The organism is Paenarthrobacter sp. FR1 (genome assembly GCF_051106045.1).
GTDB classification, from domain to species: Bacteria; Actinomycetota; Actinomycetes; order Actinomycetales; family Micrococcaceae; genus Arthrobacter; species Arthrobacter nitroguajacolicus_A.
This window is the reverse complement of the sequence record NZ_JBPFSF010000001.1, coordinates 171,619-228,305: the sequence shown is the minus strand read 5'-3', so window position 1 is coordinate 228,305 and position 56,687 is coordinate 171,619. Positions and strand designations below refer to the sequence as shown.

The 56,687-nt window shown below is 62.3% G+C and carries 53 protein-coding genes and 1 tRNA gene (1 of these 54 running past the window's edge); 37 read left to right on the top strand and 17 right to left on the bottom strand.

Translation table 11 applies throughout. The annotated features are described in order from the left end of the window. Positions 1–43 precede the first annotated feature (43 nt). Positions 44–847 carry a sigma-70 family RNA polymerase sigma factor gene (locus tag ACR30Z_RS01065; protein ID WP_434370986.1) on the top strand — a complete coding sequence of 268 codons (804 nt, stop codon included), beginning with the start codon at positions 44–46 and terminating at the stop codon, positions 845–847. Next, on the top strand, positions 844–1,104 hold the full coding sequence (rsrA, locus tag ACR30Z_RS01060; RefSeq protein ID WP_018776387.1) for a mycothiol system anti-sigma-R factor: 261 nt from the start codon (positions 844–846) through the stop codon (positions 1,102–1,104). Before ACR30Z_RS01065 ends, rsrA begins: the two co-directional genes overlap by 4 nt. Before the next feature lie 98 nt (positions 1,105–1,202). On the opposite strand, the gene ACR30Z_RS01055 is transcribed toward rsrA, so the two are convergent. The 6 genes from ACR30Z_RS01055 to ACR30Z_RS01030 form a co-directional block, all read right to left on the bottom strand. After that, positions 1,203–1,277 (bottom strand): 50S ribosomal protein bL37, encoded by a 75-nt coding sequence (locus tag ACR30Z_RS01055; RefSeq protein WP_369299106.1) that lies wholly within the window; start codon positions 1,275–1,277, stop codon positions 1,203–1,205. A 114-nt stretch (positions 1,278–1,391) separates the two neighbouring features. Continuing rightward, positions 1,392–2,006: a PadR family transcriptional regulator gene (locus tag ACR30Z_RS01050; RefSeq protein ID WP_144649858.1), complete on the bottom strand. Its 615-nt coding sequence runs from the start codon at positions 2,004–2,006 to the stop codon at positions 1,392–1,394. Beyond that, complete coding sequence (locus ACR30Z_RS01045) at positions 2,006–2,854, bottom strand: hypothetical protein (protein WP_434370985.1); 849 nt, start codon at positions 2,852–2,854, stop codon at positions 2,006–2,008. Before ACR30Z_RS01045 ends, ACR30Z_RS01050 begins: the two co-directional genes overlap by 1 nt. Before the next feature lie 84 nt (positions 2,855–2,938). After that, positions 2,939–4,216, bottom strand: coding sequence for a serine hydrolase domain-containing protein (locus ACR30Z_RS01040; protein ID WP_434370984.1), 1,278 nt, complete (start codon positions 4,214–4,216; stop codon positions 2,939–2,941). A 2-nt stretch (positions 4,217–4,218) separates the two neighbouring features. After that, positions 4,219–4,818 (bottom strand): GDSL-type esterase/lipase family protein, encoded by a 600-nt coding sequence (locus ACR30Z_RS01035; RefSeq protein ID WP_434370983.1) that lies wholly within the window; start codon positions 4,816–4,818, stop codon positions 4,219–4,221. A gap of 140 nt (positions 4,819–4,958) precedes the next feature. Continuing rightward, positions 4,959–8,759, bottom strand: a complete 3,801-nt coding sequence (locus ACR30Z_RS01030) for a multifunctional oxoglutarate decarboxylase/oxoglutarate dehydrogenase thiamine pyrophosphate-binding subunit/dihydrolipoyllysine-residue succinyltransferase subunit (protein WP_144649852.1) — start codon at positions 8,757–8,759, stop codon at positions 4,959–4,961. Positions 8,760–9,247: 488 nt separating this feature from the next. Between ACR30Z_RS01030 and ACR30Z_RS01025 the strand changes: the two genes are divergently transcribed. From ACR30Z_RS01025 to ACR30Z_RS01005, 5 genes are all read left to right on the top strand, one after another. Beyond that, a complete protein-coding gene (locus ACR30Z_RS01025; RefSeq protein WP_144649850.1) occupies positions 9,248–10,600 on the top strand; it encodes a hemolysin family protein in 1,353 nt (450 codons plus the stop codon). Beyond that, positions 10,597–11,667: a hemolysin family protein gene (locus ACR30Z_RS01020; protein WP_144649848.1), complete on the top strand. Its 1,071-nt coding sequence runs from the start codon at positions 10,597–10,599 to the stop codon at positions 11,665–11,667. The genes ACR30Z_RS01025 and ACR30Z_RS01020 overlap by 4 nt, the downstream gene beginning before the upstream one ends. A gap of 107 nt (positions 11,668–11,774) precedes the next feature. Continuing rightward, a complete protein-coding gene (locus ACR30Z_RS01015) occupies positions 11,775–12,776 on the top strand; it encodes a metal ABC transporter solute-binding protein, Zn/Mn family (protein ID WP_144649846.1) in 1,002 nt (333 codons plus the stop codon). 103 nt (positions 12,777–12,879) lie between these two features. Further along, entirely contained in the window at positions 12,880–13,743 is an 864-nt protein-coding gene (locus ACR30Z_RS01010) for a metal ABC transporter ATP-binding protein (protein WP_244296649.1), read from the top strand. Beyond that, a complete protein-coding gene (locus ACR30Z_RS01005; protein WP_434370982.1) occupies positions 13,744–14,634 on the top strand; it encodes a metal ABC transporter permease in 891 nt (296 codons plus the stop codon). It abuts the gene before it with no gap. Here the strand turns inward: ACR30Z_RS01005 and ACR30Z_RS01000 are convergent. After that, positions 14,631–15,098 (bottom strand): Fur family transcriptional regulator, encoded by a 468-nt coding sequence (locus ACR30Z_RS01000; RefSeq protein ID WP_144649842.1) that lies wholly within the window; start codon positions 15,096–15,098, stop codon positions 14,631–14,633. The two genes, ACR30Z_RS01005 and ACR30Z_RS01000, sit on opposite strands and share 4 nt — an antisense overlap. 94 nt (positions 15,099–15,192) lie before the next feature. Between ACR30Z_RS01000 and ACR30Z_RS00995 the strand changes: the two genes are divergently transcribed. Beyond that, positions 15,193–15,846, top strand: a complete 654-nt coding sequence (locus tag ACR30Z_RS00995) for an MBL fold metallo-hydrolase (protein WP_144649840.1) — start codon at positions 15,193–15,195, stop codon at positions 15,844–15,846. Here ACR30Z_RS00995 and ACR30Z_RS00990 read toward each other — a convergent pair. Continuing rightward, on the bottom strand, positions 15,843–16,925 hold the full coding sequence (locus ACR30Z_RS00990) for a PLP-dependent cysteine synthase family protein (protein WP_144649838.1): 1,083 nt from the start codon (positions 16,923–16,925) through the stop codon (positions 15,843–15,845). The two genes, ACR30Z_RS00995 and ACR30Z_RS00990, sit on opposite strands and share 4 nt — an antisense overlap. Before the next feature lie 72 nt (positions 16,926–16,997). Between ACR30Z_RS00990 and ACR30Z_RS00985 the strand changes: the two genes are divergently transcribed. From ACR30Z_RS00985 to ACR30Z_RS00975, 3 genes are read left to right on the top strand one after another with little or no spacing between them, the layout of a single operon-like run. Beyond that, entirely contained in the window at positions 16,998–17,897 is a 900-nt protein-coding gene (locus ACR30Z_RS00985) for a sulfurtransferase (RefSeq protein ID WP_434370981.1), read from the top strand. Beyond that, positions 17,894–19,045, top strand: coding sequence for an NAD(P)-dependent alcohol dehydrogenase (locus ACR30Z_RS00980; RefSeq protein ID WP_434370980.1), 1,152 nt, complete (start codon positions 17,894–17,896; stop codon positions 19,043–19,045). Before ACR30Z_RS00985 ends, ACR30Z_RS00980 begins: the two co-directional genes overlap by 4 nt. Continuing rightward, positions 19,042–19,470 (top strand): HIT family protein, encoded by a 429-nt coding sequence (locus ACR30Z_RS00975; protein ID WP_434370979.1) that lies wholly within the window; start codon positions 19,042–19,044, stop codon positions 19,468–19,470. Before ACR30Z_RS00980 ends, ACR30Z_RS00975 begins: the two co-directional genes overlap by 4 nt. An 83-nt stretch (positions 19,471–19,553) precedes the next feature. Here the strand turns inward: ACR30Z_RS00975 and hrpA are convergent, their stop codons facing one another. The 3 genes from hrpA to ACR30Z_RS00960 all read right to left on the bottom strand — a co-directional run bounded on the left by hrpA (position 19,554) and on the right by ACR30Z_RS00960 (position 24,840). Next, positions 19,554–23,492, bottom strand: a complete 3,939-nt coding sequence (gene hrpA / locus ACR30Z_RS00970) for an ATP-dependent RNA helicase HrpA (RefSeq protein WP_434370978.1) — start codon at positions 23,490–23,492, stop codon at positions 19,554–19,556. Between the two features lie 13 nt (positions 23,493–23,505). Next, positions 23,506–24,498: a helix-turn-helix transcriptional regulator gene (locus tag ACR30Z_RS00965; RefSeq protein ID WP_144649827.1), complete on the bottom strand. Its 993-nt coding sequence runs from the start codon at positions 24,496–24,498 to the stop codon at positions 23,506–23,508. 171 nt (positions 24,499–24,669) lie between these two features. Beyond that, positions 24,670–24,840: a hypothetical protein gene (locus ACR30Z_RS00960; protein WP_014922190.1), complete on the bottom strand. Its 171-nt coding sequence runs from the start codon at positions 24,838–24,840 to the stop codon at positions 24,670–24,672. A gap of 81 nt (positions 24,841–24,921) precedes the next feature. Here ACR30Z_RS00960 and ACR30Z_RS00955 point away from each other — a divergent pair, with 81 nt between their 5' ends. After that, positions 24,922–25,890 (top strand): GlxA family transcriptional regulator, encoded by a 969-nt coding sequence (locus tag ACR30Z_RS00955; protein ID WP_144649825.1) that lies wholly within the window; start codon positions 24,922–24,924, stop codon positions 25,888–25,890. A gap of 41 nt (positions 25,891–25,931) precedes the next feature. Here ACR30Z_RS00955 and ACR30Z_RS00950 read toward each other — a convergent pair whose 3' ends face one another. The 6 genes from ACR30Z_RS00950 to ACR30Z_RS00925 form a co-directional block, all read right to left on the bottom strand. Further along, a complete protein-coding gene (locus tag ACR30Z_RS00950; protein ID WP_434370977.1) occupies positions 25,932–26,234 on the bottom strand; it encodes a protealysin inhibitor emfourin in 303 nt (100 codons plus the stop codon). 80 nt (positions 26,235–26,314) lie between these two features. Further along, the gene (locus ACR30Z_RS00945) at positions 26,315–27,331 is read right to left on the bottom strand and encodes a M4 family metallopeptidase (RefSeq protein WP_434371373.1); all 1,017 of its coding nucleotides are present in this window, start codon (positions 27,329–27,331) and stop codon (positions 26,315–26,317) included. Positions 27,332–27,515: 184 nt separating this feature from the next. After that, positions 27,516–27,588: transfer RNA gene (locus tag ACR30Z_RS00940), tRNA-Arg, on the bottom strand. A 105-nt stretch (positions 27,589–27,693) separates the two neighbouring features. Beyond that, positions 27,694–29,196 carry an FAD-dependent oxidoreductase gene (locus ACR30Z_RS00935; RefSeq protein WP_434370976.1) on the bottom strand — a complete coding sequence of 501 codons (1,503 nt, stop codon included), beginning with the start codon at positions 29,194–29,196 and terminating at the stop codon, positions 27,694–27,696. Beyond that, positions 29,193–30,065, bottom strand: a complete 873-nt coding sequence (locus ACR30Z_RS00930) for an FAD:protein FMN transferase (RefSeq protein ID WP_434370975.1) — start codon at positions 30,063–30,065, stop codon at positions 29,193–29,195. The genes ACR30Z_RS00935 and ACR30Z_RS00930 overlap by 4 nt, the downstream gene beginning before the upstream one ends. 5 nt (positions 30,066–30,070) lie before the next feature. Further along, complete coding sequence (locus tag ACR30Z_RS00925; RefSeq protein ID WP_434370974.1) at positions 30,071–30,550, bottom strand: FMN-binding protein; 480 nt, start codon at positions 30,548–30,550, stop codon at positions 30,071–30,073. Positions 30,551–30,800: 250 nt separating this feature from the next. Here ACR30Z_RS00925 and argS point away from each other — a divergent pair, with 250 nt between their 5' ends. The 25 genes from argS to ACR30Z_RS00800 all read left to right on the top strand — a co-directional run. Beyond that, positions 30,801–32,450 (top strand): arginine--tRNA ligase, encoded by a 1,650-nt coding sequence (gene argS, locus ACR30Z_RS00920; protein ID WP_434370973.1) that lies wholly within the window; start codon positions 30,801–30,803, stop codon positions 32,448–32,450. Positions 32,451–32,454: 4 nt separating this feature from the next. Further along, positions 32,455–33,927: a diaminopimelate decarboxylase gene (gene lysA, locus ACR30Z_RS00915; RefSeq protein ID WP_434370972.1), complete on the top strand. Its 1,473-nt coding sequence runs from the start codon at positions 32,455–32,457 to the stop codon at positions 33,925–33,927. After that, positions 33,920–35,236 carry a homoserine dehydrogenase gene (locus tag ACR30Z_RS00910; RefSeq protein ID WP_434370971.1) on the top strand — a complete coding sequence of 439 codons (1,317 nt, stop codon included), beginning with the start codon at positions 33,920–33,922 and terminating at the stop codon, positions 35,234–35,236. The genes lysA and ACR30Z_RS00910 overlap by 8 nt, the downstream gene beginning before the upstream one ends. Continuing rightward, entirely contained in the window at positions 35,237–36,340 is a 1,104-nt protein-coding gene (thrC, locus tag ACR30Z_RS00905) for a threonine synthase (protein WP_144649808.1), read from the top strand. It abuts the gene before it with no gap. A 2-nt stretch (positions 36,341–36,342) separates the two neighbouring features. Next, the gene (gene thrB, locus ACR30Z_RS00900) at positions 36,343–37,317 is read left to right on the top strand and encodes a homoserine kinase (protein ID WP_144649806.1); all 975 of its coding nucleotides are present in this window, start codon (positions 36,343–36,345) and stop codon (positions 37,315–37,317) included. Positions 37,318–37,621: 304 nt separating this feature from the next. Continuing rightward, positions 37,622–39,757 carry a transcription termination factor Rho gene (gene rho / locus ACR30Z_RS00895; protein WP_434370970.1) on the top strand — a complete coding sequence of 712 codons (2,136 nt, stop codon included), beginning with the start codon at positions 37,622–37,624 and terminating at the stop codon, positions 39,755–39,757. A gap of 253 nt (positions 39,758–40,010) precedes the next feature. Next, complete coding sequence (prfA, locus tag ACR30Z_RS00890; protein ID WP_014922181.1) at positions 40,011–41,084, top strand: peptide chain release factor 1; 1,074 nt, start codon at positions 40,011–40,013, stop codon at positions 41,082–41,084. Positions 41,085–41,127: 43 nt separating this feature from the next. Then, complete coding sequence (gene prmC / locus ACR30Z_RS00885; RefSeq protein ID WP_434370969.1) at positions 41,128–42,000, top strand: peptide chain release factor N(5)-glutamine methyltransferase; 873 nt, start codon at positions 41,128–41,130, stop codon at positions 41,998–42,000. A gap of 12 nt (positions 42,001–42,012) precedes the next feature. Continuing rightward, a complete protein-coding gene (locus ACR30Z_RS00880; protein WP_434370968.1) occupies positions 42,013–42,951 on the top strand; it encodes an L-threonylcarbamoyladenylate synthase in 939 nt (312 codons plus the stop codon). Then, positions 42,948–43,733 (top strand): WecB/TagA/CpsF family glycosyltransferase, encoded by a 786-nt coding sequence (locus ACR30Z_RS00875; RefSeq protein WP_144649800.1) that lies wholly within the window; start codon positions 42,948–42,950, stop codon positions 43,731–43,733. Before ACR30Z_RS00880 ends, ACR30Z_RS00875 begins: the two co-directional genes overlap by 4 nt. Beyond that, positions 43,734–44,690 carry a glycosyltransferase gene (locus ACR30Z_RS00870; protein WP_434370967.1) on the top strand — a complete coding sequence of 319 codons (957 nt, stop codon included), beginning with the start codon at positions 43,734–43,736 and terminating at the stop codon, positions 44,688–44,690. 281 nt (positions 44,691–44,971) lie between these two features. Then, a complete protein-coding gene (locus ACR30Z_RS00865; protein WP_144649796.1) occupies positions 44,972–46,084 on the top strand; it encodes an MraY family glycosyltransferase in 1,113 nt (370 codons plus the stop codon). 119 nt (positions 46,085–46,203) lie between these two features. Next, positions 46,204–46,695, top strand: a complete 492-nt coding sequence (locus ACR30Z_RS00860; RefSeq protein WP_144649794.1) for a hypothetical protein — start codon at positions 46,204–46,206, stop codon at positions 46,693–46,695. Further along, positions 46,682–47,017 carry an AtpZ/AtpI family protein gene (locus ACR30Z_RS00855; RefSeq protein WP_144649793.1) on the top strand — a complete coding sequence of 112 codons (336 nt, stop codon included), beginning with the start codon at positions 46,682–46,684 and terminating at the stop codon, positions 47,015–47,017. The genes ACR30Z_RS00860 and ACR30Z_RS00855 overlap by 14 nt, the downstream gene beginning before the upstream one ends. An 81-nt stretch (positions 47,018–47,098) precedes the next feature. Next, on the top strand, positions 47,099–47,899 hold the full coding sequence (atpB, locus tag ACR30Z_RS00850) for a F0F1 ATP synthase subunit A (RefSeq protein WP_144649791.1): 801 nt from the start codon (positions 47,099–47,101) through the stop codon (positions 47,897–47,899). A 79-nt stretch (positions 47,900–47,978) separates the two neighbouring features. Next, positions 47,979–48,182: an ATP synthase F0 subunit C gene (gene atpE, locus ACR30Z_RS00845; RefSeq protein WP_009356484.1), complete on the top strand. Its 204-nt coding sequence runs from the start codon at positions 47,979–47,981 to the stop codon at positions 48,180–48,182. Between the two features lie 56 nt (positions 48,183–48,238). Beyond that, positions 48,239–48,793 carry a F0F1 ATP synthase subunit B gene (locus ACR30Z_RS00840; RefSeq protein WP_144649789.1) on the top strand — a complete coding sequence of 185 codons (555 nt, stop codon included), beginning with the start codon at positions 48,239–48,241 and terminating at the stop codon, positions 48,791–48,793. Continuing rightward, positions 48,793–49,620, top strand: coding sequence for a F0F1 ATP synthase subunit delta (locus ACR30Z_RS00835; RefSeq protein WP_144649787.1), 828 nt, complete (start codon positions 48,793–48,795; stop codon positions 49,618–49,620). The genes ACR30Z_RS00840 and ACR30Z_RS00835 overlap by 1 nt, the downstream gene beginning before the upstream one ends. A gap of 85 nt (positions 49,621–49,705) precedes the next feature. After that, the gene (atpA, locus tag ACR30Z_RS00830; RefSeq protein ID WP_011775259.1) at positions 49,706–51,343 is read left to right on the top strand and encodes a F0F1 ATP synthase subunit alpha; all 1,638 of its coding nucleotides are present in this window, start codon (positions 49,706–49,708) and stop codon (positions 51,341–51,343) included. Positions 51,344–51,419: 76 nt separating this feature from the next. Continuing rightward, positions 51,420–52,310, top strand: coding sequence for a F0F1 ATP synthase subunit gamma (locus tag ACR30Z_RS00825; RefSeq protein WP_011775258.1), 891 nt, complete (start codon positions 51,420–51,422; stop codon positions 52,308–52,310). A gap of 84 nt (positions 52,311–52,394) precedes the next feature. After that, positions 52,395–53,846: a F0F1 ATP synthase subunit beta gene (atpD, locus tag ACR30Z_RS00820; protein ID WP_144649785.1), complete on the top strand. Its 1,452-nt coding sequence runs from the start codon at positions 52,395–52,397 to the stop codon at positions 53,844–53,846. Position 53,847: 1 nt separating this feature from the next. Further along, positions 53,848–54,132: a F0F1 ATP synthase subunit epsilon gene (locus tag ACR30Z_RS00815; RefSeq protein ID WP_014922172.1), complete on the top strand. Its 285-nt coding sequence runs from the start codon at positions 53,848–53,850 to the stop codon at positions 54,130–54,132. Positions 54,133–54,142: 10 nt separating this feature from the next. After that, positions 54,143–54,574, top strand: coding sequence for a DUF2550 domain-containing protein (locus ACR30Z_RS00810; protein WP_434370966.1), 432 nt, complete (start codon positions 54,143–54,145; stop codon positions 54,572–54,574). Between the two features lie 5 nt (positions 54,575–54,579). Further along, a complete protein-coding gene (locus ACR30Z_RS00805) occupies positions 54,580–55,878 on the top strand; it encodes an alpha/beta hydrolase-fold protein (RefSeq protein WP_434370965.1) in 1,299 nt (432 codons plus the stop codon). Continuing rightward, positions 55,860–56,687: the 5' end (the start) of a DUF2156 domain-containing protein gene (locus ACR30Z_RS00800; RefSeq protein ID WP_144649779.1), read on the top strand. It continues 1,689 nt past the right edge of the window; the window shows 828 of its 2,517 coding nt (coding positions 1–828); its start codon is at positions 55,860–55,862; its stop codon lies beyond the right edge, outside the window. The genes ACR30Z_RS00805 and ACR30Z_RS00800 overlap by 19 nt, the downstream gene beginning before the upstream one ends.

Below are 56,687 nucleotides of genomic sequence, written 5' to 3'. Positions count from 1 at the left end.
ACCGCGGCATGGTGTTGCCGCCTCGCTGAATGGAGTTGGTTTTTTGACTTTGGTGAAGGACCGCAGGGTTCTACCGGAGGCTGGGTTCGGGACGCAGCCGGATTCCCCCCAGCTGACAGTAGACTTGGCAACGATGAGCACCATTGAACCGGCCGCAGCGGCCATGTACGAAGCAGCCGACGCGTCAGCCGAAGGCAGCAGTCCGGCACCGGCCGCCGTCGATGTCGCCACGGAAACTCCCGAGCAGCGGCGGGCGCGCTTCGAGCGCGACGCAATGCAGTACGTGGACCAGCTGTACTCGGCCGCCATGAGGATGGCGCGAAACCCGTCTGACGCCGAGGACCTTGTCCAAGAGGCCTACACCAAGGCCTTTTCGGCTTTCCACCAGTACAAGCCGGGCACCAACCTCAAAGCCTGGTTGTACCGGATCTTGACCAACACCTACATCAACCTCTACCGGAAGCGGCAACGCGAGCCGCTGCAGTCCAATTCGGACACGATCGAGGACTGGCAGTTGGCCAAGGCCGAGTCGCATACTTCAGCAGGTTTGCGGTCCGCGGAAGCTGAGGCCCTGGACCACTTGCCCGACTCCGACGTCAAAAACGCGTTGCAGGCGATTCCGGAGGAGTTCCGGCTCGCCGTCTATTTCGCCGACGTCGAGGGATATGCGTACAAGCAGATTTCAGAGATTATGAACACCCCGATCGGCACGGTCATGTCGCGGTTGCACCGCGGCAGGAAGATGCTGCGGGACATGCTGGCGGATTACGCCGCCGAACGGGGCTTCAGGGCCCATACCGAAGATCAGGCCGCGGCCGGAAGCAACAATCAGGAGAAAGAGAAATGAGCGACTGCCAGGGATTGGGCGATTGCGACGATACGCGAATGCAGCGGATCTATGAGTACCTCGACGGTGCGCTGACACGCGAAGACCTCACAGAGATCAAGCAGCACCTGGACACGTGCGAGGAATGCGCTGAGCAGTACGACCTTGAATGCCTGATCCGCACCATGGTCAAGCGTTCGTGCACGGAGTCTGCGCCGGAGAACCTCAAGAACTCGATTCTGGACAGGATTCACTCCATCAAGCCGGTTGACGCTTAGCCGGCCACAACCTGATCTTTACCACCAACGTCGAAGGCCCCGGAAACCGCATGGTTTCCGGGGCCTTCGCTTTAAGGCTGTGACGCTAAGCCGATGGCTTAGGTGTTGGGACGCTTGCCGTGGTTCGCGCCGCCGCGCTTACGGTCACGACGCTTACGTGCACGCTTGCTCATAGCTGGCCTCCTTCAAGGATTGATACTCAATAAAGCTGCCCTCCAGTTTCGCACATCCGAGTGCTGCGCCGCGAACCGGGCTGCTGCTGTGCTGCTTCTGAGCCGGCACTTCGGTCAGTTCCGCAGCGAATTCCTGATGGAGATGCGGGCCTGGTCCAAGACGGCGCGAACCGTTTCCAGCGCTACGGGAGTCAACGGGTGGGAGGCGCCGTGCTGGCGTAGTTCAACCCTGATGTCATCCCGGAAGGACTGAACCATCAGCTCAGCTTCCTTAAGGATGCGCTGGCCTTCGGGGGTGTAGCCCGCAGTCCGGCTCCGGAAGGGGGCCGTGGTTGCGGTGGTGCGCGCGGCTTCCGCAGTCGCCGCCAGGTCTGCCCGCAGGCCCCGCATGTTGGTCCGGATGTCCTCTCGCAGATTGTCGGCGAGCCGCCTCACAGAGGCCGATATGGTGTCCTCGACATCGGCAAGCTCCTGGCGGCGGCTGTCCAGTTCAGCCCGGCCTGCCTCCGTCATGAGGTACTTGGTGCGGCGCCCTTCGGTCTCGGTGGCAACGAGGCCTTCCTCCTCCAGTTTGGCCAGGCGCGGGTAGATGGTTCCGGCGCTGGGGGAGTATGTGCCGCCGAATCTGTCACCCAGCGCCTTGATCAGCTCGTAACCGTGTTTGGGACCTGTCTCGAGCAGCGCCAGGAGGTACAGCCGCAGTGCTCCGTGCGCGAAAACCGGAGGCATCAGAGGCCCGCTTCCCCGGGGACCGGTTTCCCGTTTTCCGGTGCGGGCGCTGAGCCGTGGATGATGTAGGTCTTGCCGGATACTGTGTTGGTCCGAACCAGCATCAGCCGCTCATCCGGGCCAACAATGGTGTGGACATTGCTGCCGGGCTGGGCGTACATCTGATCGTCGATCACCACGGTTCCGCCGGCGGACTTTGCCACGATGTCCAGGCCGACATCATGCGGCAGGCGGATGGTGAGGTCCCCTGAAACGGAGTTGGCCCCGAGGTCGTTGGTGTAGTCCTGAAGATCGAAGCTGAGGTCGCCGCTCACCGTGCTGGCACGAACGTTCTTGAACGTGCCAGAGGCGGTAACTTCACCGGAAACGCTCTTGGCGGTCAGGACGCCGTCGTGGTTCCTGGCGATCACTTCACCACTGACCGTGTTGACGTGCAATTCGCCACTGGTTCCGTCAGCCATGACGGAACCGGACACGGTGTTCAGTCGCGTGCGGCCGCTGATGCCCGACACCAGGCCGTCGCCGCTCACCGTTCCCGCTTCGACGTCGACGCCGGGCGGCAGTGCTATGCCGACCACCACTGAGTTGGTGCTGGTGTTGTTGACGGTTCCCATCAGGTTGCGGAACCAGCCTTGCGGTCCCTGCAGTTGGTGGCGTACTTCCAAGCGTCCATCCACCAAAGTGACAGTGAGTGGGTCACCGGTGATCTCGCTGATCTCGATGCGGACGAAAGGTTCGTCGTGGGTCATGACGTCAAAGCGGCCTTTGACGATTCCCAGTTTGAGAGAGCGGACGTCGTCCACATCAATGGTTTGTGGTCCTGTCACGGTCCATAATTCGTCAGACATGATCCCTCCAAGTTGCGATATATCGCGTTAATGAAGTCACGATATATCGCGAATTGCCGAGAAGCAAGGGGCAATCGTGGAGAGTCAGGACGAAGCGCGGTAGACCTTGCCGATAAGGGAACGGGCAATAATCGAGGCAGGGTCCCGGCCGTCGGCGGTGGGTGCCAGGTTGGTCCACACCACCAAGGTGACGCCGTTGGTTGGATCGCTGCCCATGAAGGTGTTGAAGCCGGGAAGCTCTCCAGTGTGGCCATAGAGGTTGCCGAACTTCGCAATGCCCCAGCCGTAGGAAGCGCCACCTGGAATATCCGGGTTGGTCGGGGTGACGCTGTCGAGTCTCTTTTGCTGAAGTTCCGATTTCAGGAGCTTTCCGTTGACGAGGGCTTCGCCCAGGGTCTTCAAGTCCGCTGCTGTGGAGATCCCGGAGCCGGCGGCCCAAGCCCACGACGGGTTGACGTCAGTGACGTCGTTAGGGGCAAGGGTACCCGCCGTTGCTTCCTTCTGCATGTCCTCGGGAAGGGCGGGATTGGTCATGGTCAGGACGTTGTCGCCATAGAAGTAGCCCTGGGGGTGCGGCTCCGGAATGCCGTTGGAGGAGATATCGGGAAAGACTGTTCCGTTCAACCCAAGGGGCTTGAAGATGCGTTCGTCGAAAAGCTCACCGAGCGGCTTTCCTCCGACTTCCTCAGCGATGAGACCAAGAAGGACCGTGTTCGTATTGGAATAATGGAAGCCTTGTCCGGGCGCGAAGTACGGTTGATGGGCGAAAGCCAGGGCGAGCAATTCCTCCGGTTTCCACGCCCGTTGAGGTTCCTTGTCCATGGCTGAGTTGAGCTCAAGGGTCTCGGTGTAGTTGAACAGTCCGCTCCGCATGGTCAGCATTTGCTCAAGCGTGATGGCATCACCGTTGGGAACGTCCGGGCGATACTTGGACACGGGATCAGCGAGCGCGAGCTTGCCCTCCTGGACCAGCTGAAGGATCACCGTGGCTGTCCAGGTCTTGGTGACGGACCCTACGCGGATGTGGTCTTCCACTGATAACGGGCGTTCGGCCCCGCGGACACCTGTGCCGTACGAAGCGGTGAGGGTTCCTTCCGGAGTCTCCAGCAGCAGCATGGCGCCGGGAACAAGGACTTCCTTCGCGGTCCGTTCGAAGTCCGCGCGCAAAGTTGCTGCGTCGAAGGGCTGCAAGGCTGCGGGCGCCGCTGAAGAAAGAGGCGTGGACGTCGGCGCCGGTACGGCTGTGGAGGACTCCGCTGAGGGAGCCGGTGGACTGGAACTGCAGGAAACTGTGGCTGCCACTGCGGCTACTAAGGCCGCGGCCATTGCTGCTCTGACAGGTACCTGCACGTTCCGCGTCATGGCTACTCCGGTTGAGCGATGTTAAGCCACTGGAACCAGCCACGGTGCAGGACGAGCCACGCAATCAATCCGTAGCCCGCCTGGCCCGGTGTTCCCCCATTGGCTGCGAGGTCCGTCCTCCACTGCTCATGATTGAGCAAGGGAGAGAACGTGTCAACGTAATGGTGGTTCCGCCGTGTAGTCACATCGGCAAACGCAGTATTGAGTTCGGCAAGCCGCTTGTTCCGCGCTGGATCCAGAGTGGGAGGCGGACCCACCACAAAGACCTCCACGCTGCTGTGTGAAGCCCCGTCCAGGATGTTGGCCAGATTCAGTCGGCTCCGCGCCGTGGACAGGCCAAACTCAAGGTCGCGCCCCGAAAGACCGATTACCAGCCTGTTTTCGTGCGTATCACTGAAGCGCCTGCCGGCTTCGTCCTGCCAGCGGGCTGCGAGACCCTCAGTACCTTCCATGGGGCAGGGGAGCGGGAAACTTTCCACCGCAACGGAGTCCTGGGGTGTCCGGGCCAGCACTCGTCCGAGCCAACCCAATGCGCGGGGATCCCCCAGGCCCGCGAGCAGTTCATCTCCTACAGCTGCGATGCGCAGCTTCCTGTCTTCCACGGTTACCTCTTCACACTCGTTACGGTCCTTGCACGGATTGGCGGATCATCGGCCGGTTCTGGAACCGGGTACCTGTCCCATTAAACAGAACTGCCCGGCCTGAGGCGTGCTTATCGCTCCTCAGGCCGGGCAGTTTCGTTTTACTTGCGTTCGAACGCCTGCTTAATCAGGGCATCCTGCTCAGCAGCGTGGCGCTTCATGGAACCGGCAGCCGTGGAGGCCGACGCCGGACGCGACACCAAGCGAAGCTTGCGGTCGAGTTCCGGTGCCAGGTTCAGGCCCATGAACGGCCACGGTCCCTGGTTGGCGGGCTCGTCCTGGGCCCAAACGATGTCAGCGTTCGGGTACTTGGCGAGCTCGGCGTCAATCTCAGCCTTGGGCAGCGGGTACAGCTGCTCAACGCGGATGATCGCAGTCGACGTATCACCGGACTTCTGACGGTTGGACAGGAGATCGTAGTACAAACGGCCCGAGACCAGGATGACCCGATCCACGTTGGCCGGCTGGACGTCCGGGTCTCCGATGACCGGCTTGAAGCCGCCGTTGGTGAAGTCTTCGACGGCGGAAGCGGCACCCTTGAGGCGGAGCAGCTGCTTGGGCGTGAAGATGATCAACGGCTTGCGCGGACGGCTGTAGGCCTGGCGACGCAACAGGTGGAAGTGCGAGGCCGCTGTAGTGGGGTTGGCCACGATCATGTTGTCCTCGGCGCACATCTGCAGGAAGCGCTCGATGCGTGCGGACGAGTGGTCCGGTCCCTGTCCTTCGTAGCCGTGCGGAAGCATGAGCACCAGCGAGGAACGCTGGCCCCACTTCTGCTCAGCAGAGGAAATGAACTCGTCAATGATGGTCTGGGCGCCGTTGACGAAGTCGCCGAACTGGGCTTCCCAAAGCACCAAAGCATCCGGACGCTCCACCGAGTAGCCATATTCGAAGCCCATGGCAGCGTATTCGGACAACAGGGAGTCGTAGATCCACAGCTTCGCCTGATCATCGGAGAGGTTGCCCAGGGGCAGCCATTCGTTGCCGTTGGCGCGGTCATGGAATACAGCGTGGCGCTGGACGAACGTGCCGCGGCGGGAATCCTGGCCGGCCAGACGCACGGGGACGCCTTCCATGATCAGCGAGCCGAAGGCCGCGATTTCGCCGAAGCCCCAGTCGATTCCACCTTCGCGGGACATCTGCTCGCGCTTCTCCAACAACTGCTTGAGCTTGGAGTGAACGGTAAAACCGTCCGGGATTTCCAAGTGGGCCTTGCCAATGCGGGCAAGGGTATCGGCGGAAATCGCGGTGGACGTGGGGGAATTGGTCCCGAAGTCAGCCTGCTGCGCAATGGGGCGCTCAATGTCCGAGACAGCTGCGGAGTCCGCGGTGATAATCGGGATCGGCGACGTCTGCGCAGCGTGTGTCTCGGCGAAGACACGCTCGAGGCGCTCCTGGTAGTCGCGGAGCAGCTGCTCTGCTTCTTCTTCCGTGATGTCCCCGCGGCCAATGAGCGACTCGGTGTACAGCTTGCGAACGGAGCGCTTGGCTTCGATCAGGTTGTACATGAGGGGCTGGGTCATCGAGGGGTCGTCACCTTCGTTGTGGCCGCGACGGCGGTAGCACACCATGTCGATGACGACATCCTTGTGGAAACGCTGACGGAACTCGTAGGCGAGCTGCGCCACGCGCACCACGGCCTCGGGGTCATCGCCGTTCACGTGGAACACCGGAGCCTGGATCATCTTGGCAACGTCCGTGGAGTACGTGGACGACCGCGATGACGACGGCGCAGTGGTGAAGCCAACCTGGTTGTTGACGATCACGTGGATGGTCCCGCCGGTGCGGTAGCCGCGCAGCTGCGAGAGGTTGAGGGTTTCCGCCACAACGCCCTGGCCGGCGAACGCGGCGTCACCGTGGACCATGATGGGCAGCACCGGGAAGGACTCGCCCTGGTCCAAACGGTCCTGCTTGGCACGGACGATGCCCTCCAGGACGGAGTCAACAGCTTCGAGGTGGGACGGGTTGGCGGCGAGGTAGACCTTGGTCTGCTTGCCGTTGTCCGAGGTGAACGTACCCTCGGTGCCGAGGTGGTATTTGACGTCACCGGACCCTTGGACCGAGCGGGGATCCTGCGTGCCCTCGAATTCGCGGAATACCTGTGCGTAGGTCTTGCCGGCAATGTTGGTGAGCACGTTCAGGCGGCCACGGTGGGCCATGCCGATGGCAACTTCGTCCAGGCCATCGTCCGCTGCGTCCGAAATAACGGCGTCGAGCAGCGGAATCAGCGACTCGCCACCTTCCAGGGAGAAGCGCTTCTGACCAACGAACTTGGTCTGCAGGAAGGTCTCGAAGGCTTCAGCGGCGTTGAGCTTGGAGACGATGCGCAGCTGCTCTTCGCGGCTCGGCTTGGAGTACGGGTGCTCCAGCTGATCCTGGAACCACTTGCGTTCTGCCGGTTCCTGGATGTGCATGTACTCGATGCCCGTGGTGCGGCAGTAAGCGTCGCGGAGCACGCCGAGGATGTCGCGGAACTTCAGCTGCGGCTTGCCGCCGAACCCGCCCGTGGGCCATTCGCGGTCCAGGTCCCACAGGGTCAGGCCATACGTCAGGACGTCAAGGTCAGGGTGCTTGCGCTGCACGTATTCCAGCGGATCGGTGTCGGCCATCAGGTGGCCACGCACGCGGTAGGAGTGGATCAACTGCTGGATGCGGGCAACCTTGTTGATCTCGTCTGCCGGATCCACCTGGAGATCCGGGCTCCACCGAACGGGCTCGTACGGGATACGCAGGGCTTCGAAGATTTCGTCGTAGAAGTTCTGTGCACCGAGGAGGAGCTGGTGGACAAGCTTGAGGAACTCGCCGCTGCCCGCACCCTGGATGACACGGTGGTCGTAGGTGGAGGTCAGCGTGAGGATCTTGCTGATGGCGTTCTGGGCGATGATCTTCTCGCTGGCACCCTGGAATTCTGCCGGGTAGTCGAGCGCACCGACGCCGATGATGGCGGCCTGTCCCTTGGAGAGGCGGGGTACCGAGTGAACTGTACCGATGCCGCCGGGGTTGGTCAGCGAGACAGTGGTGCCTGCGTGGTCATCGGCCGTGAGCTTGCCATTGCGGGCACGCTTGATGAGGTCCTCGTAGGTGTGCCAGAACTCCGCGAAGTCCATGGTCTCGGCCTTCTTGATGTTGGGAACCATCAGGAGGCGCGTGCCGTCGGGCTTGGGCATGTCGATGGCGATGCCGAAGTTGACGTGTGCAGGCTGCACAGCACTCGGCTTGCCATCAATTTCGTCGTAGTAGACGTTCATCGAGGGGAACTGGGAGAGTGCGCGAACCACGGCGTAGCCGATGAGGTGCGTGAAGGACACCTTGCCACCGCGGGCACGGGCAAGGTTGGAGTTGATGACTACGCGGTTGTCGATGAGCAGCTTGGCGGGAACTGCCCGGACGCTGGTAGCGGTTGGCACTTCGAGGCTGGTGACCATATTGGTGGCAATGGCCTTGGCCGGACCCCGAAGGACGGAAACGACATCTTCCTCGGGCGCCGTTGGAGCCTTGGTGCTCTTGGGCAACTGGGCGGGGATGGGCTGGGCAGTGGTGCCGGCGGCGGGCTTCTTTGCTCCGTCCCGGGCAACCGTGGCAGGTGCCTTCTTCGCCGGGGCGGGAGCCGCCGCGGCAGGGGCCTCGGCAGGTGCAGCTGCGGGAGCGGCCGGCGCCGGTGCCGGTGCCGCTGCAGCCGGAGCTACCACGGGAAGTACTTGGGTAGGGGGATTGGCAGCTGCTGGAGCTGCTGAGGTTCCGTTGGAAGAAGTGCCGTCAGCGGAAGCAAAGGATTCGAAGAGCGGCCACCACTTGGTGTCCACCGAATTCTTGTCCTGTTGGTACCGCTCGTACAGTTCGTCAACGAGCCACTCGTTTCCGCCAAATTCCTCTGGTAGACGGTGGCTGGGCTGCTCTGGCACTTGAAATACGCCTCTTCCATGAGTGTTGTTTTCCCGCTGGCCAAAGTTGCACTTCCGCAACGATGGGACAGGGTCCGGGTCCCGCGAACTCAGACCCCTGACAGTCTAGTTAGGATCGTTGGTTAACTGCCAATAGTGGTGACCTAAATCATGTTGCGGCTGACTTAGTGAGCTGACTCGGGTTTTTTATTGCGAAGTTACCCGGCACGTGGGAGCCTTCGGCGGGCTGACTGTAGACTGAAACCCTTATGGACAGTAAATCTAGGTGCCGGCCTGGGAACTGTCGGGGGAGCCAATATGGCAACTCCGCACAGCGCGCCCGTCGAGCCGGCAATACCCGTTCACATGCCCATCCCGCGCCGGCGCTTATAGCCGGTGGTGCCGCAGACCATGCGTCAGCGGCGCCCGACCAGCCTCCGCCGGGGCGAATTCCCCAGCCGAAGGCACCAAGCCCCTTGCACGCGCCCACCCTTGGAGTGATGCGCTAGGTGGAATGGATTCTTCTCCTGGCCGGTTTTGCCCTGATTCTCGGCACCGGCTTCTTTGTAGCAGTTGAGTTTTCCCTCGTTGCCCTGGACCAAGCAAGCGTCCAGCGGGCAGTCGACAACGGCGACCACGCTGCAGCCCCGCTGCTGAAGTGCCTCAAGTCGCTTTCCACCCAACTCTCCAGTTGCCAGCTTGGCATTACGCTGACAACACTGTTGACGGGTTTCGTGATGGAACCCTCCGTGGGGCAGTTGCTTATTGGGCCCCTCGGATTATTGGGCCTCCCGCCCGAGGTGGTTCACTCCGTCGCGTTGATTGTGGCCATGGCTTTTGCCACGCTCCTGTCGATGCTTATCGGCGAGTTGGTTCCCAAGAACATGGCCATTGCCCTTGCGTTTCCGTTGGGGAAACGCCTGGCACGTCCCCAACTGATGTTCACTGCGGTTTTCAAGCCGGCCATCGTGGTGCTTAACGGCTTCTCGAACAAGGTCCTGAACCTCTTCGGGCTCGAAGCCAAGGAAGAGATCTCCGGGGCAAGGACCCCGGCCGAGCTTGCTTCCCTGGTCCGCAGGTCCGCCGAGCTTGGGACCCTGGATGCCGGTACGGCCAACTTCGTTGCGCGCACCCTGAACTTCTCGGGTCGCACAGCAGCCGACGTGATGACGCCCCGTATTCGCATGGAAACGATCGACGCCGACCAGCCAGTGGCTGACATCCTGGACGCCGCCCGACGGACGGGATACTCCCGCTTCCCGATCATCGGTGATTCCACGGACGACATCCGCGGCGTGGTCCACGTCAAGAAGGCTGTGGCTGTGCCCGCGGAGCGTCGGGCGAAACTCCAAGCCGGAGCGATCATGACCGATGTCCTGCAGGTCCCCGAGACCATCCACCTGGACGCGCTCCTGTCCGAATTGCGTGAAGGCAACCTGCAACTCGCCGTCGTGCTTGATGAGTATGGTGGCACCGCAGGCATTACGACGCTCGAAGACCTGGTGGAAGAGATCGTCGGTGAAGTCTCTGACGAGCATGACAAAGTCCGCCCAGGCGTGCTGCAAAGTGCCTCGGGGGATTGGTACTTCCCGGGGCTCCTGCGGCCGGACGAAGTGTCCGAGCAGATCCCCAACCTCACTGTTCCCGACGAATCCGCCTATGAAACTGTGGGTGGCTACGTCATGAGTCAGCTTGGCCGCATTGCCAAAGCCGGCGACGTTGTGGACACGGTGGGCGGCACGCTGACGGTGACCAGGATGGATGGCCGGAGGATCGACAGGATTTGTTTCCATCATGTGGAGACCGATGAGTCGTCTCCGGCGGACGCCGGCAACGCGCGCAATGAAGCAGGTGCCGTATGAACGACTGGGTAGGAATTGTCTGGCTCGTCGTGCTGCTGATCGGCAACGCCTTCTTTGTGGGTGCCGAGTTCGCGGTCATGTCCGCGCGCCGCAGCCAGATAGAACCGCTGGCGGAGGCAGGCTCCAAGCGCGCGCAGACAACCCTGCGTGCCATGGAAAACGTGTCGCTGATGCTCGCGTGCGCGCAATTGGGCATTACCGTCTGTTCCCTTCTGATCCTTCAGGTAGCCGAGCCTGCCATCCATCATTTGCTGGCTGAACCCCTCGAATTGGTGGGCGTTCCGGTGGAGCTCGCGGACATCATCGCTTTTGCGATCGCCTTGCTGTTCGTCACCTTCCTGCACGTCACCTTTGGCGAGATGGTTCCCAAGAACATTTCGGTTTCCGTGGCGGACAAGGCGGCCCTGCTGCTGGCGCCGCCGTTGATGTTCATCGCGCGTGTGGTCAACCCGATCATTTGGTCCCTCAACTGGCTGGCCAACCACATCCTGAGGTTGATGAAGATTGAGCCCAAGGACGAAGTGTCTTCATCGTTCACCTTGGAAGAGGTGCAATCAATCGTCCAGGAGTCCACGCGGCATGGCTTGGTGGATGACGAAACGGGATTGTTGAGCGGTGCCCTCGAGTTCTCAGAGCACACGGCCTCGCACATCATGGTCCCCTTGGACAAGCTGGTGGTTCTCAAGACGGCTTCCACTCCGGTGGACCTGGAAAAGGCGGTCAGCCGTACCGGCTTCTCACGCTTCCCGATGGTGGACGACGACGGCGAACTGGCCGGGTATCTGCATGTGAAGGACATCTTGTCCATCCCTGACGAAGGGCGCAGGCACCCGATCGCCGAGGGTCGTATCCGGTCCCTTGCCAACCTGTCGCCGGACGACGAAATTGAGCAAGCAATGTCCGTCATGCAACGCACTGGTTCCCACCTGGCCCGCGTCGTCGGTCCGGGTGGCGACACCCAGGGTGTCTTGTTCCTTGAAGACGTCATTGAGCAACTGGTTGGTGAGATCCGCGATGCCACTCAGGCGACGGGGATTCGGCGCTACGGCGGTCAACAGGTGCAGTAAAACGCAGCGAAAGCAGTCTGGCGTCGACCGAATCCGGTCGGCGCCAGATGCGTCTAATAGGAATCATTCCCATTTAGGGTTACACTTGAACCTGCCAATAATTGTGTTTGATTCTCATTTTGAGTAGATCCGAGGTCTTCGTGCGTCGTTCCGCCGCCCGCCTGTCCGTGGCCGCTTCCGCCGGTCTTGCCGCCCTCTTGCTTTCCTCCTGTGCCGGCACGGCCGGGGCTGATAGTTCGTCGTCGCCGGGCGCCATCGAGGTGGTCACCTCCACCAACGTGTACGGGGACATCGTGAAGGCCGTTGGCGGGGACAAGGTCAACGTCAACGCCATCATCACCAAAACCAGCCAGGACCCCCACTCCTACGAGGCCAGCGCCCAGGACAAGTTGGTAATCTCCAAGGCCAAGCTCGTGGTGGAGAACGGTGGCGGCTATGACGAGTTTCTTCACAAGATCGCCGACGAGACCAAGATCGGCCACGAGAACATGATCAGCGCCGTGGAAATCTCCGGGCTCGCTCCCGAGGGGGAAGCCCACAGCGAAGAGGCGCACGGCGAAGAAGGCCACACGCACAACCACGGCGAGTTCAATGAGCACGTCTGGTACAGCCTGGACACGATGGGCAAGCTTGCCGATGCGGTGGCAAGCAAGCTCGGCAGCCTGGACGCAGCCTCGGCTTCAACCTTCACCAGCAACGCCGACGCCTTCAAAGCCAAGCTCACTGACCTGACAGGAAAGCTTGACGCCGTAAAGGCGGGCAACGAGCATGCTCCGGTGGCCATCACGGAACCCGTTCCTTTGTACCTCCTGGAAGCTGCCGGGCTGGAGAACAAGACGCCCGAGGCTTACAGCGCCGCCATTGAAGAGGGGACGGATGTCCCGGCCGCTGTGCTGAAGGAAACCACGGACCTCCTCAGCGCCAAGTCAGTTCGGCTCCTTGCCTACAACGAGCAGACCGAAGGCCCCCAGACCGAGGCAGTCAAGCGGGCTGCGGAAGCTGCCGGCGTGCCGGTCCTGAACTTCACGGAAACGCTGCCGGACGGCAAGGACTATGTCCAGTGGATGACCGACAACGTGGAATCCCTCTCCTCCGCGCTGAAGAAGTAGCGTTTCCCCACCCCGTATGCGGTGAAGGGCCCCGTCAGCGTCCTAAGATATTGAGGATGGCTGCGGGGCCTTTTGCCTGCCACCAGGACACTCGCCAACCCCAATGGCACAACAACTGCGTTCCCAGCAGCGCATGGATCGAGGACAACTTTTGACACCGGTAGTGAGCCTCCGCGGAGCCAGCCTGCAGTTCGGCAAGAGGACTCTCTGGCGGGATCTCGACCTCGACATCAACCCGGGAGAGTTCTTTGCTGTCCTGGGGCCCAACGGCAGCGGCAAGACGAGTTTCCTCAAGGTCCTCCTCGGACTGCAGGAACTGCACTCCGGAACGGTATCCCTGGGCGGCCACCCGGTGGAACGTGGAAGCAAGCGGATCGGCTACATACCGCAGCAAAAGTCGTTTGCACCGGACACCCCCCTGCGCGCCCGCGACCTGGTGGGCTTGGGCATCGACGGGCACCGCTGGGGCATGCGTGTCTCGTCCGGTAGTGTCAACCAGCGGATCAATGACCTGTTGGAGCAGGTGGGCGCTTCGGACTACGCCAAGGTGCCGGTAGGGCAGCTGTCCGGTGGTGAGCAGCAACGGCTCAGGGTTGCCCAGGCGCTGGCGACTGAACCACAAGTCCTCCTGTGCGACGAACCGCTCCTTTCCCTTGACCTTCATCATCAGCAGGGCGTCAGTTCGCTGATCAACAAGCAGTGCCACGAGCGGAACAGCGCCGTGGTCTTCGTAACGCACGAGATCAATCCCGTGATCGACTATGTGGATCGTGTGCTGTACCTGGCCGGGGGCCAGTTCCGTGTCGGAACTCCCCAAGAGGTCATGACCACCGAAGTCCTGTCCGAACTGTACGACAGCCATGTCGAGGTCATCCATACCAACGGAAGGATCGTCGTCGTGGGTCTTCCAGACGCCACCACGCACTTCCATGACGATGCCCACGCAGCCGCCGGGGAGGAGTTCTAAATGGACCTGGCCAACATACTGCAGACTATTTTCAACTTCGAGAACTACGGCGAATTGCTGGTCCTCGTCCAAAACTCCATCTGGGCCGGTGCCGTGCTGGGCCTTCTTGGCGGGCTGGTTGGCACGTTCGTGATGAAGCGCGACCTCGCTTTCGCCGTCCACGGCATCTCCGAGTTGTCCTTTGCGGGCGCCGCTTTTGCCTTGCTGATCGGTGCCGACATCATCTTCGGTTCCCTGATCGGTTCTGTGGCTGCGGCCGTCCTGCTGGGCTTCATGGGGGTGAGGGCGCGGGATAAGAACTCAATCATCGGCGTCATCATGCCTTTCGGGCTCGGCCTGGGGATCCTGTTTCTCGCTCTGTACGAAGGCCGTGCGGCGAACAAGTTCGGCCTGTTGACCGGACAGATCGTGTCCGTCGATACCGTTCAGCTACAGGTTCTGGCTGGGACCGCGGTGGTGGTGATGATCGCCCTGGTGGCCAAATGGCGACCGCTGAGCTTCGCCAGCGTGGACCCGGAGATGGCTGAAGCCCGGGGCGTTCCCGTCCGTGGACTGGCGATCGGCTTTATGGTGCTGCTGGGTGTGAGCGTGGCGTTGTCCATCCAGATCGTGGGTGCGCTGTTGGTTCTCGCCTTGCTGATTACGCCGGCTGCAGCAGCCCTGAGGGTGACCACCTCGCCCCGGCTCGTGGTGCTGCTGAGTGTGGCCTTCGCAATGACAGCCACAGTGGGTGGCATCCTCCTGGCACTCGGAAGCCGGATTCCCATCAGCCCGTACGTCACCACGTTGTCCTTCTTGATCTACGTGGTGTGCCGGATCATCGGTCGGGTCCGAGCCAATCGCGGCCTCAACGGCCGCGTGTCGCGGGACCTGCCCGCGGGGGCCCTCTAAAGTTTCCCGGCGGCCTTCTTGGCAGTGCACTCGGGGCACAGCCCAAAGATCTCCACGGTGTGGGCTACTTCGGTGAAGCCATGTTCGGCTGCCGTGCGGGCCGCCCAGGTCTCGACGGCGGGAGCCTCCACCTCAACAGCCTTGCCACAGTTTCGGCACAGCAAGTGGTGGTGGTGCCCGGTGACGGCGCAACGACGGTAGACAGCTTCGCCTTCACCGTTGCGGAGGACATCGATGAGTCCGTCGTCGGCCAGCGACTGAAGGATGCGGTATGCGGTGGCCAAGGACACGGAAATGCCCTTGTTCTGCAGCAGGCGGTACAGCTCCTGGGTGCTGACGAAGTCATCCAATTCATCCAGGGCGGCGCTGACGGCCAAGCGTTGCTTGGTGACGCGCTGCTCCTTTACGCCGCTGGTGGCCGGCGCGGCGGGAGCGGTCGTGGCGGAATTGGTGCCGTGTGGCATGGAAAGACTCACTTCCGTGGGGATGCTGGCAAAGCCTAATTTTACCAGTAGGCCAAGGTTGGAAACTGTCAGCGGGCGACCATAGGCTGTCCCCATGAAGCTCACCAAGTACACCCATGCCTGTGTCCGGTTGGAGAAAGAAGGAAAGGTCCTGGTGATTGATCCCGGGACATTCTCCGAATCGGAGGAGGCGCTGAGCGGGGCCCACGCCGTACTTGTTACACACGAGCACAACGACCACATCGACCGTCCTGCGGTGACGGCAGCCCTGCGGAGCAACACTGTGCTGGAGGTCCACGCTCCGGCCGGGGTAGCTGCTGCACTGAAGGAAAACAGTGATATCGCCGACCGCGTACACGCAGTGGAGCCCAACACCGGCTTTGAAGTGGCAGGATTCAGCATCCGGACCTTCGGTGGGCAGCATGCCGTCATCCATGCCCAGATCCCGGTGGTGGCGAACATCGGTTACCTGGTGGATGACAACGTGTTCCACCCCGGGGACTCTTTTGTGGTCCCGGACGGGATCGATGTCAAAACGCTCCTGGTCCCCATCCATGCCCCGTGGTCCAAAATTGGCGAGGTAGTGGACTTCGTCATCTCAGTCCGCGCCCCCAAGGCCTTCCCGGTCCATGACGGCCTGCTCAACGAGCTGGGACGCGGCATTGTGGAGGGGCATGTCACCCGGATCGGTGCACGTTATGGCACCAGCTACGCCCGGCTCGCAGCCCGGGATTCCGTAGAGGTCTAGCTTGTCCACACGCCGGTGTCGTGAAAGCGTTCCAGAACCGCTTCATGTGGCTCCGGGTCCAGTCCGTGCCCAGCCAGCCAGCCGGCGTCGTTGTAGCTGCCCGCATAGCGATCGCCGCCGTCGCACATGAGCGAAACGATGCTGCCCGTCCGTCCCTCGGAAACCATCCGGGCGACCAGCTGCCAGACTCCCCAAAGGTTGGTGCCGGTCGAAGGGCCGGCGTGCAGTCCGGTGAGCTTCCGGAGGTGGCGCATGGCTGCAACGGAAGCGGCATCGGGGACTTGGATCATATGGTCGATCACCGCGGGTACGAAGCTCGGTTCCGACCGTGGTCGGCCGATGCCCTCGATCCGGGACGGCAAGCCGGTGGCTGCGGCCGCGTTGCCGTCCCGCCAGGCCGGGTAGAAAGCTGAGTTTTCCGGGTCCACCACGGCCAGGCGGGTGCTGTAGCGGTTGTACCGGAGATAGCGGCCAATGGTGGCGCTGGTGCCACCGGTACCGGCGCCCACCACGATCCATTCCGGAACCGGGTGCTCTTCCAAGGAGAGTTGCTCGAATATCGACTCGGCGATGTTGTTGTTACCGCGCCAGTCCGTGGCCCGTTCGGCATAGGTGAACTGGTCCATGTAGTAGCCACCGGACGTCTTGGCTGTCTCTTCCGCCACGGCGTAGACCTCCGAAGCATGGTCCACGAGCAAGCAGGCGCCGCCGAACTCCTCGATCAGGGCGATCTTCTCAGGGCTGGTGGTCTTGGTCATGACGGCGATAAACGGCAAACCGATGAGCCGGGCGAAGTAGGCCTCGGACACAGCAGTGCTTCCGCTGGAGGCTTCCACAATGGTGGTGCCTTCCGTGATCCAGCCGTTGACCAGGCCATAGAGGAACAAGGACCGTGCCAAGCGATGTTTGAGGCTGCCCGATCGGTGCGTGGACTCGTCCTTCAAGTACAGGTGCACACCCCAGTGCTCCGGCAGGGGAACCGCATAAAGATGCGTGTCCGCCGAGCGGTTGTTCTCGGCTTCGATTTTGCGGATGGCCTCGCTGGCCCAGGTCCTGTCCTGAATACACGAATTGCTCACTGGATAAGCCTAGGCTGGAAAGCGGGCGCCGGCAGCAACGGAGCCCGAGCTGACGGAATGAAGGGAGAACCCATGGCCACGTTGATGACTGCGTCGGAACTACGCCAGCGTGTCGAATCAGGGGAAAGGACGGTATTGCTGGACGTCCGGTGGGTCCTTGGCAGGACTGACGGGCACAGCGAATACCTGGCCGGGCACCTGCCCGGTGCTGTCTTCGTGGACCTCGCCGAAGAGTTGGCCGACCACGCGCAGCCCGGCCTGGGACGCCATCCCCTGCCCTCACCGGATCGCTTCCAGGACGCAGCGCGCTCGTGGGGGATAAACGACGGCGACACCATTGTCGCGTACGACAACAGTGGCAGCATGGCCGCAGCACGTGCCTGGTGGATGCTGCGGAACGCCGGGGTGGAGTCCGTTCACCTGCTCGACGGCGGCCTGGCCGCCTGGCGTACCAGCGGCTACCCGGTGGAGACCGGCGAGGTGCGTCCCGGCGTCGGGAACGTGTCCTTGGGCGATGGCCGCATGCCGGCCATCACCGAGCAGGAAGCTGCGCAGTGGCACCGCAACGGAGTCCTGCTGGACGCCCGGGCGGGGGAGCGGTACCGGGGTGAGGTGGAACCGATCGACCCCCGGGCGGGACACATTCCGGGAGCCGTCAGCGCTCCAACCACGGGAAATGTCACAAGCGACGGCGCCTTCCTGCCGGTGGAGGAGTTGCGGCGGCGGTTTGAGGAGTTGGGACTGGATGAATCGTCCAATATTGCGGTGTATTGCGGTTCGGGCGTGACGGCATCCCACGAGATCGCAGCCTTGGAGATCGCGGGATACCGCGCTGCGCTGTTCCCGGGGTCGTTCTCGCAATGGTCCACCAATGATGCGAATGACGTGGCCGTGGGAAGCGAGCCATTCGAAGGGGACGCCGGTGGTCCAAGTGGCACAAGCACGACTGCCGGGAGTAGCGTCGGAGCATGACACCCGGACGCCCCGTGCCCCCACCCTTGGCCAAACCCATCCTGATTGACAGCAGTGAGTCCCCAGCAGCGACCACGCTGGCTGCCGCATTTGGGGCTACCTCTGCGGACAGTGGCCTGGTACCCCTGACGGTGGCACGCCGCGCACCCAAAGAGGACGACGTGGAGATCGCCATTGAATTCTGCGGACTCTGCCACTCGGACGTGCATGCAACCCGTGGGGAGTGGCGCGTCCCTCCTTATCCTTTGGTTCCCGGTCACGAGATCGTGGGCCGTGTCAGCCGGGTAGGAGCCGCAGTGCAGGATTTCGCCCCCGGTGACCGCGTGGGCGTGGGCTGTTTGGTGGACTCCTGCCGGGAATGCGAGAGCTGCCTGGAAGGGCTGGAGCAATACTGCGAGCGGGGCAACATCGGCACCTACGGCGCCATTGACCCACGCAACGGCGACTCGATCACCCAGGGCGGGTACTCGACGTCGGTGGTGGTTGATCGGCGCTTCGTGCTGCGCGTACCAGAGTCCCTTGACCCGGCCGCCGCTGCGCCACTGCTGTGCGCCGGCATCACCACCTACTCTCCACTGCGATACTTCGACGTCGAAGAGGGCGATTCCGTGGGCGTTGTGGGGCTGGGGGGACTGGGCCATATGGCGGTCAAGATCGCCAAGGCCATGGGGGCGGACGTCACCGTCTTCACCACCTCGGAGTCCAAGTTCGACGCCGCCCGCGGACTGGGTGCCGACCACGTGGTCCTCTCCAAGGACGCCGACGCCATGGAGGCGGCTAACCGAAGCATCGACGTCATCATCGACACCGTAGCGGCGCCGCATGACCTCAATCCCTACTTCCGGACGCTCCGCCTGGACGGTGCGCTCTTCCAACTGGGGCTCCCCGCCGACGACATGCCTCCTGTCAGTCCTGGACTGTTGATCCGCCGCCGCCTTGCCTACGCGGGCTCGTTGATCGGCGGTATCGAGGAAACGCAGGAAATGCTGGACTTCTGCGCCGAGCACGGTGTGGCCAGCGACATCGAGGTTGTTGGCGCCGATCAACTGAATGAGGCCTACGACCGCATGGTGGCAGGAGACGTGAAGTACCGGTTTGTGCTGGACACCTCAACGCTTCAAGAACCATCAGAAAGGGCCGACGCATGAGCACGCTGTTCACCAAGATCATCAACGGAGACATCCCGGGGCTTTTCGTCTGGAAGGACGAGGACGTGGTGGCTTTCCTGACCATTTCGCCCATTACCCAAGGACACACGCTGGTGGTGCCGCGCGAAGAAGTCGACTCGTGGACGCACGCCAGCCCGGAATTGCTGGCAAAGGTCATGGACGTTGCCCAGAGCATCGGCAAGGTCCAGGAGAAGCTGTTCGATGCGAAACGGGTAGGGGTCCTCATGGAGGGCTTCGAAGTTGACCATCTTCACGTGCACGTGTGGCCCGCCTACTCCACTGCGGACTTCGAGGTCCACAACGTGGATCACAACCCGGATCCCGCAGTCATGGATGCCACTGCGGTGAAACTTCGTGCCGCGCTTCGCACAGCCGGTCATGGAAACACCATCCCGGAGGACTGAGTCTTTGCAGGAAGTGAAGGTCTTTGCAGCGAGTTAACCCGGCGGTGCTGAATCAGCGCCGCCGGGTTTCTCGTTGCTGCTTGCTAAGCCGGGGCCAGTGCCTGGTTGAGCACCGTGCGGATGCGCTTCTCCGAGACGGAGTAGGCCGTGCCCAGCTCAACTGCGAAGAGGCTCACCCGAAGCTCCTCGATCATCCAGCGCACGCGGGTTAACTCGGCGCCTGCCCTGCGTCCGGGAAGCAGCGCGGAAACGGCGTCGTCGTAGTCATCCTCCAGGGCCTGCACGATTCCCATGTTCAAGCTGTCGCGCTGTACGTTCCCTGGAAGCTTTTCCAACCGCTTCTCGATGGCCTGCAAATACCGTGGCAGCTGGCTGAGCTGTGCATAGCCCGTCTGTGCCACAAAGCCCGGGAAAACCAGTTGCTCCAGTTGGCTCTTCATGTCGTTGAGCGCACTGATCAGCGGCAGGCTCGCATTCGACTTGAGTTCCTTCTGGATCCTGCGGGTGCTGGCCAGGACCCGTTCGACGACGGCCGTCACCGTGAAGACGGTATCGATCAGTTCTGCGCGGACAACTTCGTACAACGCATCGAAGGCCTGCTTATCCCAGGGCAGATCCTGGGGAACCAGTTTGTCGATGGCTGCCAATGCGCAATCAGCGATCAGGGCGCTCACGGAGCCATGCGGGTTCTGGCTGAACGTCAGCTTCTCCGTGTTGCTCAGGTGTTCCAGGACGTATCGGTCGGGCGAGGGAATCCGCAATGCCAAAAGCCGGATGACGCCGCCGCGCATGGCGGCTTCCTGCTCCGGCCGGGTCTGGAAGACCCGGAGGGCCACGGACTTGCCCTCATCGACGACGGCGGGAAAGCCGGTAACAGAATGCCCCTTGACCGTCCGGGTGACCTGGCGCTCCACCACGCCGAAGTCCCATTCTGTGATTCCGCTGCGCTCGGCGAGTACGCCGTCACCGGTCGGAGTGCCACCGGGGGTTGGTGTTTGGCCGTTGGGCGTGCTGGTTCCCTTGCCACTCTTGGCGCGTGTCGTCGTCGCCGGCGTGGCGCCGAGTGATTCGGCGATGGCGCGGCGTGTGGCCGGGGCCAACTTTTCCTGGAGCGCGGCGAGGTCCTTGCCCTCGTCCAGCACCTTGCCCTTGCTGTCCACCACCTTGAAACTGACCCGGAGGTGCGACGGCACTGCGTCCCAGTTCCATGATCCTGGTGGAATGACGTGCCCGCGGAGGCGGCGCAGGACCAGTTCCAAGGAGGCTTCGAGCTCGTCAGTGGCGGGGTCGAAGTCCGTTTCCAGGGCGGCAGTTGCCTGCCGGGCGACGTCCGGGGCGGGCACAAAGTTCTTACGAACCTGCTTGGGCAGCGATTTGATCAGCGCCGTGACCAGCTCGGCCCGTTGACCCGGAATCTGCCAGCGGAAGGGGGCGTCATCCAACTGGTTGAGGAACAGCACCGGAACCTCAGCGGTGACGCCGTCGGACGGATTGGGAGCCGAGCCGGGTGCCACGGGGTGGAACTCGTACGTCAGGGGGAGTTCGAAGCCCTTGTGGAGCCACGTCTTCGGATACGCGGAGTCATCCAAAGCCTCGGCGTCTTCGCTCATCAGGAGCGATTGGTCGAAATCCAGCAGGGTGGGATCCGAGTGGCGGGCGTCCTTCCACCACTTATCAAAGTGCCTCTCGGAGACCACTTCCTTGCCCACTCGCGCGTCGTAGAACTCGAACAGGGTCTGGTCGTCCACCAGGATGTCCCGCCGCCTCATGCGGGTCTCGAGTTCTTCGATTTCCTGGAGCAAAGCGCGGTTTCGGTGGAAGAACTTATGGTGCGTTTTCCACTCCCCTTCCACCAAAGCATGGCGGATGAACATTTCCCGTGAGAGTTCAGGATCGATGCGTCCGTAGTTGACCCGGCGGTTGGGAATGATCGGCACGCCGTACAGCGTGACTTTTTCATGGGCCATGACGGCGCCCTGCCGCGACGACCAATGCGGTTCGCTGTAGGACCGCTTCACAAGGTCCGGGGCAACCTGTTCCGCCCACAAAGGATCGAACTTGGCAGCAACACGGGCCCACAGACGACTGGTCTCCACAAGCTCTGCGGCCATCACGAACGCTGGTGATTTCTTGAACAGCGCCGAACCGGGGAAGATCGCGAAACGGCTGCCGCGGGCGCCCGCATATTCGCGCTTGCGCTCATCCAGGAGCCCGATATAGCTCAGCAGGCCTGACAGCAAGCTGATGTGGATACCCTCGTAGTTCCCTACGGGATCGGCCTCCCGCTTGTTGTCCAGCGCTATGCCCAACGGCTTGGCGAGCTGCCTGAGCTGCGTGAAGAGGTCCTGCCATTCGCGGACGCGCAGATAGTTGATGAACTCGTTGCGGCACAGTTTGCGGAACTGCGTGGAGGACAGCTCGCGCTGCTTTTCCTGGAGGTAGTTCCACAGGTTCAGGAAACCGGTGAAGTCCGAGAGCTCGTCCCGGAAACGAGCATGCTTTTCCGAGGCAAGCTGCTGCTTGTCCGTAGGCCGTTCCCGTGGGTCTTGAATGGTGAGGGCAGCTGCCAGGATCATGACTTCGCGGACGCAGCCACGCTTGCCGGCCTCCACAATCATGCGGCCCAGCCGCGGGTCCACCGGCAGTTGGGCAAGTTTCTGCCCGACGGCGGTCAGGCCACTGCCGCCGCGGCCGTTACCCTGGGCGTCCCCGAACTTGGGCGAGCTCAAGGCGCCGAGTTCGCGGAGGAGCGTGACGCCGTCGTTGATGGCCCTGGAATCCGGGGGTTCCACGAACGGGAAGTTTTCTACATCCTTGGGACTGCGGGCAACGCCCATGGCGGTCATCTGCAGGATGACCGCGGCCAAATTGGTCCGGAGGATTTCCGGATCGGTGAACTGCGGCCGCGACTCGAAGTCCTCCTCGGAGTAGAGGCGGATGGCGATGCCCTCGGACACGCGCCCGCAGCGCCCGGAGCGCTGGCTGGCCGAGGCCTGCGAGACGCGTTCAATGGGAAGCCGCTGGACCTTGGTCCGGTGCGAGTACCTCGAGATGCGCGCGGTTCCGGTATCAATCACGTACTTGATGCCGGGGACGGTCAGGGACGTCTCCGCCACGTTGGTGGCCAGGATGATGCGTCGTTTGCCGCCGGGATTGAAGACCCTGTGCTGCTCCTGGAGGCTCAACCGGGCAAAGAGCGGCAGGACTTCGGTTCCGGCAAGCCGCCGGTTGGTTTGGATCCGGCCGTTGATGGCCTCTGCGGCGTCACGGATCTCACGCTCGCCGGAAAAGAAGATGAGGATATCGCCCGGAGCTTCCTTGGCGAGTTCGTCCACGGCATCGCAGACGGCATCCAGGGGATCGCGGTCCTCTTCAAGTTCATCGTCCGAGCTGTCCTCATCCGCGCCGGCGGGTTGGGACAGCGGACGGTATCGGATCTCCACCGGGTAGGTACGTCCGGAAACCTCGATGATCGGCGCGGGATCTTCCTCGCTGCCGAAGTGCTTGGCGAAGCGTTGGGGATCGATGGTGGCCGAGGTAATGATGACCTTGAGGTCCGGGCGCTGGGGGAGGATGCGCTTGAGGTAGCCCAGGATGAAGTCAATGTTGAGGCTGCGTTCATGTGCCTCGTCGATGATGATGGTGCTGTACTTCCGCAGCAGTTTGTCCCGCTGGACCTCGGCCAGGAGGATGCCATCGGTCATCAGTTTGATCTTGGTGGACGCGCTGACCTCGCCGGTGAAGCGGACCTGGAAGCCAACCTCCTGGCCGATCTCGACGTCGAGTTCGGACGCGATGCGTTCGGCAACCGTGCGGGCTGCCAGGCGGCGCGGCTGGGTGTGCCCAATCAGGCCCTTCTCTCCAAGGCCAAGTTCGAGGCACATCTTGGGGATCTGGGTGGTCTTACCCGAGCCGGTCTCACCGGCAATGATGGTCACCTGGTTTGCGGCGATGGCCGCCATCAGATCCTCGCGGCGCTCGGAGACGGGCAGCTCTGCGGGGTAGGAAATATGAAGTGTCATGGCTGCTGCCAGTCTACTGTGGCTGGGGCCCCACGTCCGCTGTGCCCGTCACGGTCCGGGCTGCGGCACTCAGCCGGTGCGAGAGTTCGAGTGCGTAGGACGCGAATTCCTGGGGTTCGAGGATCTCGAAGTCCATGTCCAGCGCGGCCAGGTACGCGGCCGGTGCGGCCAGGTTGTCCCACCCGGACCTCAGTATTGTTGCCGCCGCACCATCAGCCGTCAGCGTCGCGTATTGGGAACTGACGACGGCGGCCACCTCGGCGAGGGGCGCGCGGAGCCGCACCACGACGTCGAACCTGTAAGGCGACCGGGTGATGGATTGTTGCACGTAGGCCGCGAGGTCCTCGGCAGGGAGTGGCCGTGGCGTGTATTTCTTGCGTTCCGAAGGTAAGGACGCAAAGCGGTCGGCGCGGAAGGTTCGCCAATCCTCCCTATCCACATCCCAGGCCACCAGGTACCAGCGGCGGCCAGTGTCCACCAGACGGTACGGTTCCACGAGCCTTCGTGCTGAGTCGCCGTCGGATTTTACGTATTCAAAGGAGATCTGGCGTCGGTCCGATATCGCGGCCGAGACCACGGTCAGCTGCTGAGGATCGACCGTGGCCGCATTGCTGGGGAGGGTAGTGACGGCGGCCTTCAACATGGCGAACTTGGGGCGCAGCCGGGACGGCAGGACCTGCTCGAGTTTGGCCAAGGCGCGCACCGATGCTTCGCCGATCCCCGCCACGGGGCCCGCCGCTACGGAATTCAAGCCCAAGGCGACGGCCAGTGCTTCATTGTCGTCCAGTAGCAGGGGTGGTAACTGGGCGCCGGCGCCCAGCTGATAGCCGCCGGCGATGCCGGGGGAGGCGTGGATGGGGTAGCCCAGGTTGCGGAGCTTGTCGATGTCGCGACGCACGGTCCGCTCTGTCACGCCCATGCGGTCGGCGAGGGCAGGTCCCGTCCACTCCCGACGCACCTGCAACAGTGACAACAGCTGGAGGAGCCGGGCAGAGGTTTGGATCATGCAAGTGAATCTAGCCTATGCGCCCTGTGCGCGGGTCCCGGGCGGCGTTGCGTCAGGCACTTACGCCGGACATAGGGACGCCCGCCGTTCGGGGAATCCTGCAGAATTCCTTGAACGGACGGGCGTCGGTTGGATATGGCGTGGTGGACCTTGCAGCGGCCTGGCATGCCCCTAGTAAATGCGGGGGTTCCAGTACGGGCTGCTCGGAGCATCGAAGGCGCTCCAAGGTTCCTTGGAATTGATGGGCGGGTTGTGTCCGCGGCCATCCTTCAACAGGGCTGAGACGGTAGCGGCGACGGCGGTGATGAGGACGATGAAGAGGATGATTCCGAAGATTTCCATGTCTCAAGCCTGCTCCTGTGACCGACTAAGAAACAGTGGCAGAAATGCCCCATTTAGATAATTTTCTGCCACACTGGAACTATGTTGAAATCAGTGGCAGTGATCGTTGTTCCCAACTTCTCGGTCTTCGAGTTCGGTACGGCTTTCGAGGTCTTCGGCATCGACCGATCGGACCGGGACGCCGGAGTTCCGGCTTTCGATTTCCGCGTGGTGACCCCCGAGCCAGGTGACGTCCGCATGAAGTCCGGCTTGTCCTTGCACGTAAATCTTGGCCTCGAAGCAGCCGCTGATGCCGACCTCGTCATCATGGCGCCCTTCGGCCGGGACCAGGAGGTCCCCGAATCGGTGATGGATGCCTTGCGCGCAGCCCATGCCAGGGGCGCCTGGGTGATGTCCATCTGTTCAGGGGCTTATGCACTGGCCCGCGCCGGCCTGCTGGACGGGCGGCGCTGCACCACGCACTGGCACTATTCGCAGGACCTGGCCAGCCGGTACCCGTCCGCCATCGTGGATGAGAACGTCCTCTACGTACAGGACGGAAACATCATCACCAGCGCAGGCACGGCAGCCGGCATCGATGCCTGCCTCCACCTTGTCCGGGTGGAGCTTGGCGCTAACGTGGCGGCCGCGATCGCACGAGACATGGTGGTTCCGCCTCATCGCGACGGAGGCCAGGCCCAGTTCATCGACAGGCCAATGCCCACGTGCGGCTCGGCGCCCATGGAAGCGCTCTTGCGGTGGATGGTGGAACACCTGGACGAGGAACACAGTGTGAACGAGTTGGCTGCGCGCCTCCATATGTCGCCCAGGACCTTCGCGCGCCGCTTCCGTGCCGAAACCGGTGCTACTCCTGCGGCTTGGCTGAACTCGCAACGAGTCCTTCGTGCCCAGGAACTCCTGGAGACCACCGAACTGAATATCGACGAAATCGCCCGTGAGGCAGGGTTTGGACACTCGGTGTTGCTACGCCACCATTTCACCAGGGTTCTGGATACAAGCCCGCAGAGCTACCGGCGGGCATTCCGGGGGCAGCTGGCCGAGGCTATCTAGGGCTCTGAGCCAGGTTGGTGCTGCGTCGGGTTGGTGCTGCGTCAGCGTCGGCCGCCGAGGCGGCCGCGGGATTCTGACCCCTCCGCCTTGGCGCACTCGACCAATTCCTGCCAGGGGCCGGTGACGGCGCGGTCCGGCAGGGTGGCGCGGCGTTGTCCGGCTCTGATGGAGTACATGAACCGGTCCGGCTGGTTGGCTGCGCGTGCCTGTCCCTTGGCCTCGTCCCAAGGGCACGCCTCAACAATGGGGAGCCACCGCTCCTTCTCGTCGGGGGACACAGCGTCAACGCTCCAGACACGCGTCATTGCGGCGATGCCCCCACTGCGTTGGACCGTGATCTTCATGACCGGCTGCTTCTCGTTCCACCTACTCACGTCAGTCAGTTGGCGGGTTCCAAACGTGGATGTCCGGTCCCGCCACCTGACTAAACCTTGACCTTCACAGTGTCCCACGCCTTCCGGACGGCGTCATGCTCCGGTGAGCCGGCACCGAAGAGTTCTTCCGCAGTCGTAACCGTGGTCTTCGCGAACTTGCCGAAGGTGCACGTCGCCGGGAGCGCTCCGCTGGTCAACGTGCCGTACCAGATCTGGCCGGGTGCCTCCCACGCCTTTCCCCCGAGCTCTTCAGCCACTACGTAGAAGGCCCGGTTGGGAATGCCCGAGTTGATGTGCACGCCGCCGTTGTCCGCACTGGTTCGCACGTAGGTGTCCATGGAGTCGGGCTGCGGGTCCTTACCCAGAACGTCGTCGTCATAGGCGGTGCCCGGTGCTTTCATGGAGCGAAGGGCCGCACCCTGGACTTGATCGGTGAAGAGGCCCTCGCCAATGAGCCAACTCGCCTGCTCAACGGATTCCTGCTTCAGATACTGCTCAACCAGGACCCCAAAAACGTCAGACATTGACTCGTTGAGCGCCCCTGCCTGGTTCCGATAGGCCAGGTTGGCCGTGTATTGGGTGACACCGTGGGCCAGTTCGTGGCCGATCACGCTGACGGACTTGGTGAAGCGTTGAAAGATTTGGCCGTCACCGTCGCCGAAAACCATCTGGCTCCCATCCCAGAAGGCGTTGTCATAGAGCGTTCCGTAGTGGACGGTGGCATCCAGGGCAAGACCGGCGTCATCGATGGAATCCCGGCCGAAGATCTCCCCGTACAGGCGATGCGTGCTTCCCAGGCCGTCATAAGCTTCGTCCGCGGCGGTATCCCCAACCGGTGGCGCACCCTCCTTGCGCACGACGCGGCCAGGGAGGTTTTCCGATGACTCGGCGTCGAAGATGGTCCGCTGCGGCGGCCCTGGCTTGGCTTGCCGGGCACTGGGCGGCGCCGGGGGAATCGGAGCCGTGCGGATGGCCTGCAGGTCCTTGATGTGCAGGAGGGACTCTTTGGCGGCCCGGGCAACGGCCCGCAGCCGGGGTTCGTTCTGGGCGGCAATCCGGCGCAGCATGTAAGGCGGGACGATGGAGCAAATCACGGCAAACCCCTTTGGCTATCGACTAAGACCAACTGGGATCAGCCTAGGAGCAAGGACGGACAATATTGCGCGGTGAACCCGGCAAGCCTTGAACTGATAGTCGGAATCCGGCAGACAAAAATACCCCCGCCAGCAGGACTGGCGGGGGTATTCATTGTGCCCTCGATAGGATTCGAACCTACGGCCTTCTGCTCCGGAGGCAGACGCTCTATCCCCTGAGCTACGAGGGCATCCAGGGTTCCCTCCGTTGCCGGTGGGACGTCCTAGAGCTTAGCAGCCACTGCGCCGCAAAGGAAAACCCGGCGCGGCGGACGTATGTACTGGTCAGCAGCGAGTCAGTACCCGGCAAACGAGTCCACATGGACCCGCCGGGCTCCCGCCCCACGTGCAGCAGCGCGCAGGGATTCAACACTCGAAGGCGAACCTGAGACGAACACTTCCCTGTCCGCGATATCCGGTACCAGCTCCTTGAGGCGTGTTGCATCGATCCGGGACGAGCCGGCGTCGATCATGAATTCCGGGGGAGTGGAGCCGTCGGCGAGCCTTGCGATGACCGCTGCTCCCGATGCTTCCAGCTGCTCAACGCAGGCCAACTCGTCGCGCCCCTTCGCCAGGTACAGCACCACGGTGTCGCGGGCGGTGCCGTCGGCTGCAAGTTGCGACAAGAAAGGTGTGATCCCGATGCCTGCGGCTATCAGCAGGACCGGCTTCCCGGCGTCGTGCGGTAACAGGAAGTCCCCACCAACAGCCGTCGCCGAGACGCTGTCCCCAGGGCGAAGTGCCAGGAGAGCCTTCTTGGCCGTCGACAAGGGCTCTGCAGTACCGACGCCGAAAGTTACCTCCGGCGCGCCGGGGGCACTGGTGATGCTGAAGACCCTCCGGCGGCCCTTGCCGTCGGAACTGGAATGCGGAAGGTTGAGTTCCATGAACTGGCCGGCGGCGAAACGGACCGGCCGTTGCGGTTCGAACCTGAATTCCGTGCTGCCGGGGGTGAGGGCGCGCGAACCCTTGAAGGTCAATTCCACTCCGCCGCGCTGTCCCAGGAAGAACGCGGCGAGGTTGCCCAGCAGGAGTGCCAGTTCGGGGGAGTTGGCCACGAAGCCAAAGTTGTAAGGAACAGCAAAAACAACACCCACGACGGCGGCAAGCGCTAACTGTTGCCAGCGGCGCGGAGGCAGGGTGAGGGGCTCCGAGAGCATGAAGCCCACGAAGAAGAGGAGCGGCCGCTGCGCCAGCGACTGCCACAAGGCCTGGCCAAAGGTCATGCTGCGGCCCAGAAGCTCAATGGTGATGATGCTCGTGGAGGCCGCCAGGAACACCCCGGCCATGAGCAGTTTTCGGGTGCGGTAGAGGACAGCCAGCACACCGGGCACCAAGAGCCACAGCATCGCCGGAGTGGCTGCCCACCACGTGGCGATGTTCAGCCCGGTCAGGCCGGTTATGAACGCACCGGCCGCGGCAGGATTGAAGATGTGCCGTCCGCGAAACGCCAAGGCGTACTTGGAAACACTTGCCAGCACGCAAGCCAAGGCCACGCCCGCCATGTCAGTGGCTCCGAAGGTAGGCCAGAACAGGAAGTAGAGCAGCAGCCCGGTGATGAGCGACGACTCCGTGTGCGGCTTGACCCGGAACACCACAGCGAGAAGGCGGTTGGAGGCATAAGTGACGCCCAGGCACAGCGCCAGATGCGCCAGCATTTGGGGAAGCCCGAAGGTCAGCCACCCCAACACGTTCAGAAGCATGCTGTAGGCGACCAGCACGCCCAATACCCAGAGGACCAGACGGTACATGGTGAAGCGGCCCAGCCAGGTGTCCAGTCGGGACTTAGCGGCAATCATGTGAACAGTCTCCCCTCAAAACGCCTCGAAAACGTGGCAGCGCCATTTGAGGACACTCTGAGCCACGAGAAATCGAAGTCCTCCTCCAACGAGGAAGGTTCCATCATGAACATGGCCGTGGCCAAGGCATCGGCCACCATGGCGCTCGCAGCCAAGGTCCACGTCGCCACTGTGGTTTCGATGGGCTTGCCCGTGGTGCCATCCAGGACATGGTGCAGCCCGTCACCCCATGCACGCCGATTCGAAGCCGACGCGCACAGTGCAGAATTCTGCAATTCCAGGGTGCCGATGGCTTGCTTGGGGTTGTAGGGGTGCTCCAACGCCACGGTGACCGGCTGGCTTCCAGCATGCAGCATGTCGCCGCTGCCATCCACCAGGAAATCGCTGTGCCCGGAGGCGCGCAGGACTTCGCCCAGGAGATCCACGAGCTGGCCTTTTCCGGCGGCACCGATGTCCAGGACCAGCGGCTCCTTGGCGGTCAGCTGTGTGCCGGACCACTCCAGGACGTCTTCCCACCGCGGCGCAGCCTCGGGGTTGCCCGAAGGTTTCAGGGTGTAGCCGGCATCGTAACCCAGCCGTTCGAGGCTGCTGCCAATGAGTGGGGTCATGGCGGCGTCACTGAGTCGATAGAGCGTCGAATAGAGGCTTTGGAGGGCCACTGCGTGCTCCGGAAGCGTGATGCTCCCAGGGCCCCGGGACAGACCGGAGACCAGCGAATCCTGCCGGAACCGAGACCACGTCGCGTCGTACGCTGCGACTGTCTGAAGCAGTTGGTGACTGACAGTGGGAGCCAGCACCTCCGGCGTCGAAATTTCCCACTGCGTACCGATCCCTTCGAAGCTGAAGCTGCTCCAGCCAGGGTGCGGCATGGCTGCTACTTGGCCTGGGACTTGATCTGTTCCACGGCTTCGTTGAAGCCGCCGGAAGTCAGGGATGACCCTGCAACCTTGGAGACATTGAGTTCGTCGATGTCCTTGCCCACGATCTGGGCGGCGATGCCACTGGCGAACTCGCCCTGGAACTTCTTGGTGTTCGGGTTGGAAGGGTGCACCGTGATGTTGACGGCGGATACCTTGTCAGCGGTGAGCGTCAGTTCAACGCCCACCGTTTCCTGGCCATTGGGCGACGTGTAGGTGCCATCGGAGCTGTAGGTTCCGTCCTTATACGTCGACTCACCGCTGGCGGCGGCCGCGCCAGACGACGAAGGGCTGGTGGTGGAGGCCTGCCCGCCATTCTGGGTGGCGGGGGTTTGGGTGGACGGGGACTCCGTGGTGGGAGCGCACGCAGCGGCTGTTCCCATGATGGAGAGACCTGCGATACCAACGTAGAGGCTCTTGCGGAGTGGCGTAGTCATGATTCTGCTCGTTTCAACTGGACAAGATTGGTCGATGGGCAATGGAGTCAAAGACAGTGAAGTCGACGGACACTGGGTTGCTTCGGGAGGACCAACGAGGCCACCTCCTACGTCTTCACAACGTTGAATTCAGCGTAATGGTTCAGTCTGTGGCGCCCGATAGCTGTTCCTGTGTGCTGGCTGTGTCCACATTTTCCACATAAAGGACCCTCAATTCCGCGACTTTGCAGGCCCCCGGTAGGCTAGATGCGTGACTCCCGAAGAACTCTCTGCTGCCATATCCGCCTGCCTTAAGGACGCCGTCTCTACCGGTGAAATCGCCTTGACGGAATCTGCTGTGCCCGACGCCGTGCGAGTGGAGCGACCCAAGAACAGGGATCACGGAGACTGGGCCACCAACATCGCCCTGCAGTTGTCCAAGCAGGCCGGTATGAATCCCCGCGAATTCGCCGGCATCCTCAGTAACCATTTGCAGGGTATTCCCGGCGTTACCGGAGTGGAAATCGCTGGGCCGGGCTTCCTGAACATCACGGTGGATGCGGCAACGGCGGGTGCCCTTGCCAAAGCCATTGTTGAGGCCGGAACCTCGTACGGGACCAACACGGCGCTCGCAGGCCGCGTGGTCAACATGGAATTCGTTTCCGCCAACCCCACGGGTCCGCTGCATATCGGACACACGCGCTGGGCTGCCTTGGGCGACGCCATCGCCCGTGTCCTGCGTGCCTCGGGAGCCGACGTCACGGCCGAGTATTACATCAACGACGCCGGCTCGCAGATGAACGTCTTCGCCAACTCCGTGCTCTCCCGCCTTCACGGCCGGGGCGTCCCGGAGGGCGGCTACCCGGGCGAATACATCCGCGAACTCGGTGACGAAGTCCTGAAGGCACATCCGGACATCCGCGAGCTGACGGATGAGGCCGCGCTGCCGGTCATTCGCGCCGCTGCCTACGAGGCACAGATGGCCGACATCAAGTCAACGTTGGCTGAATTCGGCGTGGAGTTCGATGTCTTCTTCTCGGAAAAGGAACTGCACGACGCCGGCGCCATCGAATCTGCCGTGGCCCGCCTTCGCGAGCAGGGCCATGTATTCGACGACGGCGGTGCCGTCTGGTTGCGCACCACCGACTTCGGCGACGACAAAGACCGTGTCATGATCCGTGCCAACGGTGAACCGACGTACTTCGCTGCTGACGCTGCCTACTACCTTTCCAAGAAGGACCGTGGGTTTACCGAAAAGATCTACCTCCTCGGTGCCGACCACCACGGGTACATCAACCGCCTGAAGGCCATTGCGGCCTGCGCTGGAGACGACCCCGAGGTCAACATCGAGGTCCTGATCGGGCAGCTCGTGTCAGTCAATGGTGCCAAGCTGTCAAAGCGTGCAGGCAACATCATCGAGTTGAAGAACCTCATTTCCTGGCTCGGCAAGGACGCAGTCCGCTACTCACTGGCGCGTTTCCCTGCTGACTCGCCGTTGACCCTGGACCCCGAGCTGTTGAAGAAGCACAGCAACGAGAACCCCGTCTTCTACGTGCAGTACGCGCACGCCCGTTCCCGCGGCACGGCACGCAACGCCGCCGAGGCAGGCGTGGATCGCTCGGTCTTCGACGCGTCGCTGCTCGATCACGCCACGGAAAACGAGTTGCTGTCCTACCTCGGCAGCTACCCGTCCATCGTCGCCAAGGCAGCGGAACTGCGCGAGCCGCACCGTGTGGCCCGCCATCTCGAAGTCATCGCGGGTGCGTACCACCGCTGGTACGACGCTTGCCGCGTTTCCCCGCTGGGAGACGAACCTGTTCAGGACGTCAACCGCACTCGCCTGTGGCTGAACGACGCCACCAGCCAGGTGCTCGCCAACGGACTCGAACTGCTGGGCGTCTCGGCGCCGGAACGGATGTAGGGAAATGAACACAGACGTTGCACACGCTTCTCCGCTTGCGCCGGAGTGGCTGGCCGTTCCCGGGGACCTCAATGCCCTGCAGGCGCCGATGTGGGCGGCCGGAGTCGAGAAGAACGACGCCGGCGAGGTCACCATCGACGGGATTCCTGTCAGTGTGCTCAAGGAACAGTTCGGCACCCCGCTTTTCGTGATGAGTGAATCGGACTTCCGTTCCCGTGCCCGGGCGTTCAAGAACGCCTTTGATGCAGCATTCGAGGACATTTGTGGGGGAGTGGACGTCTACTACGCCGGCAAGTCGTTCCTTTGCACCGCCGTAGCCAGCTGGGTGGCCGACGAGGGCCTGCGCCTGGACACCTGCTCCGGCGGTGAGCTTGCTGTTGCCGCCCGGGCGGGAATTGAGGGGGCCCACCTTGGGCTGCACGGCAATAACAAGTCGGATGCCGAAATCAACCGTGCCTTGGACATGGCGGTTGGCAGGATCGTGGTGGACAGCCTCGATGAACTTGAGCGCGTAGCCAAGATCGCGTCCAGCCGGGGCGAGACAGCCAAGGTCATGCTCCGTCTGACCCCTGGCGTGCACGCCCACACCCATGAGTTCATTGCCACCGCCCACGAGGACCAGAAGTTCGGCCTTTCCATGGCAGAGGACTCCACCGAGGAAGCAGGGCTGTCCGCAGCCGAGGAAGCGGTAGCAGCAGCCACGTCCTATCCCAGCATCGAACTGCTGGGCCTGCACTGCCACATCGGCTCCCAGATCTTTGAACCGGACGGCTTTGCCGTGGCAGCGGAAAAGCTCCTTGGCTTCCTTGCTGCCATGCAGGCCAAGTACTCCATCCACTTGCCTGAGCTGGACCTCGGTGGTGGGTACGGCATTGCCTACACCCCGGTGGACACTCCCCGGCCGCCAGCCGAGATCGCTCAGGCGATGGCCGCCGTCGTGCGTTCCACATGTAGTGAGCTTGGCATTACGCCTCCGCGAATCTCCATTGAACCGGGACGCGCCATCGTAGGCAGCACCACGTTCACCCTCTATGAAGTCGGCACCCTCAAAACCGTGCGTGTTGACGCTCCGGAGGGTGCAATAGGGCAGGAGAACGTTACGTATCCGCGGCGCTATGTGTCGGTGGACGGCGGCATGAGTGACAACGCCCGTCCAGTGCTTTACGACGCGGATTATTCGGCAATTTTGGCCTCCCGGGACTCGGAGGCGGCACCGCAGCTGTCCCGAGTAGTGGGCAAACATTGCGAGAGCGGCGACATAGTTGTTAGAGATGTATATCTGCCCGCGGATGTGGCAGCCGGTGATTTGCTCGCAGTACCGGGTACCGGCGCCTACTGCTGGGCCCTCTCCAGCAACTACAACTACCTGGCCCGGCCTGGCGTTGTCGCTGTACGCGACGGAGCCGCCCGGCTGATTGTCCGCGGGGAAACCGAAGAAGATCTCTTGAACCGCGACATGGGAGTGGCGAATGTCTGAAGTGCGAACCTTGAAGGTGGCCCTGCTGGGCTGTGGCAACGTTGGGGCCCAGGTTGCGCGGATTCTGATTGACGACGCCGAGGCCCTCGCTGCCCGCAGCGGTGCCCGTCTGGAACTGTCAGGCATTGCCGTGCGCAACATCGACTCCCCGCGCGATGTCGAATTGCCCCGTGAGCTGTTCACCACGGACGCCGACACCCTGGTCAAGGATGCAGACCTGGTCATCGAACTGATCGGCGGCATTGAGCCGGCCCGTTCGTTAATCCTGACGGCCATCCAGAACGGCGCCTGTGTCGTCACCGGGAACAAGGCCCTGCTTGCGCAGGACGGACCCACGCTGTACGAAGAGGCTGATAAGGCCGGCGTCCAGCTGTCCTACGAGGCCGCTGTGGCGGGCGCAATCCCGATCCTGCGACCGATCCGCGACAGCTTGTCCGGAGACCGCATCACTCGTGTGCTGGGCATCGTCAACGGCACCACCAACTTCATCCTTGACCAAATGGACAGCACCGGTGCTCAGTTCGCAGATGCCCTCGCCGAAGCGCAGCGCCTCGGATACGCCGAAGCCGACCCCACCGCAGACGTCGAAGGCCACGACGCAGCAGCGAAGGCAGCGATCCTTGCGTCGCTGTCTTTCCACACACGCTTTTCCCTGGACGATGTCTACTGCGAAGGCATCACCAAGGTCAGCGCCGAAGACATCGCTTCAGCCAAGGAAGCCGGCTTCGTCATCAAGCTTCTTGCCATCGCCGAGAAGATTGGCTCCTCGGACAACGGCAGCGGCATTTCCGTGCGGGTGCACCCCACCCTTCTGCCGCGCGAACACCCGCTGGCGGCCGTCCGCGGAGCCTTCAACGCTGTCTTCATCGAGGCAGAGAACGCCGGGGAGCTGATGTTCTACGGCCAGGGGGCCGGTGGAACCCCCACCGCTTCCGCCGTGCTGGGCGACCTCGTCTCTGCTGCTCGCAGGCTGGTGCTGGGCGGCCCGGGCCGTACCGAAACCACCACGGGCCACGTCCCGGCGCTTGCCATCGACGCCTCCAACACGAGCTACTACATCGGTCTGGACGTCGCTGACCAAGCCGGTGTGCTGGCCCGGATTGCCCACATCTTTGCGGAAAACGGCGTTTCCATCGAAATCATGCGCCAGACGATCCACCGCGACTCTGCCTCGAACGTTGAGTCGGCCGAGCTGAAGATCGTGACGCACCGTGCGTCCGAAGCTGCACTCGCAGCAACCGTTGAGGCCGTAAAAGGCCTGGACGTCATCAATTCTGTAACATCCGTTCTGCGGGTAGAAGGGGTCTAAGTGGCTCACCAATGGCGCGGAGTAATCCGTGAATATGCTGATCGTTTGCCCGTAACGGAAGCCACCAAGGTCATCACCCTCGGCGAGGGCGGAACTCCGCTTGTCCACGCCCGGAAGCTTTCCGAACTGACCGGCTCAGAGGTCTACCTCAAGGTCGAGGGCATGAACCCGACCGGTTCCTTCAAGGACCGCGGCATGACTATGGCAATGACGGCTGCTGTCGAAGCAGGAGCCAAGGCAGTCGTGTGCGCCTCCACCGGCAACACGTCCGCCTCGGCTGCGGCCTATGCCACAGCCGCCGGCCTCAAGTGTGCCGTGCTGGTGCCCGAGGGAAAGATCTCCATGGGCAAGCTGAGCCAGGCCATCGCACATGGTGCCACCTTGCTGCAGGTTGACGGCAACTTCGACAACTGCCTGGACATCGCTCGTAAGCTTGGCGAGGCCTACCCGGTGTTCCTGGTGAACTCCGTGAACCCTGCCCGCATCCAGGGCCAGAAGACCGGCGCTTTCGAAGTTGTTGACTCCCTGGGCGATGCCCCCGACATCCATGTGCTGCCCGTCGGGAACGCCGGCAACATCAGCGCCTACTGGAAGGGTTACAAGGAGTACTCCGCTCCCTTCGAAACTGCCAATGGGACGCTGCCGGCAGTGTCCACCAAGACGCCCATCATGTGGGGTTTCCAAGCTGCAGGTGCCGCGCCGTTCGTTGCGGGACACCCCATCACCGAGCCTGACACGATTGCCACAGCCATCCGAATCGGCAACCCTGCTTCATGGGACACCGCCGTCGCGGCCCGCGACGAATCGGGCGGACTGATTGAGGCCGTCACGGATGACGAGATCCTGGCCGCACACCGCTGGCTGTCAGCCAAGGAAGGCGTCTTCGTCGAACCCGGCTCCGCTGCCGGGGTTGCGGGCCTGATCAAGAAGCACGCTGCAGGCGAGGTTCCCTCGGGCAAGACCATCGTTATCACTGTCACCGGCCACGGGCTCAAGGATCCGCAGTGGGCCCTCCGCACCGAAGACGGCAGTGACGTCCAGCCCGTCAAGGTGCCGAACGACGTCGTGACCGTTGCCGCAGAACTGGGACTGGAAGAAAACTAAGAGTGGAATCAACGCAGCCCACCGCGACTGATCGTGCACTTGTCGCGGCAGGCCAGCGGCTGACCGTCAAGGTCCCCGGTACGAGTGCCAACCTGGGCCCCGGCTACGACAGCCTCGGCTTGGCCCTGTCCATTTACGACACCCTGACGGTGGAGACGCTGAGCACCGGAGAGCTCGAGTTCGAGCTCTCCGGTGAGGGCGCTGACACCCTCCCGCGCGATGCCAGCCACCTGGTTGTCCGTGCCATCGACCTGGCGTTGGACCGCCTCGGCTTCCAGCGGTCCGGCCTGAGAATCACTGCTGACAATGTCAACCCCCATGGGCGCGGATTGGGCTCTTCCGCCTCCGCTGTGGTTGCAGCTGTCACGGCCGCCAACGCGTTGGTGCCCGCGGAGTCACAGCAGAACCGCGATTGGATCCTGCAGCTGACCAGCGAGATGGAAGGCCATCCGGACAACGTCGCACCTGCGATTTTCGGCGGACTCGCGCTGTCATGGCAGGACAGCGAGCAGTACAGCAGTACCCATGCCGACGTCGCGCCGACCGTCATTCCCGTAGTGGCCGTCCCGGACTACGAGTTGTCCACGGAGACCGCGCGTGGTTTGCTCCCGGCATCCGTTGGTCACCATGCAGCTGCCATGAATTCCGGGCGGGCCGCCTTGCTGATCCATGCGCTGACGGCCCAACCTGAGTTCCTGTTGCCTGGTACCGAGGATTACCTTCACCAGAGCTACCGTGCCCAGGCCATGCGCCCCAGTGCTGACCTCATTGCCGCCCTTCGAACAGCCGGTCACGCGGCAGTCGTTTCCGGAGCAGGACCCACCGTGATGGTGCTGGCAAACGGCGAAGGCGAAGCGGCTGCGGTTGTTGATTTCATTGAGGCATTCACCTCGTCCAACACACCCGACGTTGGTTGGCGCGTGATGACGCTGGCTGTGGACGTTCAAGGTGCTAGAGTGGAAGTGCACCGCCGGTAAAGCCGCGGGCAGTTCCCTGATTTTGGATTTCGGTGGTTTCGCCGTACCTTTCGTCAACTGTGCCAACGTTGGTGGTGTCGTCTCTTTCCGGCCTGTCTCAGGTGCCGCAGAACTCTCTGTTTCCTGATTATTCAGCCGGCTGTCCGGGCAACTGGATCCAGTGAAGACGATCAGTATCCGGCCCTGTTGGCCACAATCCATCAGGCACGGCCAAATTCACCGGCTGCAGATCTGAACTGCAGCCCAGAACAAATCATCGCGTCCAGCTCTCGCTCTGGACGCCGTCGAGGGGGAAGGATCCTTCGTGACAGAAACCACTGAGCTGGCTTCAGCTGTGGACACAACATCTTCTGCTGCTGAGTCGTCAACTGCAGCAACCACCAAGAGCAGCGGCCTTGCAGGCCTTAAGCTCGCCCAGCTCCAGGCTCTCGCGAGCCAGCTGGGCATCTCCGGGGGATCCCGTATGCGCAAGGGGGACTTGGTCACGGCCATTTCGGCCCATCGTGCCGGTACCTCCACTGCCAAAGCACCGGCCAAGGCCACGGCTCCGGCAAAGGGAGCCACGGCTGTGGCCAAGGAAGCCCCGGCTGCCAAGTCCAAGGCCGCTGACGCCGGTGCTGCCGCTGAGGTTGCTGCCGAGACTCCGGCTGAGGAAGCACCCCGCAGCCGTGGACGTGGCCGCAGCCGCCGCGCCACCAGCGATGGTGTTGTGGCAGCACCGGAAACCGCTGCTGCTCCCGCGGAAGCGGCAACGGCAACGGCACCCGAAGCTGCCACTCCGGCAGCAGCCGAAGCTACCGACGCCGGTACCGAGCGTCGTCAGCCGCGCACCCGCAACCGCCGCCGTGGCGAAGCTGCCGCAGCCCCCGCTGAAGCAGCAGAGGCCCCGGCAACGGAGCAGCGCGAGCAGCGGGCTGACCGTACCGAACAGCGTGAGCAGCGTGCTGACCGCACAGAGCAGCGTGAGCAGCGTGCCGACCGCACAGAACAGCGCGAGCAGCGTGAGCAGTCCGATTCGGGCGACCAGCAGCGCGAACGCCGCGACAACACCCGTGGACGCCGCGAAGACAACAACGACGGCGAGGACGGCGGCAACCGCCGTAACCGCCGCAACCGTCGTGACCGCAATGACCAGAACGACCGGAGCGATCGTCGGGGAGGTCAGGACAGCCGTGACGGCGGCAACACCCGCAGCGATCGCTTCCGCGACCGCAATGAGCGTCGTCGTGGCCGTGCGCAGGGACCGGACGTTGACGACGTCGAGGTCACTGAGGACGATGTGCTGCTTCCCGTTGCAGGCATCCTGGACGTCCTGGAGAACTACGCGTTCATCCGTACGTCCGGCTACCTCCCGGGCGCGAACGACGTCTACGTCTCCTTGGCACAGGTCAAGAAGTACAACCTCCGCAAGGGCGACGCCGTTGTCGGCGCCATCCGTGCACCGCGTGACGGCGAAGACCGCAGCCAGCAGTCGGCCCGCCAGAAGTTCAACGCCCTGGTTCGCGTCACTTCCGTCAACGGCAAGACGCCGGAAGAACTCAAGGACCGTGTCGAGTTCGCCAAGCTCGTACCGCTGTACCCGTCCGAGCGCCTGCGCCTCGAGACCGACCCCAAGAAGATCGGCCCGCGTGTCATCGACCTCGTGGCTCCGATCGGCAAGGGCCAGCGTGGCCTGATCGTCTCCCCGCCGAAGGCCGGCAAGACGCTCATCCTGCAGTCCATCGCGAACGCAATCACCACCAACAACCCTGAGGTCCACCTCATGATGGTGCTGGTTGACGAACGTCCCGAAGAAGTCACGGACATGCAGCGCACGGTCAAGGGCGAGGTCATTGCCTCCACCTTCGACCGTCCCGCCGACGACCACACCACGGTGGCCGAGCTCTCCATCGAGCGTGCCAAGCGCCTCGTGGAAATGGGCATGGACGTGGTGGTCCTCCTGGACTCCATGACCCGCCTGGGCCGTGCCTACAACCTGGCAGCACCGGCCTCCGGCCGTATCCTGTCCGGTGGTGTGGACTCCGCAGCCCTGTACCCGCCCAAGCGTTTCTTCGGCGCAGCCCGCAACATCGAGAATGGTGGCTCGCTCACCATCCTGGCAACGGCTCTGGTGGAGACCGGTTCCAAGATGGACGAAGTCATCTTCGAAGAGTTCAAGGGCACCGGCAACATGGAGCTCCGCTTGTCCCGCCAGCTGGCAGACAAGCGCATCTTCCCGGCCGTGGACGTCAACGCGTCCGGCACGCGCCGCGAAGAGAACCTGCTCTCGCCTGAAGAAGTCAAGATCATGTGGAAGCTGCGCCGCGTCCTTTCCGGCCTGGAGCAGCAGCAGAGCCTTGAGCTGCTGACCAACAAGATCCGGGAGACACAGAGCAACGTCGAGTTCCTCATGCAGGTACAGAAGACGACGCTCGGAGCGAAGTCGGACAACGACAAATAGCGTTATCTGGGGTGGGGCCGTCGAGTAATATTGCCGGCCCCGCCCCTTCGCGTTGCTGCTGACGTACTGCGTACGTCAGCAGCAACGCTACGACAGGCCCGATGCCACTCCCGGGCCGGCAATATTACTCGACGGCGGTCAGGTCACCTTGGGCGTTGCCGTCACCTTCGCTGGCCGGCTTATTTGAGCGGTTGGTCGTTAAGACACCAATCGTCGCAACTAGACTTGTCTGCGAGTCGAAAGAGGTTTGAAAATGTTTGAGTCCGTACAGGGATTGCTTGATGAGCATGCTGCTATCCAGGCGCAGTTGAGCGATCCTGCCGTTTATGCCGATCAATCTGCTGCCAGGAAATTGGGGCGGCGGTCCGCTCAGCTTCAGGGCATTGTGGAGGCGTACAACAAGTGGCGCGGACTCAATGACGATCTGGAAGCGGCCAAGGAAATGGCTGACGAGGATCCCGAATTTGCTGCCGAGGTTGTGCAGTTGGAGGAGCAGATACCGGCGGCACAGGAGCGTCTGCGCCGCCTGTTGATCCCGCGCGATCCGGACGATGCCCGCAACGTCATCCTTGAAGTGAAGGGTGGCGAAGGTGGCGACGAAGCCGCCTTGTTCGCTGGCGACCTTCTGCGCATGTACATGCGTTATGCCGAATCGCGCGGCTGGAAGACCGAAATGATTTCCGCCACCGAGTCCGATCTTGGTGGCTACAAGGATGTCGCCGTGGCGATCAAGGGCAACTCGAATGATCCCGCGCAGGGCGTTTTTGCCCGATTGAAGTTTGAGGGCGGCGTACACCGTGTGCAGCGCGTCCCCGTTACTGAATCGCAGGGACGCATCCACACCTCGGCCGCCGGCGTTCTGGTGCTTCCCGAAGTGGACGAGCCCGAAGAACTCGAGATCAACCAGAACGACCTCAAGATCGACGTCTACCGGTCCTCCGGTCCCGGTGGGCAGTCCGTGAACACCACCGACTCGGCCGTCCGCATCACCCACTTGCCCACGGGCATCGTCGTCGCCATGCAGAACGAGAAGTCGCAGTTGCAGAACCGCGAAGCCGGCATGCGCGTCCTCCGCGCCCGACTCCTTGCCCACCAGCAGGAACAGATCGACGCCGCCAACTCCGAGCAGCGTAAGTCGCAGATCCGGACCATGGACCGTTCGGAGCGCATCCGCACGTACAATTTCCCGGAAAACCGCATTGCAGACCACCGCACGGGCTACAAGGCCTATAACCTCGACGCCGTAATGAACGGCGATCTTGAACCGGTCATCCAGTCGGCCATTGAAGCGGACGAACAGGCACGCCTGGACGCCATCGGCGAATAGCCGCACCCCAAGCGCCCACGAATTCAGCAATCAGGGTTCATCCATGACGTTTTATCAAGGCCAGAGCCTCGCGGAAGCTGTTCGCGAGGCTACTGCCGTTTTATCCGACGCCGGTGTCCCGAGCCCGCAGGTGGATGCAGAGTTGCTCGCCGACCACCTGCTCGGAGTGGGCCTCGGTCGTCTGCGTGCCATGTTGCTCGGCGATGCCTCGGCTCCCGAAGGCTATGGAGAACTGGTGGAGGAGCGTGCCGGACGCGTCCCACTGCAGCACATCACCGGCGTCGCGTATTTCCGCCATCTTGAGTTGCGTGTGGGGCCGGGAGTCTTCATTCCCCGACCCGAAACTGAATCGGTGGTCCAATTGGTCATCGATCACGTCTCGGCAATGGAACATCCCAAGGTGGTGGACCTCGGCACCGGTTCCGGTGCCATCGCAGGCTCCATCGCCCACGAGGTGCCGGGCGCTGACGTCCACGCCGTGGAATACAGCGCTCTGGCGCACGCGTGGGCTGCCGGAAACCTGAAACCCTTGGGCGTCACGCTGGTCCAGGGCGACCTGCGGGATGCCCTGCCCGAACACAACGGCACCTTCGACGTCGTGGTCTCCAATCCGCCCTACATCCCAGCCGAAGCGATACCCACGGAACCTGAAGTCGCACTGCATGATCCGCCGGAGGCGCTGTACGGTGGGGGAGCGGACGGCATGGAACTCCCGACGGCGGCAGCTGCCTCAGCGGCCCGCCTCCTGAAACCAGGCGGCTACTTCGTGATGGAACATGCGGAGGTCCAAGCGGGCTGGATCGCAGGAATGCTTCGACGCACGGGACGTTGGAATGACGTCACCACGCACTTTGACCTGAACGGCAAGGAACGTGCAACCAGCGCAGTGCTGGCGGGCACCGCTCCGGATGAGTGAAAGAATAGCGCTGTGACCACAACCTACAACTGCACTTCCGATGACCAGCGTGCTGAAGGACTTCAGCACGCCCAGCGTGCCATCAGCGAAAAGAAGTGCATCGTGCTGCCCACGGACACCGTCTATGGCATTGCCGCCGACGCCTTTTCGCCCCTGGCCGTGACCATGTTGCTGGCCTCTAAAGGACGCAGCAGGCAGATGCCTCCGCCGGTGTTGATCCCCCGGATCAATGCCTTGGACGGACTGGCGACCGATGTACCTGCTGATGCCCGGGCCCTCGCCCAGGCGTTCTGGCCGGGTGGCTTGACGCTGATCCTGCATGCCCAGCCCTCCTTGGACTGGGACCTCGGGGAGACCAAGGGCACCGTTGCCCTTCGGATGCCCGATGACCACCTTGCTTTGGACCTGTTGAGCATGACCGGACCCTTGGCGGTGTCGTCAGCAAACCGTACGGGCCAGGAAGCAGCGCAGACGGCTTCGGAGGCGCGCCTTCAGTTGGCAGAATCTGTTGAGGTCTACCTTGAAGGCGGGTTCCGGCCGGTGAAGGGCACCGCTGCCCTTCCGTCCACTATTGTCGATGCGACATCAACACCGTTCCGTGTGGTTCGTCAAGGGGCCATTGAACTCGAACGTCTCCGCGAGATCGTTCCTTCGATCCTGGGCTTTGGTGAGACCGTCCCGGTCGAAGCAGAGCCTGTTGAAGGCCAGCCTGCGGAACAATCGGCTCGGGACGAAGTGGGTGCGGGAGAAGCAACTCCCGAGGCGGAGGCTGTAGAGGAGGGCACCACGGCGGATGGTTCGCCGCTGGACGCAACCGAAGCCGCCGCCGTCGAGGTTTCAACGCCGGAGGCTGTTGCGTCCGACGCAGTGGAACCGGAGGCGACGGATCCCGAGGCAGTTGTCACTGATGCCGTTGGAATTGATGCCCCAAGAGAAGCCAAGCCCGAATGATTCCTGACCGCCAGCGCGTCCCCGTCCTGGACGTCGACGCTACTCCGTTGCGTGTCAATGAACTCATGGATGCTATGGCCGGCTTGATCGCTGACGGGACCCCCGGCACTGTGCTCGGACACAACCTGCACAGCATCACCCTGTTTCATTCCTGCCAGGATTTTCGTTCGCTCTACCAAAACAGCTCGATTGTCCTCTTGGACGGTGCCCCGGTCGCAATGCTCTGGGGGCTCGCGCACAGGCGGCAACTGCGGCTCCTTGGCCAGGGGACCATGTCCTACCGGCTCGGCTCGATGGACTGGATCCCGGAGCTCGGCAACGTTACTGGGCTGGAGCGCGTGGCCGTGATCGGCGCCGGTCGGGAGGCCAACACCACCGCCGTTGCCCGGTTGCGGTCCATCATTCCAGGCGCCACGGTGGATGGCATGCCCGGCGAAGGATGGGATGACGCCTTGGAGTCTGCTGTGGTGAAGTGGCTCAAGGAATTCCGCCCGCAGTTGGTTTTGCTTGGCTTGGGGATGCCACTTCAGGAGTCCGTGCTGCTTCGCAGGCTCGGACAACTTCCGCCGGCTGTTTACTGCACCGTAGGCGGAGCCATTGAGCAGGTAGCAGGAATCCAGAAACTGGCACCGCGCTGGCTCGGGCGCTTGGGGCTTGAATGGGCCTGGCGCCTGGTTCTCCACCCGGGCCGGGTTGCCTACCGAGTATTCGTTGAACCTTGGAAGCTGGCAGGCCTGTTGATTCGGCGTCGCTTTCAACCATCCAAGACCAAAGGCAAGTAAATGACGTCCCAACCCGTTGTGGTCGCTGTCGTGGTGACCTATAACCGGCGTGAACTCCTCCAGACCACTTTGGCGGGCATCGCCTCCGGCACCCGGGTGCCGGACGCCGTCGTCGTCGTGGACAACGCTTCCACGGATGGAACTGCCGAGTTCCTCCGTGACTACCAAGGACCGGTGACCACCGACGTCGTCACCCTGAATGCCAACGTTGGCGGTGCTGGCGGCTTTGTTGTTGGCATGGAACGTGCCCTCCTGGACCACGGTGCCCACCACGTGTGGATCATGGACGACGACACCGAACCGCAACCGAACGCACTCCGCGAGGCATTGGACGTTTCCCTGGCCTATCAGCAGGAGACAGGCCAGGCCCCGGCGTTCATCGCAAGCCGCGTGGTCTGGACCGACGGCCGGGACCACCCCATGAACCGTATGCGGCCCCGAATGGGCGCCAGCGAGGAAGCCCGCAGCACTGCTGCGCGCCTGGGTGCCACCCAGATCCGCAGCGCCTCTTTTGTATCCGTGCTGATCCGTGCCGACGAAATCAGGGAACATGGGCTGCCGATCGCGGACTACTTTATCTGGAACGACGATCTCGAATTCACCGCCAGGGTGTCCCGCCGAGGGACCGCGCTGACCACCAATGCGTCAGTGGCCAATCATCACACAAAGGTCTTTGGCGACGCCGGGGCTGACCCTGGCCCACGCTTCTACTACGAAGTCCGAAACAAGATTTGGGTTTATACGAGGTCGAATGCCCTGGCACCGTGGGAAAAGGTTCTGTTCACCGGCGCTTCGCTCCGGAACTGGACCCGTACCATTGCCGCCTCGCCCAACCGCAAAGTGCTGCTGGCCGGTCTTTTCAAGGGCCTGCGGCACAGCCTGAGGGCGCCGCGTTCCAACGCACAGGTGCTCGACGGAGTCTACGCATTGCGCAACGTCCAGGAGCCGGTCAGGTAAAGGCCACGCAGCTTAACCCCAGCCAAACAAGCTGGGCCCTGCGGCTGCGTCACAGGGTGGTCACGGCCGTTGGCATTAGTATCGTGACTAGAGTCCACAGAAATCCCGCAACATTCGGCACAGCCGGTGCAGGCATGGCGACGGAGTAGTTCCATTTATCCAAAGACAGAATTCCACACCTTGAGCTGCCCGGAAATTCTCGGTCCTCAAGCGACGCACCGGCTGCGTTCGCTGGTCCGGGTTTCCGGTGCGGTTGGCGGGCTGCTCGCGGGAGCCGCGTCATGATCATGTATCTGCTGATGGCCCTCACGGCTGCCGTGGTGGCCTATGCGGGAACGTGGGGTGCCCGCGTGGTGGGAAACAAACTGCGGTTGTACCGTCCCATCCGTAGCCGGGACATGCACTCGGCCCTGATCTCCAAGCTCGGTGGGCTGGGCATTTTCGCCGGTTTCTTCGTTGCCTTGGTGGTTGCCAGCAATTCTTTCTTCGTGAAGGACATCTTCAGGCACAACGATGCCCCGTGGGGGATCCTTGCTGGTGCGGTGGTGATCGTTGCAGTGGGAGTCGCCGACGACATCCTGGACATCCGTTGGTGGATCAAACTGCTTGGTCAGGCCGCGGCGGCGTTCATCGTGGCCATTTGGGGCGTTCGAATGTCCGTGGTGCCCTTCATTCCAGAACCGATCTTCCTCGAGTCCGAGGTGGTTCAGATCGTGCTCACTGCCGGTCTCATCGTCACCACCATGAACGCCGTCAACTTCATCGATGGGCTGGATGGCTTGGCGGCCGGGGTGGCGACCATCGGTGGGGGAGCCTTCTTCCTCACCGCCTATTGGGTCCACAGGAACAATCCGTCCACTGACAATTCGGACCTGGCAACGCTCCTGATGGCTATCCTCGTCGGCAGTTGCATTGGCTTCCTGCCGCACAATTGGTTCCCCGCGAAGATTTTCATGGGGGACTCCGGCGCGATGCTCATCGGCCTGCTGATGGCCTCCGCCGGTGTCGTGGCCACCGGACAGATCGGTTCCGGCCTCTACGACCGGGCCAACGGTATTCCTACCGTCGTGCCCATTCTGCTTCCGTTCGCGGTTCTGTCCCTGCCCCTCCTTGACTTGGGGATGGCTGTCGTCCGTAGAACGGCGCGAGGCCAGTCGCCCTGGTCGGCAGACCGAGGGCACCTCCACCACAAGCTGGTGGACCTCGGGTACTCGCACCGCACCGCCGTCGTCATGCTGTACGTGTGGACCTGCATCCTGGCCTTCGGCGGCGTCGCCTTCGCCGTGTTCCCCTGGCAGATTGTGCTCATCGTGGTGATAGCGGCGGCGTTGGTCATGGCTGCTGTAACGGCGTGGCCTTACTTCACCCGGAACTCGACGCGGCCGGGGGAGTAGTTATGACGGCCGGTTATGGTCACAGTTCTATCTCATGTAGAATTCTTTCTGCGGACAGTCACTCGCCCGTAACCCCACTTTGAGAATATGGCACCCGTGCCACGAGGATTGGTATCCCCATGACATCCAACGCCGATTCCGGACGCCCGTCCGGCAAGCGTCGTGTTGGAGTTTCCGGTGAGACATCCAATCTTTGGCTCCGGCTGCTCTTCTTGAGTTCCGTTGCTTCCTTGGCCGGCCTGGCCATCACGAGCATCGTGGCAGCATTGATGAACGGCGGTCAGGGTGCGCTCTCAGCTACCTTCGGCGGCGGGCTGGTCATGGTGTTCTTCGCCATCAGCCTCTTGATCGGCCACTTCGTGGGCCGTAATAACCCCTCCGGCGCTGTCGGTCTCTTCGTGGCCACCTACTTTGTCAAAGTCGTTGGATTCGCCGTGGTTCTCTTTGCGATCGGCACCCCGGCGTGGTTGCACGGCCGTTGGTTCCTCATCGGCGCAGTGGTCGCCGTCGTCCTATGGCAGGCAGCAGAAATCTACGGTTTCAGCAAGGCCCGCCTGCAGATCTACAACGATCCCGCTGATCCGAAGGGTGGTCCGGATGTCTCCGCGTAAGCGTTATTCCCGCCCGTCTCTCGGTGGCCAGCAGGCTTCTCACCGTAATGAATCTGCTGAAGCCGGAAACGACGGCGGATACAACGCCGGCATCGCTGTCTTCAGCTACATCGTTGGCGGGATCATTGTCTGGAGTTTGATAGGCTGGGGTCTGGATAATCTGTGGGGGACCCGCTGGATTGTGCTCCTCGGCGCTCTGCTGGGAGCCACAGGGGGGTTCTATCTTTCCCATATGCACGGCCTCACCAGACAAAGCTCATCTTCTGGCGAGAGCAACGCAGACAGCGGTCCGTCCACGGACGGGGACAGTAATGCCAAATAATTTCACATGGAATACGGATGCGTCCAACGTGTCCACGTTCCGCCAATTGCCCAATGATGGACACAGCAGAGAGGAAACGCGTTGATCGCGCTTGCGCTCCCCGCCCAGGATTCGGGGTCCTTCACCCCGCCCGGAATCGACGAAATGCACCTGCCGGCAATCCTGCCTTGGGGTGCGCACGACGGATTCTCCAAGCAGATGCTGCTGGTGATCCTTTCGGTCGTCATTATCGCTACATTCTTCATCCTCGCTGCACGTAAGCAGCAGCTGGTTCCCGGCAAGCTGCAGTTCGCAGGCGAGATGGCCTACGGCTTCGTCCGCAACAGCATCGCCAAGGACATTATCGGCGGCAAGGACTTCATCAAGTACGTCCCGCTGCTGTTCAGCTTGTTCTTCTTCATACTGGTGAACAACATCTACGGTGCCATTCCGGTGATTCAGCTCCCGAGCTTCTCGCACGTTGGCGGCGCCTATGTGCTGGCCGGCATCGTGTACTTCACCTGGATCATCATCGGCATCAAGAAGAACGGCCTGAAGTACTTCAAGCTCGCAACCGTTCCTTCGGGCGTGCCCTGGTACATCCTCCCGATCGTTGTTCCGATCGAAATCATCTCCAACTTCCTGGTCCGCCCGGTCACGCACAGCCTTCGTTTGTTCGCGACTATGCTTGCAGGCCACTTGATCGTGATGCTCGCAGGATCCGGCATCGAGTTCCTGGTCATGCAGGAAAACGTCCTCCTGAAGGGCACCTCGGTCCTGGTACTTGTTGGCGCCATCGCCATGTACATGCTTGAGGCATTGATTATGGCCCTGCAGGCGTATGTGTTCACGCTGCTGACCGCGATCTACATTGAAGGCGCCCTGCACGCCGACAGCCACTAGGCTCCCAAAAACTTCCCCTTGTGGGGATTGAAGTAAACCAAACAACCTGCCACATGGGTGGCATCTTGAAAGGAAAAAAATGGAAGGCAATCTCAACCTCGTAGGTTACGGTCTGTCCGCAATCGGCGGTGGTATCGGTGTGGGTCTCGTATTCGCGGCTTACATCAACGGTGTTGCTCGTCAGCCGGAAGCTCAGCGTGTGCTGCAGCCGATCGCGTTCCTTGGTCTGGCACTGACCGAAGCCCTCGCCATCCTCGGCCTCGTTTTCGCCTTCGTTCTCTAGTCTTCGGCTTCAGAACAAAGCGAATTCCGCAACCGAGTAGATAGGACGGGTGAAACATGAATCAGCTGATCATCTCAGCCGCCACTGAAGGCGAGGCCGCCAACCCTCTCGTTCCCAACGTTTGGGAAATGGGCGTCGTCCTCGTCGGCTTTGCTGTCCTCCTGTACATCGTGGTCAAGTTCATTGTCCCGATGTTCGAGAAGACCTTCGCAGAGCGCGCCGAAGCAATTGAAGGTGGCATTGCAAAGGCCGAAGCGGCCCAGGCAGAAGCTTCTGCAGCTCTCGAAGAGTACAAGCAGCAGCTCACCGACGCCCGCGCCGAAGCCAACCGCATCCGCGAAGAAGCACGCGCCGAAGGCGCCCAGATCCTCGCGGACCTGAAGGCCAAGGCAGCTGCGGAGTCCGCACGGATCACCGAGCAGGCACACGCTGCCATCGAATCGGAGCGCCAGGCAGCTGTTGTCTCGCTCCGTTCCGAGGTCGGTACCCTGGCCACCACGCTGGCCGGCCGCATCGTTGGTGAAGCACTCACCGACGACCAGCGCGCCGCACGTGTTGTGGACCGCTTCCTGGCAGATCTGGAGACCCAGAGCGCAGGTGCAGCTAAGTAATGGCAGGTATATCGAGCGAATCGCTGACCACAGCGCTGGCGCAGTTGGAAGCAAAGCTTCCCTTCGCTTCGCTGCAGTTGGCTAAGGACCTCTTCGGAATCCTGGGAACGGTGGACAGCTCGGCTGGCTTGCGCCGCGCCCTGACTGACCCGTCCCGCAGTGGAGACGAAAAGTCGGCGCTGGTCAAGCAGCTCGTTGGCGGAAAAGTCTCCGCTGATGCTGCTGAGATTGCAGGCGGATTGGCCAGCTCACGCTGGGCATCGGCACGCGATATCGGCGATGCACTCGAGACGCTTGCCGCCACGGTGGTTATCGCCGTAGCTGAAAACAAGTCGGCCGTTTCTGCCTCCGGTATCACGGGGCTGGAAGAGCTGGAAAACGATCTGTTTGCCTTCAACCAGGCCGTCGCCTCCAGCCACGAAGTACAACGTGCTTTGTCTGAGCCGCAGGCATCGCCCGCGGCAAAGATTGCACTGGCCGAGAAACTTGTTCCTGGCAGCAGCGAGGAAGCCAAGGTTCTCATCAGCCAGGCAGTTACGCAGCCGCGCGGTGTCAAGCCGAGCAAGCTCGTCGAGTCGTTCGCCAAGCTTGCAGCAAAGCGTCAGCAGCGCTGGATTGCAACTGTCAGCGTTACCCGTCCGTTGACGGAAACGCAGGCCAGCCGTCTGCAGGCCGGGCTGGATGCCCTGTACGGCCGCGAACTGAAGGTCAACGTCAATGTTGACCCCGCACTGATCGGTGGAATCCGTGTCCAGGTAGGTGACGAAGTGCTCGACGCTTCGGTAGTTGCCCGCCTGAGCGAACTCCGCCGTCAGCTCGCTGGCTAGCGAAGACAAAGCACAACTTAACTGATATAAAACCCGGTCATCGTGAGCAACGATGATCACGAAAACAGGAGAGCAGGGACTGCAGATGGCCGAATTGACCATCAACGCCGACGACGTCCGTAATGCGTTGAACGAGTTCGCGGCGTCCTACGAACCCGGTAACGCAGAGCGCGTAGAGGTTGGTCGTGTGACCACCGCAAGTGACGGCATCGCCCGTGTTGAGGGTCTTCCCTCGGTCATGGCGAACGAGCTGCTTCGCTTCGAAGATGGCACGCTGGGCCTGGCCCAGAACCTTGACGTCCGCGAGATCGGTGTCATTATCCTCGGTGACTTCACCGGCATTGAAGAAGGCCAGGAAGTTCACCGTACCGGTGAGATCCTGTCCGTTCCGGTTGGCGACGCCTTCCTGGGTCGCGTCGTCGACCCCCTGGGCCAGCCCATCGACGACCTCGGCGAGATCAAGGCCGAGGCCACCCGTGCACTGGAACTCCAGGCTCCGGGCGTTACCGAACGCAAGTCGGTTCACGAACCGATGCAGACCGGCCTCAAGGCTATCGACGCCATGATCCCGATCGGCCGTGGCCAGCGTCAGCTGATCATTGGTGACCGCCAGACCGGTAAGACGGCCATCGCGGTGGACACCATCATCAACCAGAAGGCCAACTGGGCTTCGGGAGATGTCACCAAGCAGGTACGTTGCGTCTACGTTGGTGTTGGCCAGAAGGCTTCCACCATCGCAGCCGTCCGCCAGACCCTCGAGGACCATGGCGCACTGGAGTACACCACCATCGTGGCGTCCCCGGCATCGGACCCCGCTGGCTTCAAGTACTTGGCACCGTATGCAGGTTCGGCCATCGGCCAGCACTGGATGTACGGCGGCAAGCACGTTCTGGTGATCTTCGATGACCTGTCCAAGCAGGCCGAAGCCTACCGCGCCGTGTCCCTGCTGCTGCGTCGTCCGCCGGGACGCGAAGCCTACCCGGGTGACGTCTTCTACTTGCACTCCCGTCTGCTGGAGCGTTGTGCCAAGCTCTCCGACGAGCTCGGTGCAGGTTCGATGACCGGTCTGCCGATCGTCGAAACCAAGGCAAACGACGTTTCTGCCTACATCCCGACCAACGTGATCTCCATCACCGATGGCCAGATCTTCCTGCAGTCGGACCTCTTCAACGCCAACCAGCGTCCCGCTGTTGACGTTGGTGTGTCCGTCTCCCGCGTTGGTGGCGCTGCACAGGTCAAGTCCATGAAGAAGGTCTCCGGTACTTTGAAGCTGGACCTGGCTCAGTACCGCGATATGCAGGCCTTCGCCATGTTCGCCTCTGACCTGGATGCTGCTTCCCGCCAGCAGCTGACCCGTGGTGCACGCCTGATGGAACTGCTCAAGCAGGGCCAGTACTCGCCGTTCCCGGTTGAGAACCAGGTTGTTTCCATTTGGGCCGGCACCAACGGTTACCTGGACGACGTTCCGGTTGAGGACATCAGCCGCTTCGAGTCCGAGTTCCTGGAGCACCTCACGCACAAGTCCTCCATCCTGACCACGCTGGCACAGACCAACGTCCTGGATGACGACACCGCTGCAGCTCTGAAGGAAGCAATCGTTTCCTTCAAGAAGGGCTTCTTCGGCGAGGGCGACAACCACTTGGTTGGCGCCGGCCACGAGGAGCACGCAGCGATCTCCGGCGGCGACGTCGACCAGGAAAAGATCGTCAAGCAGAAGCGCTAGTTTCGAGAACCTGCTCTGCCGGGGTCCGCAAGGGCCCCGGCAGGGCAGCACATCGGGAACTTAGGAAAGGATAAGTATGGGAGCCCAGATTCGGGTCTACCGTCAGAAGATCAGCTCGACGACGTCGATGCGCAAGATCTTCAAGGCGATGGAACTGATCGCTACCTCGCGCATCGGTAAGGCCCGCGCCCGCGTAGCAGCTTCACTGCCTTACGCGAACGCGATTACCCGCGCCGTTTCTGCTGTCGCAACTCAGAGCGAAATCGACCACCCGCTGACCACCGAGCCGGAGCAGATCCGCCGCGCCGCCGTCCTGATCATTACATCGGACCGTGGCCTTGCAGGATCCTACTCCGCGAGCGTGCTCAAGCAGGCTGAAGGTCTCACCGAGCTTCTTCACGCAGAAGGCAAGGAAGTCAAGGCGTACCTGGTTGGCCGCAAGGCGCAGGCGTACTTCGATTTCCGCAACCGGTCCTACGCCCGCGTATGGACCGGCGGCACGGACGCACCGGAATTCGAAACCGCGCAGGAAGTCGGAGCTGCACTTCTCGAAGACTTCTCCACTGACTTCGAAGAGGGTGGCGTGGACGAGATCCACGTTGTCTACACCCGCTTCAAGTCCATGGTGACGCAGGAGCCGACGGTCATCCGTTTGCTTCCGCTGGAGGTAGTCGAAGAGGAAGCAGCCTCGGAATCCGAGCTGTTGCCGTTGTACGAGTTTGAGCCGGAAACAGAGCAGGTGCTTGACGCACTGCTTCCGCGTTACATCGAGTCCCGCATCTTCGCAGCCATGCTGCAGGCAGCAGCTTCCGAGCTCGCAGCCCGCCAGCGTGCTATGAAGTCGGCCGGTGACAACGCGACGGATCTGATCAAGAAGTACACGCGCCTTCGCAACACGGCCCGTCAGGCCGAGATTACGCAGGAGCTTTCCGAAATCGTGGCTGGCGCCGACGCTCTCGCGTCCTAGCCGGCAACGGATTCGGCTCGAAGCCGCACCTGCACCAAACAGATAAACTTAACCCCACGCCATCTACTGAGTGAAGTGAGAGAGATGACTGCCACTGCTACCGAACACGTAGCTACGGCCGGTGCCACCGGCCGCATTGCCCGTGTTATTGGTCCGGTTGTCGACGTCGAATTCCCGGCTGACGCAATCCCCTCGATTTACAACGCTCTGACCACTGAGATCACTCTCAACGGCCAGACGAAGACCATCACGTTCGAGACCTCCCAGCACCTGGGTGACAACCTCGTCCGCGCCATCTCCCTGCAGGCAACCGACGGCCTCGTCCGCGGCACCACCGTGCAGGACTCCGGCGCTCCGATCTCCGTGCCCGTCGGCGACGGCGTCAAGGGCCACATCTTCAACGTTCTCGGCAAGCCGCTGGATGTCGAAGAGTCCGAGATCAAGGCCGACGCCTACTGGCCGATCCACCGCAAGGCTCCGGCCTTCGCTTCCCTCGAGGGCTCCACGGAGATGCTCGAGACCGGCATCAAGGTCATCGACCTTCTCACCCCGTACATCAAGGGTGGAAAGATTGGCCTGTTCGGCGGTGCCGGCGTTGGCAAGACCGTTCTGATCCAGGAAATGATCACCCGTGTTGCCCGCAACTTCGGTGGTACTTCCGTCTTCGCCGGTGTTGGCGAGCGTACCCGTGAAGGTAACGACCTCTGGGTTGAAATGGAAGAGGCCGGCGTCCTCAAGGACACCGCCCTTGTATTCGGCCAGATGGATGAGCCGCCGGGAACGCGTCTGCGCGTGGCCCTGTCCGCCCTGACCATGGCGGAGTACTTCCGCGATGTCCAGAACCAGGACGTGCTGCTCTTCATCGACAACATCTTCCGCTTCACGCAGGCAGGTTCGGAAGTTTCCACGCTGCTCGGCCGCATGCCGTCCGCTGTGGGCTACCAGCCGAACCTTGCTGACGAGATGGGTCTGCTCCAGGAGCGAATCACCTCCACCAAGGGTCACTCCATCACGTCGATGCAGGCTATCTACGTGCCGGCTGATGACTACACCGACCCGGCTCCGGCCACGACCTTCGCACACCTCGACGCGACCACGGAACTTTCCCGTGAAATCGCATCCCGTGGTCTGTACCCGGCCGTTGACCCGCTGACGTCGACCTCCCGTATTCTGGATCCCCAGTACATCGGCAAGGATCACTACAACACGGCTGTCCGTGTTAAGCAGATCCTGCAGAAGAACAAGGAACTCCAGGACATCATCGCCATCCTCGGTGTTGACGAACTCTCTGAAGAGGACAAGATCGTCGTGTCGCGTGCACGCCGTATCCAGCAGTTCCTCTCCCAGAACACCTACACCGCCAAGCAGTTCACCGGCGTTGAAGGCTCCACCGTCTCCATCAAGGACACCGTTGAAGGCTTCACGGCCATCTGCGACGGCGAGCTGGACCACATCGCAGAGCAGGCGTTCTTCAACGTCGGCGGCCTGGATGACGTCGAGCGTAACTGGGCCAAGATCCAGGAACAGACCAAGTAGTATGGCTGAGCTCGAGGTTGAGATTGTCGCGGCGGACCACTTCGTGTGGTCCGGTGCGGCCAAGATGGTGAAGGCCCGCACCAGCGATGGTGAAATCGGAATCCTGCCGGGCCACTCGCCCCTTCTGGCCATCATGGCCGCGGGCGAGCTGGCAATCCAGCCGGTTTCCGGTGATCGCATTGCGGTAGTCGTCGATGGCGGATTCTTCTCCGTCGACAACGATCGCGTGGTCATTGTTGCTGACAACGCCAAATTGGGCGAAGCGGCTACAGCGGGGATCCGATAGCACGACCTTGATGGACGATTCCCTTATTCCGTTCATCGCCCTGGCAACGGCGTTTACGTTGCTGATCATTTCACTGTGCCTTTTCGGGGTGCGCCGCTTCAATCTGCGGCGTGCCCTGGGCACGGTCGACGCCTCCATTTGCATGGCTGGAAACAGCTGGCAGATGGGGGTTTGTCGTTATCAGGACAACGAGCTTGAGTGGTTCCGCCTGATGTCGCTCAGCGTGATCCCCAAGCATAAATTCACACGCAGTTCGCTGGAACTGCTGGGCCGCCGCCAACCCACGGAAGATGAACTCGTCAGGGTGCAGCCCGGCGTAGTGGTGGTTGAACTGCAGTACGAAGGCACGAAGTTCATGCTGGCCATGAATTTCGACGCCTACGCAGGTCTGTCCTCCTGGCTGGAGGCCGGGCCGGTCATCGGCGTCGGCACCTGGCGCTAGGCGTTATGGATTTCCTTTCGGATATCAGCCTTGTGGATGGTCCGTTCCTCTGGTTCAGCATCGCCTGCGGTGCAGCCGGGGGGGCGTACCTGCTGTGGTGGCCACGACGTACGTGGCCACTCATTGTCGCAGCCTCCCTGATCATTTCCGTGGGCGTTGTGGCCTTGGTCCACTGGATCCTGATTGACTTATTGGCCACGTTCTCGGAAAACCTTCCCTTCGAAACGTTGGCGTGGTCCGTTCCTGCAGTAGCGGCCGTCCTCCTCTGCGGTGTCCGCTTCCCACGAAATTCCTGGCGTGGCCGCAGCCTCAGCGTTGTGGCGATGCTTGGTGTCGTTCTTCTCTGTGTGGTGCAGGTGAACTTGTACTTTGGCTTGAACAAGTCGGTAGCCGACCTGCTGGGTACGGCAGTAGCTCGGATACAGCCTCTCGAAGCTGGCCTGGAACGGAACCCGGACGCCAAAACGGGGCCCTCCCTTTCAGCGTGGAAAGCCCCGGAATCCATGCCTGGCAGCGGGATAGTTCGCAGGGCCGACATCCCCGGTACCGCTTCCGGCTTTGCTGCCAGGGAAGCGTACATCTACCTTCCCCCCGCCTACCAGACGACTCCCCGGCCCAGCCTGCCTGTGCTGGTGCTCTTCGCCGGCCAGCCCGGCGGTCCGGCGGACTGGCTGAGCGGTGGACAACTTCGTCTTCTCCTGGATCGTTTCGCTGCAGAACATGACGGGCTGGCCCCTGTCACAGTAGTTGTCGACCCGAATGGATCGGCCAACGCAAACACCATGTGCATGGACAGCCGCATCGCCCAAGTTGACACGTATCTTTCGCAGGATGTGCCGGCCTGGATAGCGAATACCTTGGACGTCTCGCGCGATCACCAGCAATGGGCAGTGGGTGGCTTCTCATTTGGAGGCACGTGTGCCATGCAAATGGGAACAGCCCATCCGGGGATTTTTTCGTCCATACTCGGTTTCGCGGCCGAGCGTGAACCAGCACTTGCCAAAGATCGCAGCAAGACGATCGCAGATTCGTTCGATGGGGACATTGAGGCATTCGAGGCCAACACGCCCTTGGTGATGATGGAGCAGCGCAATTACGCGGGCAGTGGCGTGTATCTGGTCTCTGGTGAAGCCGACCACGAGTTCACCGCCTACATGCGCGAGCTCGCCCAAGCGGCGAGGAACGCGGGCTTTGAAACCGAGGATCACTCCATCCCGCATGCCGGGCACTCATGGGACGCTGTGATCAGGGGAATGCCCGGCGCCCTCGATTTCCTCGCCTCCCGGTGGGGATTGCCGCAGTGAGTCTTGCCCTCAGAGCTGTGATCAGGCCAGCTATTGGGCAGGCTGGCAGACATCTGCGGGCCACTCCCTTCACCTTGATTGTCCTTGCCCTCTTTGTGGTGATGTCGTTTGTCTCCGGCAGCTTCCTGGCGGGACCTCCGGAACCGTGGCTTTCCGTAGCTGGTGTTTCCCTGGAAGGGCTGAGGTCGGGGGAGTGGTGGTCCATTTGGTCCTCGCTGTTCTTCACCACCAATCCGCTGGCCTATGCCACAGCGGTCCTGATGATCCTCTTCCTCCTGGGACTGGCAGAGCGGCATTTCGGCTTCCTGAGAACTGCGGCGGTGTTCTTTGGCAGCCAGTTCGCTTGTGTGTCTGCGTTCCTGTTAGTCACCCAAGTGGCACGGTATGCCGATGATGGATGGCTCTCACGGATGGCTGATACGCGGCTGATTGGCCCGTACGGTGCAGTCCTGGCCACCACTTTGGCTGCCAGCGCCCTCCTCCCTACGCTCTGGCAAAGACGCTTGCGGACGGTGGCACTTTCCATTTCACTGCTGCTGGTGCTGTACGTGGGACATGCGGAAACCGTGGTTGGGCTCCTGGGTGCGCTGATAGGGCTCGGCGCCGGTTGGTGGATGCAAAGCAGTCAGGGCCATCTCCATCTCCACCGGTCCACCGGCAGGGAGGTGCGGAACCTGCTGTCGCTGACCATGGCAATCTTCGCGGTGGGTCCAATCGTGACTGCTGCCGCAAAGAGCCCGTCAGGGCCGTTGGCATTGCTCCGGGATGTGATCCTTAACCCGCTACCCACGCTCAGCCAACTGGAAAGC

What these genes read in the sequence shown, in the direction of transcription:
- ACR30Z_RS00865 (WP_144649796.1), top strand. Translation starts at nt 44,972, where the DNA reads ATGATCATGTATCTGCTGATGGCCCTCACGGCTGCCGTGGTGGCCTAT.
- ACR30Z_RS00825 (WP_011775258.1), top strand. Translation starts at nt 51,420, where the DNA reads ATGGGAGCCCAGATTCGGGTCTACCGTCAGAAGATCAGCTCGACGACG.
- ACR30Z_RS00870 (WP_434370967.1), top strand. Translation starts at nt 43,734, where the DNA reads ATGACGTCCCAACCCGTTGTGGTCGCTGTCGTGGTGACCTATAACCGG.
- ACR30Z_RS01005 (WP_434370982.1), top strand. Translation starts at nt 13,744, where the DNA reads ATGGACCTGGCCAACATACTGCAGACTATTTTCAACTTCGAGAACTAC.
- ACR30Z_RS01010 (WP_244296649.1), top strand. Translation starts at nt 12,880, where the DNA reads ATGGCACAACAACTGCGTTCCCAGCAGCGCATGGATCGAGGACAACTT.
- lysA (WP_434370972.1), top strand. Translation starts at nt 32,455, where the DNA reads ATGAACACAGACGTTGCACACGCTTCTCCGCTTGCGCCGGAGTGGCTG.
- rsrA (WP_018776387.1), top strand. Translation starts at nt 844, where the DNA reads ATGAGCGACTGCCAGGGATTGGGCGATTGCGACGATACGCGAATGCAG.
- atpE (WP_009356484.1), top strand. Translation starts at nt 47,979, where the DNA reads ATGGAAGGCAATCTCAACCTCGTAGGTTACGGTCTGTCCGCAATCGGC.
- ACR30Z_RS01050 (WP_144649858.1), bottom strand. Translation starts at nt 2,006, where the DNA reads ATGCCTCCGGTTTTCGCGCACGGAGCACTGCGGCTGTACCTCCTGGCG.
- ACR30Z_RS00860 (WP_144649794.1), top strand. Translation starts at nt 46,204, where the DNA reads ATGACATCCAACGCCGATTCCGGACGCCCGTCCGGCAAGCGTCGTGTT.
- ACR30Z_RS00965 (WP_144649827.1), bottom strand. Translation starts at nt 24,498, where the DNA reads ATGATCCAAACCTCTGCCCGGCTCCTCCAGCTGTTGTCACTGTTGCAG.
- ACR30Z_RS00875 (WP_144649800.1), top strand. Translation starts at nt 42,948, where the DNA reads ATGATTCCTGACCGCCAGCGCGTCCCCGTCCTGGACGTCGACGCTACT.
- atpD (WP_144649785.1), top strand. Translation starts at nt 52,395, where the DNA reads ATGACTGCCACTGCTACCGAACACGTAGCTACGGCCGGTGCCACCGGC.
- ACR30Z_RS00835 (WP_144649787.1), top strand. Translation starts at nt 48,793, where the DNA reads ATGGCAGGTATATCGAGCGAATCGCTGACCACAGCGCTGGCGCAGTTG.
- ACR30Z_RS00805 (WP_434370965.1), top strand. Translation starts at nt 54,580, where the DNA reads ATGGATTTCCTTTCGGATATCAGCCTTGTGGATGGTCCGTTCCTCTGG.
- hrpA (WP_434370978.1), bottom strand. Translation starts at nt 23,492, where the DNA reads ATGACACTTCATATTTCCTACCCCGCAGAGCTGCCCGTCTCCGAGCGC.
- ACR30Z_RS00855 (WP_144649793.1), top strand. Translation starts at nt 46,682, where the DNA reads ATGTCTCCGCGTAAGCGTTATTCCCGCCCGTCTCTCGGTGGCCAGCAG.
- ACR30Z_RS00925 (WP_434370974.1), bottom strand. Translation starts at nt 30,550, where the DNA reads ATGACTACGCCACTCCGCAAGAGCCTCTACGTTGGTATCGCAGGTCTC.
- ACR30Z_RS00840 (WP_144649789.1), top strand. Translation starts at nt 48,239, where the DNA reads ATGAATCAGCTGATCATCTCAGCCGCCACTGAAGGCGAGGCCGCCAAC.
- ACR30Z_RS01000 (WP_144649842.1), bottom strand. Translation starts at nt 15,098, where the DNA reads ATGCCACACGGCACCAATTCCGCCACGACCGCTCCCGCCGCGCCGGCC.
- ACR30Z_RS00945 (WP_434371373.1), bottom strand. Translation starts at nt 27,331, where the DNA reads ATGCTGCGCCGGATTGCCGCCCAGAACGAACCCCGGCTGCGGGCCGTT.
- ACR30Z_RS00975 (WP_434370979.1), top strand. Translation starts at nt 19,042, where the DNA reads ATGAGCACGCTGTTCACCAAGATCATCAACGGAGACATCCCGGGGCTT.
- ACR30Z_RS00810 (WP_434370966.1), top strand. Translation starts at nt 54,143, where the DNA reads ATGGACGATTCCCTTATTCCGTTCATCGCCCTGGCAACGGCGTTTACG.
- ACR30Z_RS00935 (WP_434370976.1), bottom strand. Translation starts at nt 29,196, where the DNA reads ATGATTGCCGCTAAGTCCCGACTGGACACCTGGCTGGGCCGCTTCACC.
- ACR30Z_RS00985 (WP_434370981.1), top strand. Translation starts at nt 16,998, where the DNA reads ATGGCCACGTTGATGACTGCGTCGGAACTACGCCAGCGTGTCGAATCA.
- ACR30Z_RS01045 (WP_434370985.1), bottom strand. Translation starts at nt 2,854, where the DNA reads ATGTCTGACGAATTATGGACCGTGACAGGACCACAAACCATTGATGTG.
- atpA (WP_011775259.1), top strand. Translation starts at nt 49,706, where the DNA reads ATGGCCGAATTGACCATCAACGCCGACGACGTCCGTAATGCGTTGAAC.
- ACR30Z_RS00955 (WP_144649825.1), top strand. Translation starts at nt 24,922, where the DNA reads ATGTTGAAATCAGTGGCAGTGATCGTTGTTCCCAACTTCTCGGTCTTC.
- ACR30Z_RS00995 (WP_144649840.1), top strand. Translation starts at nt 15,193, where the DNA reads ATGAAGCTCACCAAGTACACCCATGCCTGTGTCCGGTTGGAGAAAGAA.
- prmC (WP_434370969.1), top strand. Translation starts at nt 41,128, where the DNA reads ATGACGTTTTATCAAGGCCAGAGCCTCGCGGAAGCTGTTCGCGAGGCT.
- ACR30Z_RS01020 (WP_144649848.1), top strand. Translation starts at nt 10,597, where the DNA reads ATGAACGACTGGGTAGGAATTGTCTGGCTCGTCGTGCTGCTGATCGGC.
- ACR30Z_RS00950 (WP_434370977.1), bottom strand. Translation starts at nt 26,234, where the DNA reads ATGAAGATCACGGTCCAACGCAGTGGGGGCATCGCCGCAATGACGCGT.
- ACR30Z_RS00815 (WP_014922172.1), top strand. Translation starts at nt 53,848, where the DNA reads ATGGCTGAGCTCGAGGTTGAGATTGTCGCGGCGGACCACTTCGTGTGG.
- prfA (WP_014922181.1), top strand. Translation starts at nt 40,011, where the DNA reads ATGTTTGAGTCCGTACAGGGATTGCTTGATGAGCATGCTGCTATCCAG.
- ACR30Z_RS00960 (WP_014922190.1), bottom strand. Translation starts at nt 24,840, where the DNA reads ATGGAAATCTTCGGAATCATCCTCTTCATCGTCCTCATCACCGCCGTC.
- ACR30Z_RS00910 (WP_434370971.1), top strand. Translation starts at nt 33,920, where the DNA reads ATGTCTGAAGTGCGAACCTTGAAGGTGGCCCTGCTGGGCTGTGGCAAC.
- ACR30Z_RS01040 (WP_434370984.1), bottom strand. Translation starts at nt 4,216, where the DNA reads ATGACGCGGAACGTGCAGGTACCTGTCAGAGCAGCAATGGCCGCGGCC.
- ACR30Z_RS00930 (WP_434370975.1), bottom strand. Translation starts at nt 30,065, where the DNA reads ATGCCGCACCCTGGCTGGAGCAGCTTCAGCTTCGAAGGGATCGGTACG.
- ACR30Z_RS00980 (WP_434370980.1), top strand. Translation starts at nt 17,894, where the DNA reads ATGACACCCGGACGCCCCGTGCCCCCACCCTTGGCCAAACCCATCCTG.